This window comes from Flavobacterium hauense, assembly GCF_054457175.1.
In genome coordinates, this window is record NZ_JBTKVX010000015.1 from 55,399 (window position 1) to 106,958 (window position 51,560).

45 protein-coding genes and 1 pseudogene are annotated in these 51,560 nt (G+C 40.9%); 17 read left to right on the forward strand and 29 right to left on the reverse strand.

The window, feature by feature from the left end; genetic code table 11:
* Positions 1-32: 32 nt before the first annotated feature.
* From ACX0HA_RS12140 to ACX0HA_RS12150, 3 genes are all read right to left on the reverse strand, one after another.
* On the reverse strand, positions 33-851 hold the full coding sequence (locus ACX0HA_RS12140; RefSeq protein ID WP_458845559.1) for a DUF4249 domain-containing protein: 819 nt from the start codon (positions 849-851) through the stop codon (positions 33-35).
* Between the two features lie 118 nt (positions 852-969).
* Entirely contained in the window at positions 970-1,794 is an 825-nt protein-coding gene (locus ACX0HA_RS12145) for a DUF4249 domain-containing protein (RefSeq protein WP_458845560.1), read from the reverse strand.
* 5 nt (positions 1,795-1,799) lie between these two features.
* Positions 1,800-4,178, reverse strand: a complete 2,379-nt coding sequence (locus ACX0HA_RS12150; protein WP_458845561.1) for a TonB-dependent receptor — start codon at positions 4,176-4,178, stop codon at positions 1,800-1,802.
* Positions 4,179-4,670: 492 nt separating this feature from the next.
* On the opposite strand from ACX0HA_RS12150, the gene ACX0HA_RS12155 reads away from it, so the two are divergent.
* On the forward strand, positions 4,671-9,260 hold the full coding sequence (locus tag ACX0HA_RS12155) for an Ig-like domain-containing protein (protein ID WP_458845562.1): 4,590 nt from the start codon (positions 4,671-4,673) through the stop codon (positions 9,258-9,260).
* 133 nt (positions 9,261-9,393) lie between these two features.
* Here the strand turns inward: ACX0HA_RS12155 and ACX0HA_RS12160 are convergent, their stop codons facing one another.
* The 6 genes from ACX0HA_RS12160 to ACX0HA_RS12185 form a co-directional block, all read right to left on the reverse strand.
* Positions 9,394-11,619, reverse strand: coding sequence for an NADP-dependent isocitrate dehydrogenase (locus tag ACX0HA_RS12160; RefSeq protein WP_458845563.1), 2,226 nt, complete (start codon positions 11,617-11,619; stop codon positions 9,394-9,396).
* Positions 11,620-11,855: 236 nt separating this feature from the next.
* Positions 11,856-12,083 (reverse strand): hypothetical protein, encoded by a 228-nt coding sequence (locus ACX0HA_RS12165; RefSeq protein ID WP_458845564.1) that lies wholly within the window; start codon positions 12,081-12,083, stop codon positions 11,856-11,858.
* 98 nt (positions 12,084-12,181) lie between these two features.
* Positions 12,182-12,535, reverse strand: coding sequence for a 50S ribosomal protein L19 (gene rplS / locus ACX0HA_RS12170; RefSeq protein ID WP_458845565.1), 354 nt, complete (start codon positions 12,533-12,535; stop codon positions 12,182-12,184).
* Between the two features lie 209 nt (positions 12,536-12,744).
* On the reverse strand, positions 12,745-13,419 hold the full coding sequence (gene trmD / locus ACX0HA_RS12175) for a tRNA (guanosine(37)-N1)-methyltransferase TrmD (RefSeq protein ID WP_458845566.1): 675 nt from the start codon (positions 13,417-13,419) through the stop codon (positions 12,745-12,747).
* Between the two features lie 113 nt (positions 13,420-13,532).
* A complete protein-coding gene (locus tag ACX0HA_RS12180; RefSeq protein WP_458845567.1) occupies positions 13,533-13,985 on the reverse strand; it encodes a DUF1569 domain-containing protein in 453 nt (150 codons plus the stop codon).
* A gap of 41 nt (positions 13,986-14,026) precedes the next feature.
* Positions 14,027-14,827, reverse strand: a complete 801-nt coding sequence (locus tag ACX0HA_RS12185; protein ID WP_458845568.1) for a class I SAM-dependent methyltransferase — start codon at positions 14,825-14,827, stop codon at positions 14,027-14,029.
* Between the two features lie 109 nt (positions 14,828-14,936).
* Between ACX0HA_RS12185 and ACX0HA_RS12190 the strand changes: the two genes are divergently transcribed.
* Together ACX0HA_RS12190 and ACX0HA_RS12195 are read left to right on the forward strand one after the other, a co-directional pair.
* Positions 14,937-15,869, forward strand: coding sequence for a peptidylprolyl isomerase (locus ACX0HA_RS12190; protein WP_458845569.1), 933 nt, complete (start codon positions 14,937-14,939; stop codon positions 15,867-15,869).
* A gap of 161 nt (positions 15,870-16,030) precedes the next feature.
* Positions 16,031-16,591 carry a hypothetical protein gene (locus ACX0HA_RS12195; RefSeq protein WP_458845570.1) on the forward strand — a complete coding sequence of 187 codons (561 nt, stop codon included), beginning with the start codon at positions 16,031-16,033 and terminating at the stop codon, positions 16,589-16,591.
* 21 nt (positions 16,592-16,612) lie between these two features.
* Here ACX0HA_RS12195 and ACX0HA_RS12200 read toward each other — a convergent pair whose 3' ends face one another.
* A complete protein-coding gene (locus tag ACX0HA_RS12200; protein ID WP_458845571.1) occupies positions 16,613-16,987 on the reverse strand; it encodes a GreA/GreB family elongation factor in 375 nt (124 codons plus the stop codon).
* Between the two features lie 479 nt (positions 16,988-17,466).
* Complete coding sequence (locus tag ACX0HA_RS12205; protein WP_458845572.1) at positions 17,467-18,021, reverse strand: thioredoxin family protein; 555 nt, start codon at positions 18,019-18,021, stop codon at positions 17,467-17,469.
* A gap of 54 nt (positions 18,022-18,075) precedes the next feature.
* Here ACX0HA_RS12205 and ACX0HA_RS12210 point away from each other — a divergent pair, with 54 nt between their 5' ends.
* On the forward strand, positions 18,076-18,408 hold the full coding sequence (locus ACX0HA_RS12210; RefSeq protein ID WP_458845573.1) for a tRNA-binding protein: 333 nt from the start codon (positions 18,076-18,078) through the stop codon (positions 18,406-18,408).
* A gap of 203 nt (positions 18,409-18,611) precedes the next feature.
* Here ACX0HA_RS12210 and ACX0HA_RS12215 read toward each other — a convergent pair whose 3' ends face one another.
* Complete coding sequence (locus tag ACX0HA_RS12215) at positions 18,612-18,989, reverse strand: PUR family DNA/RNA-binding protein (RefSeq protein WP_458845574.1); 378 nt, start codon at positions 18,987-18,989, stop codon at positions 18,612-18,614.
* A gap of 72 nt (positions 18,990-19,061) precedes the next feature.
* Entirely contained in the window at positions 19,062-20,822 is a 1,761-nt protein-coding gene (locus ACX0HA_RS12220) for an ABC transporter ATP-binding protein (protein ID WP_458845575.1), read from the reverse strand.
* Positions 20,823-21,017: 195 nt separating this feature from the next.
* Here ACX0HA_RS12220 and ACX0HA_RS12225 point away from each other — a divergent pair, with 195 nt between their 5' ends.
* The 4 genes from ACX0HA_RS12225 (at position 21,018) to yajC (ending at position 23,960) form a co-directional block, all read left to right on the forward strand.
* Positions 21,018-22,121, forward strand: a complete 1,104-nt coding sequence (locus tag ACX0HA_RS12225; protein ID WP_458845576.1) for a Glu/Leu/Phe/Val dehydrogenase dimerization domain-containing protein — start codon at positions 21,018-21,020, stop codon at positions 22,119-22,121.
* A gap of 120 nt (positions 22,122-22,241) precedes the next feature.
* Positions 22,242-23,159, forward strand: a complete 918-nt coding sequence (nusB, locus tag ACX0HA_RS12230) for a transcription antitermination factor NusB (protein ID WP_458845577.1) — start codon at positions 22,242-22,244, stop codon at positions 23,157-23,159.
* Between the two features lie 24 nt (positions 23,160-23,183).
* Positions 23,184-23,666: a DUF1573 domain-containing protein gene (locus ACX0HA_RS12235; RefSeq protein WP_458845578.1), complete on the forward strand. Its 483-nt coding sequence runs from the start codon at positions 23,184-23,186 to the stop codon at positions 23,664-23,666.
* A gap of 6 nt (positions 23,667-23,672) precedes the next feature.
* Positions 23,673-23,960: a preprotein translocase subunit YajC gene (gene yajC, locus ACX0HA_RS12240; RefSeq protein ID WP_458845579.1), complete on the forward strand. Its 288-nt coding sequence runs from the start codon at positions 23,673-23,675 to the stop codon at positions 23,958-23,960.
* An 88-nt stretch (positions 23,961-24,048) separates the two neighbouring features.
* On the opposite strand, the gene pepT is transcribed toward yajC, so the two are convergent.
* Positions 24,049-25,290, reverse strand: a complete 1,242-nt coding sequence (pepT, locus tag ACX0HA_RS12245) for a peptidase T (protein ID WP_458845580.1) — start codon at positions 25,288-25,290, stop codon at positions 24,049-24,051.
* 265 nt (positions 25,291-25,555) lie between these two features.
* Here pepT and ACX0HA_RS12250 point away from each other — a divergent pair, with 265 nt between their 5' ends.
* From ACX0HA_RS12250 to guaB, 3 genes are all read left to right on the forward strand, one after another.
* Positions 25,556-26,584 carry a quinone-dependent dihydroorotate dehydrogenase gene (locus tag ACX0HA_RS12250; protein WP_458845581.1) on the forward strand — a complete coding sequence of 343 codons (1,029 nt, stop codon included), beginning with the start codon at positions 25,556-25,558 and terminating at the stop codon, positions 26,582-26,584.
* 125 nt (positions 26,585-26,709) lie between these two features.
* Positions 26,710-27,573: a hydroxymethylglutaryl-CoA lyase gene (locus tag ACX0HA_RS12255; RefSeq protein WP_458845582.1), complete on the forward strand. Its 864-nt coding sequence runs from the start codon at positions 26,710-26,712 to the stop codon at positions 27,571-27,573.
* Between the two features lie 330 nt (positions 27,574-27,903).
* Positions 27,904-29,376 (forward strand): IMP dehydrogenase, encoded by a 1,473-nt coding sequence (gene guaB / locus ACX0HA_RS12260; protein ID WP_458845583.1) that lies wholly within the window; start codon positions 27,904-27,906, stop codon positions 29,374-29,376.
* Between the two features lie 201 nt (positions 29,377-29,577).
* On the opposite strand, the gene ACX0HA_RS12265 is transcribed toward guaB, so the two are convergent.
* The 6 genes from ACX0HA_RS12265 to ACX0HA_RS12290 all read right to left on the reverse strand — a co-directional run bounded on the left by ACX0HA_RS12265 (position 29,578) and on the right by ACX0HA_RS12290 (position 36,131).
* A complete protein-coding gene (locus ACX0HA_RS12265; RefSeq protein WP_458845584.1) occupies positions 29,578-31,470 on the reverse strand; it encodes a monovalent cation:proton antiporter-2 (CPA2) family protein in 1,893 nt (630 codons plus the stop codon).
* Position 31,471: 1 nt separating this feature from the next.
* The gene (locus ACX0HA_RS12270; protein WP_458845585.1) at positions 31,472-32,074 is read right to left on the reverse strand and encodes an NAD(P)H-dependent oxidoreductase; all 603 of its coding nucleotides are present in this window, start codon (positions 32,072-32,074) and stop codon (positions 31,472-31,474) included.
* Between the two features lie 205 nt (positions 32,075-32,279).
* Complete coding sequence (gene purB / locus ACX0HA_RS12275; RefSeq protein ID WP_458845586.1) at positions 32,280-33,632, reverse strand: adenylosuccinate lyase; 1,353 nt, start codon at positions 33,630-33,632, stop codon at positions 32,280-32,282.
* Between the two features lie 239 nt (positions 33,633-33,871).
* Complete coding sequence (locus tag ACX0HA_RS12280) at positions 33,872-34,558, reverse strand: SIR2 family NAD-dependent protein deacylase (protein ID WP_458845587.1); 687 nt, start codon at positions 34,556-34,558, stop codon at positions 33,872-33,874.
* A gap of 248 nt (positions 34,559-34,806) precedes the next feature.
* Complete coding sequence (locus ACX0HA_RS12285) at positions 34,807-35,601, reverse strand: anti-sigma factor (RefSeq protein ID WP_458845588.1); 795 nt, start codon at positions 35,599-35,601, stop codon at positions 34,807-34,809.
* A complete protein-coding gene (locus tag ACX0HA_RS12290; protein ID WP_458845589.1) occupies positions 35,601-36,131 on the reverse strand; it encodes an RNA polymerase sigma factor in 531 nt (176 codons plus the stop codon). Before ACX0HA_RS12290 ends, ACX0HA_RS12285 begins: the two co-directional genes overlap by 1 nt.
* A 62-nt stretch (positions 36,132-36,193) precedes the next feature.
* Here ACX0HA_RS12290 and ACX0HA_RS12295 point away from each other — a divergent pair, with 62 nt between their 5' ends.
* Positions 36,194-36,859, forward strand: a complete 666-nt coding sequence (locus tag ACX0HA_RS12295) for a TrmH family RNA methyltransferase (protein ID WP_458845590.1) — start codon at positions 36,194-36,196, stop codon at positions 36,857-36,859.
* Between the two features lie 183 nt (positions 36,860-37,042).
* Here the strand turns inward: ACX0HA_RS12295 and ACX0HA_RS12300 are convergent, their stop codons facing one another.
* From ACX0HA_RS12300 to ACX0HA_RS12325, 6 genes are all read right to left on the reverse strand, one after another.
* Entirely contained in the window at positions 37,043-37,816 is a 774-nt protein-coding gene (locus ACX0HA_RS12300) for a carboxypeptidase-like regulatory domain-containing protein (protein ID WP_458845591.1), read from the reverse strand.
* Between the two features lie 172 nt (positions 37,817-37,988).
* Entirely contained in the window at positions 37,989-39,830 is a 1,842-nt protein-coding gene (locus tag ACX0HA_RS12305) for a DEAD/DEAH box helicase (protein WP_458845592.1), read from the reverse strand.
* A gap of 99 nt (positions 39,831-39,929) precedes the next feature.
* The gene (locus ACX0HA_RS12310; protein ID WP_458845593.1) at positions 39,930-40,502 is read right to left on the reverse strand and encodes a non-canonical purine NTP diphosphatase; all 573 of its coding nucleotides are present in this window, start codon (positions 40,500-40,502) and stop codon (positions 39,930-39,932) included.
* A complete protein-coding gene (locus ACX0HA_RS12315; protein ID WP_458845594.1) occupies positions 40,499-41,065 on the reverse strand; it encodes a hypothetical protein in 567 nt (188 codons plus the stop codon). Before ACX0HA_RS12315 ends, ACX0HA_RS12310 begins: the two co-directional genes overlap by 4 nt.
* The gene (locus ACX0HA_RS12320) at positions 41,041-41,448 is read right to left on the reverse strand and encodes a DUF2752 domain-containing protein (protein ID WP_458845595.1); all 408 of its coding nucleotides are present in this window, start codon (positions 41,446-41,448) and stop codon (positions 41,041-41,043) included. The genes ACX0HA_RS12315 and ACX0HA_RS12320 overlap by 25 nt, the downstream gene beginning before the upstream one ends.
* Positions 41,449-41,457: 9 nt before the next feature.
* Complete coding sequence (locus ACX0HA_RS12325) at positions 41,458-41,793, reverse strand: TM2 domain-containing protein (protein WP_458845596.1); 336 nt, start codon at positions 41,791-41,793, stop codon at positions 41,458-41,460.
* Positions 41,794-42,056: 263 nt separating this feature from the next.
* Here ACX0HA_RS12325 and ACX0HA_RS12330 point away from each other — a divergent pair, with 263 nt between their 5' ends.
* On the forward strand, positions 42,057-43,322 hold the full coding sequence (locus ACX0HA_RS12330; protein ID WP_458845597.1) for an aminotransferase class I/II-fold pyridoxal phosphate-dependent enzyme: 1,266 nt from the start codon (positions 42,057-42,059) through the stop codon (positions 43,320-43,322).
* A gap of 120 nt (positions 43,323-43,442) precedes the next feature.
* A complete protein-coding gene (locus ACX0HA_RS12335) occupies positions 43,443-43,721 on the forward strand; it encodes a hypothetical protein (protein ID WP_458845598.1) in 279 nt (92 codons plus the stop codon).
* Between the two features lie 193 nt (positions 43,722-43,914).
* Here the strand turns inward: ACX0HA_RS12335 and ACX0HA_RS12340 are convergent, their stop codons facing one another.
* Positions 43,915-45,033 (reverse strand): GTP cyclohydrolase, encoded by a 1,119-nt coding sequence (locus tag ACX0HA_RS12340; protein ID WP_458845599.1) that lies wholly within the window; start codon positions 45,031-45,033, stop codon positions 43,915-43,917.
* A gap of 8 nt (positions 45,034-45,041) precedes the next feature.
* Positions 45,042-46,055, reverse strand: a complete 1,014-nt coding sequence (locus ACX0HA_RS12345; protein ID WP_458845600.1) for a transporter — start codon at positions 46,053-46,055, stop codon at positions 45,042-45,044.
* A gap of 84 nt (positions 46,056-46,139) precedes the next feature.
* On the opposite strand from ACX0HA_RS12345, the gene ACX0HA_RS12350 reads away from it, so the two are divergent.
* The 3 genes from ACX0HA_RS12350 to ACX0HA_RS12360 all read left to right on the forward strand — a co-directional run bounded on the left by ACX0HA_RS12350 (position 46,140) and on the right by ACX0HA_RS12360 (position 50,606).
* On the forward strand, positions 46,140-46,424 hold the full coding sequence (locus tag ACX0HA_RS12350; RefSeq protein WP_458845601.1) for a DUF4834 family protein: 285 nt from the start codon (positions 46,140-46,142) through the stop codon (positions 46,422-46,424).
* 424 nt (positions 46,425-46,848) lie between these two features.
* On the forward strand, positions 46,849-49,314 hold the full coding sequence (locus ACX0HA_RS12355; protein WP_458845602.1) for a YfhO family protein: 2,466 nt from the start codon (positions 46,849-46,851) through the stop codon (positions 49,312-49,314).
* A 14-nt stretch (positions 49,315-49,328) separates the two neighbouring features.
* Positions 49,329-50,606 carry a glycosyltransferase family 4 protein gene (locus ACX0HA_RS12360; protein ID WP_458845603.1) on the forward strand — a complete coding sequence of 426 codons (1,278 nt, stop codon included), beginning with the start codon at positions 49,329-49,331 and terminating at the stop codon, positions 50,604-50,606.
* A gap of 590 nt (positions 50,607-51,196) precedes the next feature.
* On the opposite strand, the pseudogene ACX0HA_RS12365 reads toward ACX0HA_RS12360, so the two are convergent.
* Positions 51,197-51,560: pseudogene (locus ACX0HA_RS12365) on the reverse strand (hypothetical protein); the annotation flags it as partial.

Here is a 51,560-nt window from a genome sequence, read left to right on the forward strand (position 1 = left end):
GGTTGGAGGACTTCAAAGTTACTATAAAATCCTTAATCTGAGATGTGCTCTATCTGCGAAACCTCAGAAAGCCTGAAGTAGCCAAAGGCATAGTTATCAGGGTTGGAATTGTTGATGATATTTCCACGCAATTCGGCCGGTGCTGTCTCAAACGGACCTACATTTGTTTCTGAAACGGTCGCATAAATTTTGTTCATATAGTTATAGTAGCGTTCTGAGATACCCATAAGCTGAATGTCTACCGGTACACCATGCGGCAAATCTTCAAAGAAAAGGAAGGTAAACGTTTCGTTGCCATTTACATACTCATCGTTAAATACTGTTGTTTGAGATTTTTTGTCTGTTCTCTGGCAACGCTGCATGTAAAAATTTTGCTGGTCACCGGGATCCTGAAAATAGGCTTTTATGAGAGGGGAGTCTCCGCTGATTCCTCCATATTCCTGAGTGGTATATAGCAGATCAGGTACAGGGTACAATGTTTCTGTAGCGGTATAGAATTCATCTTCATACTTTACGGTCAGGCTATATGTTTCCCCTAATTCAGGTATAAATGAATTACAGACATAAATTCCCGGAACTTTTTCATTTTCAAAAAAACGAAAAACAACCCCGAGGCTGTTCTCAATATTCACGATGGCTCCACTTACCATTGGTATTTCATCAGCATAATAGCTCGTTGAAGTACTGAGCCTGATAACCTGGGATTCGCCTGTATGGCCTTTATACCAGTATATAGATGCATCTACTACCAGCCTTGGTTCTGTGGTGCCCAAATCGACGCTGACCACATCTTCGCAGGAAACAGCAAATAGGGACAAGGTAAGCAACAACAGTATAGTTGTTATTTTCATGGTAAAAGAGCAATTTGTATCAAATATAATAAAACTACAGGCTACAACCGTTGGTTATCAGTCCGATGAATAAAAAAATCCACCATTAAGGTGGATTTTAACATTATTGCATTTTATGCTATTGTATTATGTAATCTACGACTTCTGCTTCGCTAAGCCTGAAGTATCCCATGGCGTAGTTATTTTCATTTGTCTGGTTAATAAGGTTGCCACGGGCATTCACCGGTGGCGTCATGAATGGGCCGGTACCGGTACCGCCTTCTGTAACAGAGATAAGTATCATCATAAAATTGTAGTAACGTTCAGATACTCCATATAATTCGACATCTACAGGAACTCCTGTCTTAAAATCTTCGTCAGATAGTATAAGTGTCATTTTATTTCCCTGTTCAAATTCATCCTTCAGCGCACCATAATGAGGGAAAGGATAAATATCGGTATCGATACGGGCAACATAAAAGTTCTTTTCTGCCCCGTTATCCTGAAAGTAATATGTTAGTTCAATATTATCACCTGTAAAGCCACCATCACTCTTTTGAACCGGAGCTTCTAAGTCAGGAGTAGGATATAATGTTTCTGAAGCGGTATAGGTTTCACCGTTGTGAACTATGGTTAGGGTGTATTTTTCGCCAATTACCGGTACAAAATTAGTACAAATGTATTCACCTGTACCCGGAGTTTCTATGAAATCGAATACTGTATTGGTGCTGTTGGTGATAAACACCGTCGCACCGGATACTACTGGTACCGTATTTTCATAATAGCTTCCGGTCATGGTCAGTTTTATTTTCTGCTGGCTGCCATCAGTGCCTTTAACCCATTTTATGGAGGCATCAACAGAGAGTCTTGGTGTTCCTGTATCAAGGTCAATATCTACCACCTCTTCGCAGGAAACGAAGAACATTACGGTCAGTATCAGGAGTATATATTTTATATTTTTCATGATGCTTAAAATTTAAAGTTGTACGTCACACTCGGGATCATACCAAAGATAGAAAGCCTTACAGCCTCATTTCTTCCGGTATCTTCATTTTGCCTGAAAGACATAGAGGCCGAATTTTGCCTGTTATACAGGTTATAGATACTAAATACCCATTCTCCCTGCCAGCCCTGTTTCTTTTCAGGTTTAGGTGTATAAGTTGCCGAAACATCAAGGTGATGGTATGCCGGCAGTCTTTGGGCATTTCTGCCACCAAATATTGGTATGTTAACGTCACCATACTGGTACTGTCCTTCAGGGTAGGTAGCAGGTTGTCCGCTTTGAAGAGCAAATATTGCCCCGAATGACCATTTTGGAGTCAGCTCGTAATTTCCTGTAACCGAAAGGTTGTGAAGTTTGTCATAGCCCGCGCGATACCAGTCGCCGTTGTTAATACCAGTCTCTTCAGGAGTTCTTCCGGGAGTCTGCTGTTCTGAGCGCGACAGGGTATAAGACACCCAGCCGGTAAGCTTGCCTTTGTTTTTGCGGAAAAGTACTTCAAGTCCGTAAGATCTTGCCTTTCCACTAAGCAGTACCTGTTCTATAGCTTTATTGGCAATCAGGTCGGCACCGTCTATATAATCAAGTTTGTTCTGTACTTTTTTGTAGAATGATTCTACTTCAAGGGTATAGGCGTCATCCTTGAAATTCCTGAAATAGCCTACTGCAAACTGGTCCAGCAATTCAGGCTTAACAAAATCATCACTTGGAGCCCATACATCAAGAGGAGTAGGTGATGAGGTGTTTGTAATAAGATGCAGGTATTGCGACATACGGTTGTAACTCGCTTTAACCGACTGATCGTCATTTATTTTAAAGGAAACAGCTGCACGGGGTTCAAAATTGTCAAAACTGGCTATTGTCTCATTTTTATCATAATGTACAGTTCCCGTTGGATCTGCTTTTTCGTAAATTTTCAGTTCGTTGTCAAACGTTACAGGTTGGTTGTTGGCATAGGTATTCATGTTTTGTTCTCCTAAACGGTAGAACATGCTGTAACGCAGTCCGTAGCTAACGGAGATGCTTTCGCTTAACTCTTGTTCGGCATCTATGTACAGAGCAGGCTCAAAGGCATACTTTTTCTCCAGTTGGTCATAATTAATGGATGAATTGGGACCAAGGGGTTTTACCGTACCCGGATTAAAGTCATAGTAAACAGCATTAAGACCGTAATTCAGTTTGAATTTATTATTCAGATAGTGCTTAAGATCATACTTAAAGTTGTAGTTCTTGATTCCTGAATCCCATTTGAGGTCGATGAAACCAAGTTCTAATCCATAATAGTAATCACTGTATATCATACTTGCATTCGCAAATAACTTATCGCTGAACAGGTGATTCCAGCGCAGGTTAAGTACCGCATTACCATATACATTATTAAAGCTGTCGCTTATATCCAGAAGGTCGCGGCCAAAATAACCTGAAAGGTAAAGATTGTCGTTCGCTCCGAGGTTATAGCTTAATTTGGTATTCAGGTCATAAAAATAAGCTGAGTTATCATTATCCGCCAGCTTAAGGAAAAGGTGAGCATAAGATGCTCTTCCTCCAATAAGGAATGAGGCTTTATCTTTAACTATAGGGCCTTCGGCAAGCAGTCGGCTTGAAATTACGCCTATACCTCCTGTCATGTGAAAGTCTTTCTTATTACCTTCCTTTTGGTAAATGTCAAGAACCGATGATAATCTTCCGCCATATCGCGCCGGAATACCTCCTTTGTAAAGCTTCAGGTCTTTAATCGCATCAGCGTTAAATACCGAGAAAAAACCAAACAAGTGGGAAGAGTTGTAAATAGTAGCTTCATCGAGAAGGATAAGATTCTGGTCGGCTGAACCTCCACGAACGTTAAAACCTGATGCGCCTTCACCGGCATTGGTTACACCCGGCAGGGTTAGCAGTGACTTTAATACGTCCACTTCACCCATAACAACGGGCATTTTTTTAATTTCTTCGGCTGACATCCTGTTGACACTCATTTCAGGTTTACGAATTTCAGCTCGTTTCACATTGTTGGTAATAACAAGTTCCTGGAGTTCTTTACTGTCAGAAGCCAGACCGTAATTTTTACGTGCATTGCTGTTAAGGACTACGGTTTCTGTACGTGTTCCAAAGCTTACATAGCTTATCAGCACAGTATAGGTGCCGGCAGGAAGCGAGATGGAGTAAAAACCGTATTCGTTTGTAGAGGTGCCGGTTTGTAGTTCCTTAATGTAAACGCTGGCACCGATAAGGGTTTCGTTACTGCTGTCGTCGGTAATGGTACCGCTAAGCGTAAATTTTTCCTGTGCAAAGACAGTACTGAAAATGAACAGAAGGAATACCGAGAGGAATCCTTTTTTGTGTAAGGTCATGTTTTACTGGTTTTGTCGAAGCTTTTAGCTTCAGGTGATTGATTGATGGCTGAACCCGTGCAAAATTGCAATATCTACTGCAGTGGCTCTTATTGTAATTTTAGTTTTGTTAATTAATTTTTAATACTGATTTAGATTTTCCTTTTTCATAACGGTATTTGACGAATGAAAGTATATAATGTTACAATATTTACGATTTTTTAATCTTCACATTTTAAGATTAGATTAACAATATCGCAGTTTGCTTGTTAAATATAATGTGTTGTTTATCAGTTTTTAAGATAAAATTGAGTGGCGAATAAAGGGTATCAATTTAGTCTGTGAGTGTTTTATGTATAGGTAGGATTTAATAGCGATATAGGTAAAGGTATAAATTTGATTGCCATTTAACTTAAATGGTGTATCTGGTTTTTAAAAACAATGTTTTTGTTGCTGCATATTTAAAATTTTAGCAAAAACCATCCGGATTGAATATTAACACCTTTAGACTATATGAAAATAACTACTTTCAAAAGCCTCTTTAAAACAGGCGGCAGGAACTTTGCCATTCTTGCCTCGCTGCTTTTGGCAGGAGGCACGGCTTCTGCCCAGATTTCTGCCTATTCGCGCACGCAGTTGAGCGGACAAACCTATACCCAGATTTCGGGAGGTACGGTTATTAATACCGATGCACAGCTAACATCTGGTGGTAATCAGGATAGCGGAGCTGTGCTTGTAACACTGCCATTTACCTTTACCTATGATGGGAATCCGTTTACACAGGTGACATTCTCAACCAATGGATGGGTTGCCATGGGCAATCAGGTTTCGGCCGCCGCAAGTGTGGCCGCTACTTTGTTTAATGTTAATGCTCCAAATAATAATCTCGCTCCCTGGATAGGCAATCTTGGCGGTAACTGGCCTATGCCTGCAGGTAACGGAAGCATGGTGCATGGCACGGTAGGTACAGGTGTATATGCTTTTGAATGGAGAAACATTAACAGCAGCAGTACTTTGACAGTACCAACCACTGTAGATAATGTGAATTTTATGGTGTTGTTGTATGGACCTGCCTCGGCTACTCCGGGCAGAATTGAATTTTTATATGGTGCTATTGCCGGAAATGTGCTCACCGGTGCGAGTAAAGCTATTGGAATTAAAAATTCAGTCGGCGGAAACGGAAATTACCTTAATGCCCTTAACGGATCTTCTTATGTTAATTCTAACCCGTCGGTTTGGCCGGGGAGTGGTAACGGCTACAGATTTGATGTGCCTGTTGCCTGTAATGACACTCCGACAGGAGGTACATTATCTTCTGATACAAATATGATTTGTACAGGCGCCGCAGTCCCATTACTATATGGGGTGGGTACTACTGTGGGAACTGGATTGACCTATCAGTGGGAAGAATCTACAAATGGCGGAACTTCATGGGCTAATGCCACAGGAGGTACTGGTGCTACTACTATGGGGTACACACCTCCCGTTTTTGCAGGTACTGCTATCCGGTACCGTTTAAAGGTTACTTGTACAGCGAGTGGCTTAACTGCTTATTCTGCATCATCATTAGTAAACCCAGTGGCTGCCCCTACAACCCAGGTTACAGGGCTTTCGGCTATAAAAGCGGGTAATGCAGCTACATTAATATGGACACCCGGAAATGGAGGAAGAAGGTTAGTAATAATGAGCACTTCGCCAATTGTTGATCCTGTTAATGGGGCCGGTATACCTACATATGCTGCAAATGCCGTATGGCAGAATGCAGGACAGCAGATTATGGCTGACAATGCCATCGCAACCTCTACCAGCACTGCTGTTTCTGGTTTAACATGCGGTACAACCTATTATGTGAAAATGTATGAATATAACCGATGTGGATCAACTCCTTCATTTACTACTTATATCAATACGGTGACAGGTACAAACGGAATAACATTTGTTGCAACACCGGTTACAGCGGCAGCACTTCCGCTGACGGTGAATTTTCAGAATTTTGATGCCACAAACCCGGGTATAAATGAGGTGGGCTGGTATGCCGCAAGAGGTACAACCGGAGCTATAGAGCCTTCGGCAGCTCCAACAACAATGATGACCTCTTCTTGGACTGCGGCAGCAGCTGCAGCAACGACACAACTTGGCATACCTACTATTAAGCATACACTGTTTAATAATACTCAGAACGGCTGGATCATAAGCCCTAAGATTGTTTTGACCTCAGCATCAAGACTAAAGTTTAAAGCTGCAATAACTGATTCAGGCGTAGGTACTGCCGATCCTGATAGGATGATGGGAACAGATGATAAGGTAAAAGTCCTTGTGTCAACAGATGGCTGTGGTGCAGTATGGACACCGATTTATACTTTTGACGCTACAAATACAGCCAGTCTTACAAATGTGCTTACGGATTATGTTATAAGCCTGGGTGCTTATACAGGTCAAACGATACAACTTGCTTTTCAGGCAACAAGCGGGCCTGTAAACAATGCAGGTATAAATTGCGATTTTCATATTGGCGCTTTATTGATAGAACCTCTGCCTCCATGTGCAGCGCCTGTTTTAAATGATGTAACAGGAGTTACTAAGAATTCTGCTACTATATCATGGCAGTTACCGGCAGCGGGTACACCAACAGCGTATGAGTATGCGGTTGCAACAACAAATACACCTCCGGCTTCAGGAACCGAAACTACACAAACTGCCATCAGCCTTACTCCTGCTGTGATATCACCTGCAACTACCTACTATGTATTTGTAAGGACAAAATGTACCGATGTTTACAGCGACTGGAGTGTGGTGAAAATATTTATGACACTTTGCGATTATCCGGATCTGCTAACTTCTGCCGGTGATACTGCCTGTGGATTAGGAGAAGCTACATTAACAGCAACGGCTTCGCCGGGCGGAATTATCAATTGGTATGCTGCAACTACAGGCGGAGCACCATTGGCTTCAGGAGCTTCTTATAACGTGTCAGGACTTCAGCAGACAACTAATTATTATGTATCTACTGCGACACCTGTGGCTTCTCAAACAGCTATACTTGGAGCTGCAACAGGTTTTAGTCCGGCTGCGGGAGTATCTCCATATTATAATAGTGCCGGAGGAGTAAAGACTCAATACATAATCAGGGCTTCTGAACTTCAGGCTATAGGTCTTTATGCCGGCCCGATAAATTCGCTTGCAATTTCGGTTGGCAACCCGGGCACAAATGTATACAACGGATTTGCGGTAAGCATAGGGCATACTGCACAAAACCAGTCAACTAGTACTCATATCGGTGGGTTGACTACAGTGTATTCTAATGCACTTCAGATATTAACGACAGGCTTTAATACCTATGCTTTTACAACACCTTTTATTTGGGATGGAACGAGCAATCTGGTAGTGCAGATATGTTATAGCAATAATGACGCAGGTAATGCCGATCCAACATCATGGTCTAATGTTAATTCATATGCTACAGGCTTTACCAGTAGTACATGTACCCGAGATAGTTTTGTTACAGCCGATGCTATTTGTGGAGCTCCGGGGGAGGGCGGTATAGGTATAACCTCGACAGCGACAAGCCGTCCGTTAATGTCTTTTAACGGGACTAAGCTTTGTTCAGGCCCACGGGTAATGGTAACAGTTACGGTAAACGATGCTCCGGATATTGTTGCTGTTGTTTCAGATAATACTATCTGCTTAGGGGAGAGTACTAACCTGAATGTAACTAGTGCCAATGCAGGATATACTTATAACTGGATGCCGGGTAACCTTGCAGGTGCGGCTCAAACAGTGAGCCCGACAGAAAATACAACGTATACTGTTACAGCTACTGATGCTGCTTCAGGATGTGTGGAAGTGGCAGAGGTAGAGGTGGTGGTAAACGCCCTGCCTGCTGCCATTACAGTAACGGCTTCATCAGATGTTGTTTGCCAGAATTCAGTTGTGGCACTTACAGCTTCAGAAAGCGGGCCTGACTATGTGTGGTCTCCTGCTGAAGGACTGTTTACAGATGAAGCTGCTACAATAGCTTATACAGGAACACCGGCTGCGACCGTATATTATTATGCCGATGCTGATGCTTCATTTACGGTAAGTGTTACAAATGCTAATGGATGTACAATAGCAGCTGATATAGATGTAACAGTAACAATTATTGCTGCTCCGGAAGCTAATGCTTCACAAACGATTTGTAACGCAGGTACTATTGCCGATTTGCAAACTACAACAAGTGAGGAGATCAAATGGTATGCTGATGCCAGTGGAGGAGAAGCACTTGATAATACTACGGTTCTTGTTGATGGCGAACATTATTTTGCTTCACAAACAGTCAACGGATGCGAAAGTGTTGCAAGAACTGAAGTTACAGTGGCTATAAACGTTGTTGCAGCTCCTGAAGCAAATGCTTCACAAACGATATGTAATGCAGGTACTGTAGCCGATTTACAGACTACATCCGGTGAAAACATTACATGGTATACCGATGCCGAAGGTGGTGACATGCTTGATGCAGATGATGTCCTGACTAATGATGAAGATTATTTTGCTTCACAAACAGTTAATGGGTGCGAAAGTGCAGTAAGGACAAGTGTAACTGTTGTTATAAATACACCTGCGGCGCCAACAGGTGCAGCTACTCAGGCAATCACAGCTGATATTGCGACTGATGCTACTCTTGAGGATGTTGTGATTGAAGGCGTTACAGGTACTGTAACATGGTATGCTACGCTGGCTGACGCACAGGACGGTGAAAATGCTCTGGATGTAACAACGCAAATTTTAAATGATGAGGACTATTTTGCTACACAAACCATCAATGGCTGTACAAGTCTTGATGTGTTTGCGGTAACTATTGACCTTACACTTGGTAGTGATCGTTTTGATGTAAAAGCATTTACATATAGCCCTAACCCGGTTAAAAACGTACTTACTTTGTCATACTCTTCAGCTATCGATACTGTAACAGTATATAATATGCTGGGGCAGACAGTACTGTCGCAGCGATTTGATGCAACCCAGGCCAATGTTGATATGATCAATCTTGCAGATGGTACTTATATGTTAAAAGTAACTTCTGGTGAAGTTTCTAAAACGGTAAAAGTACTTAAGGTACAATAAGAATTTAGCTAAAACCAAATTGGCCGGCCCCGCAGTAGCGGGGCCGGTTTTTTTTATATGTGTTTGTTGATGGATGCCTATAAAAAAAGCTACCCTTTCGGATAGCTTTTCAAATATGAATTTCAACCGGGTATTAAGCCAGTTTTGCAAGTATAGCATTAAATGTTGCGCTCGGTCTCATTGCTTTGTCAGTAAGGTCATAGTTAGGGTGGTAGTAACCGCCTATTTCCTGAACTTTGCCCTGAGCAGCGATAAGCTCAGCATCAATTTTAGCCTCATTAGCTGTCAGTTCAGCAGCGATAGATTCAAATTTAGCTTTAAGTTCAGCATCTTTAGTTTGTGCAGCAAGAGCCTGAGCCCAGTAAAGCGCAAGGTAGAAGTGAGAACCGCGGTTATCAATCTCGCCCACTTTACGTGCAGGAGATTTATCGTTTTCAAGGAATTTCTCATTAGCTGCATCAAGCGTTTCGCTTAATATAAGTGCTTTAGCGTTATCCTGAGTCTGTCCAAGGTGCTCCAGCGATACACCAAGTGCAAGGAACTCACCAAGAGAATCCCAACGAAGGTAACCTTCTTCTGTAAATTGCTGAACGTGCTTAGGGGCAGAACCTCCCGCGCCTGTTTCAAACAATCCGCCACCATTCATTAGCGGAACGATAGAAAGCATTTTAGCCGATGTACCAAGCTCAAGGATTGGGAAAAGGTCTGTAAGGTAGTCACGCAGTACGTTTCCTGTTACAGAGATAGTGTCTTCACCTTTACGGATTCTCTCAAGAGAGAAGTTGGTAGCATCAACCGGGTTCATGATACGGATATCGAGCCCGTTAGTATCGTGGTCTTTAAGGTATGTTTTTACTTTCTCGATAATCTGGAGATCGTGAGCTCTGTTCTCGTCTAACCAGAACACAGCAGGAGTAGCAGATAATCTTGCACGGTTTACCGCAAGCTTAACCCAGTCCTGGATTGGAGCGTCTTTGGTCTGGCACATCCTGAAGATGTCACCAGCCTCAACGTTTTGCTCCATGTAAACAGTACCGTTATTGTTATCGATTACTTTAATAACACCATTGGCAGCAGCCTGGAACGTCTTGTCGTGAGATCCATACTCTTCTGCTTTTTGCGCCATAAGGCCAACATTTGGTACGCTGCCCATAGTTGCAGGGTCAAAAGCACCGTGTTTTTTACAGTCGTCAATAGTCGCTACATAAACACCTGCATAACATCTGTCCGGGATAATTGCTGCAGTATCCTGAGATTTGCCTGCTGCATTCCACATTTGTCCGGATGTACGAATCATTGCCGGCATTGAAGCATCAACAATAACGTCAGATGGTACGTGCAGGTTAGTGATTCCGTTATCAGAGTTAACCATTGCAATAGCCGGACCATTGTTGTAAACAGCTTCGATAGCCGCTTTTACTTCAGCTTCCTGAGCGTTTCCTGCTATTTTAGCATACACATCGCCAAGACCATTGCGTGTGTCAACACCAAGCTGTTTGAATAAAGCAGCATACTTTTCGAATACATCTTTGAAGAACACTTCTACAATAGCACCGAAAATGATAGGGTCAGAAACCTTCATCATGGTAGCCTTAAGGTGTACAGAGAACAGTACGCCTTCCTGTTTTGCTTTTACAATCTCTTCAGCAATAAATGCTTTCAGTTTGTTAAGGTTAAGCGCAGAGGTGTCAATAATTTCACCTGCTTTAAGCGCAGTTTTATCTTTAAGAACGGTAACAGTACCGTCGTTTGCAGTCAACTCAATCCTTACATCAGTCGCTTCTTTAACGGTAACCGATTTCTCGCTGCCGTAGAAGTCACCTTCTGTCATGCTTGCAACACGGGTTTTAGAGTCAGCGCTCCATTTGCCCATAGAGTGCGGGTGTGCTTTAGCATAGTTCTTAACAGCTCTTGGAGCCCTACGGTCAGAGTTACCTTCGCGTAGTACCGGGTTAACGGCAGATCCTAATACTTTGGCATATTTAGCTTTGATCGCTTTTTCTTCTTCAGTTTTTGCGTCTTCCGGCAGGTTAGGGATGTTGTATCCTTGCTCCTGAAGTTCTTTGATAGCAGCTTTAAGCTGAGGTACAGAAGCCGAAATGTTTGGTAATTTGATGATGTTAGCCTCAGGAGTAGTAGCCAGCTGGCCAAGTTCTGTAAGCGCATCGCCAATTTTCTGGCTGTCAGTAAGGTTTTCCGGGAAGTTGGCAAGTATCCTTCCGGCAAGAGATATGTCACGGGTTTCAACTTCTATTCCTGCAGGTGCAGTAAACGCCTGCACGATAGGAAGTAATGAATGGGTGGCCAGCATTGGGGCCTCATCAGTTATCGTATAAAAGATTTTTGATGTTTTGGACATTGTGTTCGTTTGTTTAATGACCCTTCCGGCATGGCTGCTGAAAGGCTGATTATTACTATGTTATTTGAGTGTTTGTCTGAGTTGTTTCCCGTTAGGTGCGGTATTGCAGGCCTGATAAGAAACAAGGCTCGCAAATATAGGAAAATCTTATGTAACAGGGTGTTGGTAAATCGGTAAAAAAACGTTGTAGTTATTTTACAATCCGCAATATTTTAAGGAACAGAATCCCCTGAGTTTTATTCCGGCTGTTCTTTTAGCTTGTTTATCCTTTCCAGGAGAACATTGGTGAATTCTTTGGTAATTACCTTGTTTACCTGTCCTTTACAGTCGGGTATGGAGTAATACCTCACATGGGTAAGTTTGGCTCTGGCGCTTACCACTTCTTCTACTTCATAAATGTGTTTGATGTTTACAAAGTGTACGCCGCCGCGAATGTCTGCTATTTTGATAAAGATCGGATCCATGGTGTAAAGGTAGGGAAATATAGTGGTTTGGAGGGGTAGGGTATGGGCAAAAAAAATCCCATGCAATGCACGGGATCTTATATATCTCTGAGAAAAGATTATCTTCTTCTTCTTTCTTTGATCTTAGCTTTTTTACCAGTAAGTTCACGGAAGTAGAATATACGAGCTCTTCTAACTTTACCTCTTTGGTTAACTTCAATTTTCTGAAGAGCCGGCATGTTAAGCGGGAAAATACGCTCTACACCTACAGCACCAGACATTTTACGGATAGTAAATGTTTGAGTGATTCCAGCACCTCTTTTTTGGATAACAACTCCTTTAAAGAACTGAGTTCTTGTTTTTTCACCCTCTTTAATTTCGTAGTATACAGTTAATGTATCACCTGCGTTAAAATCAGGAAAATCTTTTTTTTCTACAAATTCGCTTTGTACAAATTTTAATAAATCAGACATGATTATTAGTTTTAATTGTTTGATTCAAAACAACATATCACGATTTTCGCCAGAGGTTGATCCGAATGAGGGTGCAAATATAAAAGTTTTTTGTTTAAAGTTTAAAGTTTAATGCTGTTTTTTTAAGTTTTCAAGTTCAAAAAGCTTCTAAACCTATTGTTTAGATTACCTGAAAGGGTCTTGTGGAGCAACTTTAAACAAATTATCACTTACTCTAAAAGATCCGGCCTTCTGGTCTTTGTGTGTTCCATGGCCATGTCTTCGCGCCATTTGTCTATGTTGGCAAAGTTTCCGCTTAGAAGCACGTCGGGCACTTTCCAGCCTTTATATTCGGCAGGTCGGGTGTATACCGGTGGTGCAAGCAGGTTGTCCTGAAAGCTGTCGGTAAGCGCTGAGGTCTCATCGCTCAGTACACCCGGAATAAGACGGATGATACTATCGGCTACAACGGCTGCAGCAAGTTCGCCACCTGAAAGCACAAAATCGCCAATAGATATTTCTTTAGTGATAAAATGGTCACGCACACGCTGGTCTACACCTTTATAGTGACCGCAAAGTATAATGATGTTCTTTAAAAGCGACATACGGTTAGACATGCCCTGGTTCAGGGTTTCGCCGTCGGGTGACATATAGATCACTTCGTCGTACTCGCGTTCAGCTTTCAGCTTAGAAATACATGTATCAATAGGTTCGATCATCATAACCATACCGGCTCCGCCTCCAAACTGGTAGTCATCTACATTTTTATGCTTGTTGGTGCTGTAGTCCCTAAGATTGTGAAGGTGAATTTCTACAATGCCTTTGTCCTGGGCACGTTTAAGTATTGAGGCGTCGAAAGGGCTTCGTAATAATTCAGGAAGCAAGGTAATGATGTCTATTCGCATTTTACAATGTGATAATTTAATAATGTGCAAATGTAGCAATTCCTTTAGCAATGTGAACTACACTGGACTAAAGGAATTGTTATATTAGAGAATTGCTACATTATTACATTAAATTAAGCCCCAAACTGCCTTAAATGGTGGTCAAGGTGCTTCCATTGCAACAAATCCCATTCGTGATGTGTCATGTGGCCAAAGAACGGGTGTTTTTCAATCTTTATGGCGGCATGCCCTTCTTTTGCAAAAACAGCTACCAGTTCGATTAGTTCTTTTTTTGATTTTTCAAAATCCGGTTCATGTTTGATTACAAACTCCTTTGCTGTAGGCGAACCTTTGCCGAAAGGCTGATTGCTGGTGAGTTTCTTTTTTGCTGATTTACCAAAAAGGAAGCTAAGTATCGGTTGGGGTTTTACTTCCAGTGTTCCTAAAGCTACTTTTATAGGCATCTGGCTGTGCAGCAGCATCTGGCTAACCGTCATTTTACCCCATTGAGATAGTTTAATGGGTGTAAGTGTTTCAATGCGGTCTATTATATGTTGATTCCCTTGTGGGTCAAAAATACTTTCCATAGTTAAATATTAGGTTTACGCAAAAATAATAATTATTCAGATTACTTTTTCGTCGCTTTAATGGCATATACCATCGGTATGTTGTTGCCTAAGTGGGCTATTCTGTAATTGCCAGGCTCAAATTCCTCAGTACCACGGAAACAGTTATAAGGCGAGTAGTCATATTCGTTCAGAACATTTATTTCAAGTCCTGCTCCTATAAGATTGTTTACCACTTCACTGATACCGTGATTCCAGGTGATCATTTCATATTCGGCTGGGGTCGACATATCAGCATAAGTACCCAGTTCGGTTTCAATTATAGCTTCGGTTTTGAAATAACGGTAGGCTACCTTTTCAAAATTAGGGTCAAACATCCATACCACAGGGTGAAATTCGGCAAAAACAAACTTTCCGCCCGGTTTCAGGAAGCGTGAAACTGTCCATGCCCATTTTTCAAGGTCGGGCAGCCAGCCTATTGTGCCGTAACTGGTAAAGACGATGTCAAATTCTTCATCGAGTACTTCATGCAGGCTGTAAACATCTGAACATATAAAGCGAGTGTGCGCTTCCGTCTGAACTGATAATTCACGGGCTTTTTCAATGGCTTTGTCTGACAGGTCGACACCTGTAGCTTCGGCACCCAGTCGGCTGAATGAAATAGTGTCCTGTCCGAAATGGCATTGCAGGTGCAGTATCTTTTTGCCTTTAATGTCACCAAGCAATGATAGTTCAATTTCGTTTAAGGTATTCTTTCCTGCAAGGAATGACGGCATGTCGTAAAACTCGGAGTTTACGTGTACTTCAGTCTTATCGTTCCAGGCTTTTCGGTTTATATCAAGGTAATCGTCTTCTTTTTTCATTTTATGATTGATTGTTGATGACCAAATTTAAACTTTTGTTATGACAGTGTGCGAATGATGATAGGAATTAATTCGTAAATTTGCATCTTTCAAAATAAACAACAACATAATGGAAAACGGAATTTACGCAAAATTCAATACCGCTAAAGGGTCTATCCTTGTGAAACTTACACACGATCTTACACCCGGAACAGTTGGTAACTTCGTGGGCCTTGCAGAAGGTAACCTTGAAAACGACGCTAAGCCTCAGGGTAAACCATATTATGACGGACTTAAATTTCACCGTGTTATCGCTGATTTCATGATACAAGGTGGTTGTCCACAAGGAAAAGGTACCGGTGGTCCGGGTTACCAATTCGATGATGAATTCCACCCGTCACTTCGTCACGATACTCCTGGTGTACTTTCAATGGCAAATGCAGGTCCGGGTTCAAACGGATCTCAGTTCTTTATTACTCATGTTGCTACACCTTGGCTTGATGACAAGCACACTGTGTTTGGTAAAGTAGTAGAAGGACAGGATGTAGTTGATGCTATCCAGGGTAATGATGCTCTTGAAAGCGTTGAGATCATCCGTGTTGGTGAAGAGGCTCAGAAATGGAATGCTATCGAAGCATTCAGGACTTTTGAAGGTTCTCGCGAAAAGCGTGTTGCTGAAGCTAAAAAACAGGCTGAAGAGGCTATGGAGAAACTTGCTGCAGGCTTTGAGAAGACTGAAAGCGGACTTCGTTACAAGATCATCCAGAAAGGTGACGGAAAACAGGCTCAAAAGGGCAAAACTGTTTCTGTACACTATAAAGGTGCTCTTGAGAACGGTCAGGAATTTGACTCTTCATACAAAAGAAAACAGCCAATTGATTTCCCTCTTGGGCAAGGCCATGTTATCGAAGGATGGGACGAAGGTATCGCCCTTCTTCAGGTAGGAGACAAAGCTCGTTTTGTTATCCCTTCTCACTTAGGTTACGGTGAGCGCGGTGCAGGTGGTGTTATCCCTCCGGGAGCTACACTTATCTTTGACGTTGAACTTGTAGACGTAAAATAATTCTCAGTATTGAGAAATGAGATATCAGAAGGCTGTCCGAAAGGGCAGCCTTATTTTTTGCGAGAACTGTAAACTTTAAACTGTCAACCGTTAACTAATTATTGGAATACTTTTTGAAAGTAACGCTGTATAATCCTATTTTTGCAGCAATTCAATTACTTATGAAATACGCTTTATTTATCATAGTTTCTCTTTTAGGTTTTACTGCTAAAGCACAGTTGCCGGGCGGCAATGCCATGCACTGCGGTTATGATTTTACTTCTTATGTCGTTTTAGACGTGCATGAATCAGGTAAAAAAGAAAATATCAAAAACCTTAAAATTACGGTTGTAGACAGCCTTGGCAGGGATCTGATTAATATTGGTAACCGTTACAGCTTTAAGAATGCTAATCAGCCGATGGTGTTTTCTTCCAACTATCTTATAGGAGATAATAACCAAAGATTGCAGCCGGGTGAAACAGCTAAGAAAGAACGTTATTTTTTTCCTTTTGCCAAAGATAATTACCTGCTTAACGTAGCGAATACTTTCCCTGCTGATAATTTTTCTATAAAAATAGAAGATATTGACGGTAACGAAAACGGCGGGAAATTCAAAACGCTTATCCTGCCGCTATATGCTTATAATATGTATGTTTTATGTTCTAACGAAAGCCAGCAGGCTGCTGTAAAATTTGGACGTAAAATGAATAAGCCTGTAGATGTTGTTATGGAGAAAGATTAATCTGTTGTATTTAACAACAGATTAATTAGAAACGGTAATAATTTTGATATTCTTAACTCCTGCAGGCATTTCCCAAACCACTTTATCATTGATCTTAAAGCCTATTAAGGCTATGCTTAGCGGGGCAAAAACTGATATTTTACCTTCTTTAATATTCGAATTCTGAGGAAGTACAATATTTACCTTTAGTCTCTGTCCGGTTTTAATGTCTTCAATCTCCACGTTCGAGCCTATTTTTACAACTGTATCAATCGGTTCTGTTTTATTTACAACTGCTCTGTCGAGCTCTCTTGAAAGTTGTTTTACTTCTTTATCAATTTTTGAATTGGTATTGTTCTTAATTAATTCCCTCAAAGTAGTATAATCATTAAAGGAAAGTGTTGGTATAGGATTCATATTCTTATAGTTTTATAATTTATTTATTGATTGTTTTTTTCTTTAAAATACATTTCAGCAAACTCTTAAAAGTCTTGTTAAGGCACATAAATGCAATACTTATTATAGCTGGTGGGCTATTAGATTGCAGGATGCAACTAATGGCTTACAATAAAAAATGAAATTATTGCAACAAAGATTAACGACAGCGTCCAGATAATACGGCGTGCTGTTAATAAAGCTAAAAGCTTATAATAGTTGAGATTAAAGAGGATATGGCGTAGCAGTATCCTTTAATAAAGTGATATGTGAAATCCCCTGTTGAAGTGTATATAATAAGCAGGGGGCTTATATAATGAAGGCCTTACTATGTGAAATAAGCATAATAAAACTGTTCCTTTTGGAAAAAGGAGGCAGTGTTAAGTTATGTGCTGTATTAAACGTCATAGTTTTTATGATTTCATCATGGTAAAGGTAGCAAAGATAAATAGTAAAAAAAATTATTTCCATTTAATCCCGCATCCCATGCTTGGTTTCTGGTTTTCGGGAATGCTGCGGTTATAGAGTACTCCGTCTATGGCTATACGCAAATCGCTACCACTCAATGGAATGTTATTTCCCGGACGGGAATCGTCAAGCTGGCCACGATATACTAATTTATCCTGATTATCAAAAAGATAGAAATCAGGTGTGCATGCTGCATCATAAGCCCTGGCAACGTCCTGATTTTCATCAAACAGGTAAGGGAAGTCCATTTTATTATCAAAGGCAAACTGCGCCATATGCTCCGGTCCATCCATCGGGTATTTTACGATATCATTACTGCTGATAGCAAGAATGCCTATTCCCTGAACGCGGTAATCGTTGGCGATCATGATTATCTCTTCCATAGCATGATGCACAAAAGGGCAATGGTTACAGATGAACATAACAAGCGTACCTTTTTCACCTCTAAGCTGTGTAAAAGTGTAATGATGATTGGAATTCGTGTCCTTAAGCCAGAAAGCGGGTGCAGTAGTGCCCAAAGGCAGCATGTTTGATAAGGTATTTGCCATTTTGTGAGAAACAATTATCTTAGCAAAGTACGATAATTTTAAACTCCAAACAATATGCTATCCTGGGAAGAATTTGAAAAAACCGAAATGCGTGTGGGAACTATTATAGAAGCTAATGATTTTCCTGAAGCACGAAAACCGGCATACCAACTGACAATTGACTTTGGTGCGGAAATCGGTATTCGTAAATCATCAGCGCAGATAACTAAGCGCTATGCTAAAGATGATTTAATAAACCGACAGATCGTTGCAGTGGTAAATTTTCCTAAAAAGCAGATTGGCAAATTTATGAGTGAATGTCTGGTGCTCGGTGCTGTAGGGCAGGAGGGCGATGTTATTCTGCTTGCTCCGGATTTTAAGGTGGAGAATGGATTGAGGATAGGGTAAGGGATGCCTGGACTATTGTGTTATGGGTTTGCGTAACGTTCTGTCATTGTGAGCGTAATGCAATGAAGCGCGGCAATCTCAGATTGCTTCGTCGTTCCTCCTCGCAATGACGGAAGCTGAGAGTATGTCCTATAAAAAAAGTCCAAAAACCTCACGGATTCCGGACTTCATAATTTCATAGTTTTTTGACGGTTTGGTCGGTATTAAATGTCGTCAAAATTTACATCGGTAAAGCTTTCGCTGGTAATAGTTTCAGCTTCTTCGCCTTTTTCACCAAACAGTCTTCTAAAGTCTTTTTGGTGTCTTTCTGAGATTACTTCCTCACCTTTGTTGTTAAGAACATAAGATGTCATTTCGTCAAGTATTTCTCTGAAAGCGGTAAAATCTTCCTTGTAAAGATAGATCTTGTGCTTCTTAAAGTGGAATGAGCCGTCTTCTTCTGTAAATTTTTTACTTTCGGTAATGGTAATATAATAATCATCAGCCTTAGTAGCCCTTACATCAAAGAAATATGTCCTTCTCCCTGCCCTCAATACTTTTGAAAAGATCTCTTCCTTTTCCAGCATGTCATTTTCTCTCATAATCCTTGGTTCTTTTTATATTGGTTTATGTCGAAACCAAAAATCTAAAAAAAATCTAAACAAACCAACAATTTATTGCATTTCTTTTTCAGAAAGTTGTTTTAAGTATAATTCTTTGTAATATCCTGGCTGATTTACTAACTGATTGTGAGTTCCTTGTTGCAGGATTTCACCATCTTCCAGGATAATTATTTTGTCGGCATTTTTAGCAGAAGATACCCTGTGGCTAACAATTATGGTTGTCTTATCCCTGCAAAATTCGAGCAGGTTGTTCAGGATAGCTTCTTCTGTTTCGGTGTCAACTGCTGAAAGACAGTCGTCAAGCAGTAATATAGGAGCATCCTTGATCATTGCCCTTGCGATGGATACGCGTTGTTTCTGCCCGCCTGACAGTGTAATTCCGCGCTCACCTAGTATGGTTTCGTATTGTTTGTTGAAACCGATGATGTTGTTGTGTACCATTGCCTTTTCTGCAACGCTCACTACTTCTTCGTGTGTGGCTTCTTCTTTACCGAATTTAATGTTGTTTCCTATGGTGTCTGAAAAAAGGAAAGCATCCTGAGGTACAAAACCTACGCTGTTACGAAGGTCGTATAGATTAAGGTCTTCTACATTTTCGTTATCAACGGTTATTTTACCTTTCTCTACATCATATAATCGGCTGATGAGTGATAGTATGGTTGATTTACCCGAACCCGTTCTGCCCAGTATTGCCAGGGTTTCGCCTTTGTTTACTGTAAACGATATGTTTTTAAGTGCGGTGATGTTGGTGTCATCATAAGTAAATGTCACATTGTCAAAAGCGATCTGTCCTAATACAGGTGTATGTTCCGGGTTATTATTTTGGATATCCGGTTGTATCTTAAGGAATTCGTTGATTCTTTTTTGCGAAGCTTCTGCTTCCTGAACCATTGACGATATCCAGCCTAATGAAGCTACCGGCCAGGTAAGCCTGTTAATATAAATAACGAACTGCGCTATAATGCCTATTTCGGCAATATTACCATTCATATACATCATACCGCCTACATAGATAACCACAAGATTGCTGATGCCTATCATTAAGATCATGAATGGGCCAAACAGGGCGTTCACTTTAGCAAGGCTCAGGTTTTTGGCAACACTGTCTCTGGATAGTTCCTTAAAGTCTTCCTGTTTTTGTTTTTCAAGTGAATAGGCCTTAACGATACGTATACCCGAAAACATTTCCTGGGTGAATGAAGAAAGTTTGGAAAGATTCTGTTGGTATAAAGTACTACGCTTGTTGATCTGCTGGCTTATCCAAAAAATGGAGTAAGCAAGTATAGGTAGTGGTAATAAGGTGTAAAAAGTAAGTTTTGGCGAAATGGTAAACATGTGCGTTGTGATTACCGCAAAGGTTATCACGGTATTGAGTGCATACATGATTGCGGGGCCTACATACTGGCGTACGCGGCCAACGTCTTCGCTGATACGGTTCATAAGGTCGCCGGTACGGTTCTTTTTATAGAAGCTTGGCGATAGGTTCTCATACTGGCGGAATACCTCATTCTTAAGGTCAAACTCCACATGGCGTGACATAACAATAAGTGTCTGACGCATAAAAAATGTCAGTACACCTCCTATAAGTGTTGTTGCTAATATCAGCAAAAGGTTGTTGGTAAGCATGCCTTTTACTTTTTCTGGGTGAATGCTTCCGTCCTGTGCGGTCGAAAGTACCGAGTTGATAGAATCTTTTATTAGTTCAGGAGTAAACAAAGAGAAGATTTGTGCTACTATTGTTATGAAGATTCCTAAAAGAAATTGAAATTTATATTTTATAAAATATTTATTTAAATACTGAAGTTCTTTCATGTTATTTTTTCAAATGCTATTTTTTTGTCATTTTTCTTGTTAAAATATTGAATCTAACGAAGTAATTTAAGCAAATAAATAAGCGTAATTTATTAGAGAATACGTAAAAAAAGACTTTTATTTTGTCTTATCTTAATATAATGTGTAATTTTGTCTCCTGTTTTTGAATAAATTTCAAATTTAAAAATTATTATTATGATAACAGAAGTTATTAAGGCTAACGAGCTTTCAAAAGTGGACCCTGTTTTTGGACAGGCATCTTTCAATGACCATGAGCAGATCGTTTTTTGCCATGACAAAGATACAGGTTTAAAAGCAATTATAGGTATTCATAACACAGTTTTAGGTCCTGCATTAGGAGGAACAAGAATGTGGAAGTATGCTAACGAATGGGAGGCTCTTAACGACGTTTTGAGGCTTTCAAGAGGTATGACTTACAAATCGGCTATTTCAGGATTAAACCTGGGTGGTGGTAAAGCTGTTATCATAGGTGATTCTAAAATTGACAAGACTCCGGAAATGATCACAAGGTTCGGTCAGTTTGTTCACACACTTAGCGGTAAATATATCACTGCTGAAGACGTAGGTTCAACTACTGCCGATATGGATCTTATCCGTGATGTTACTCCATATGTTACAGGTATATCTGTAGAGCGTGGCGGATCAGGAAATCCATCTCCTGTAACTGCTTACGGTGTTTACATGGGTATGAAAGCTGCTGCTCTTCACCAGTTTGGAAGCGATAAGCTTGCAGGTAAAAAAGTATTGGTACAAGGTACAGGCCACGTAGGTGAAACCCTTATCGATTACCTTACTAAAGAAGGTGCTCTTGTTCAGATAGCTGATATCAACCAGGTAAAAATGGAAGAAGTAGCTGCTAAATATGGTGCTACTATCTATACTGGAGAAGATGTTTATGCTGCAGATGTAGATATTTATGCTCCTTGTGCTCTTGGTGCTACGATAAACGATGCTACGATCGATAAAATAAAAGCTAAAGTTATCGCTGGTGCGGCTAACAACCAGTTGGCTAATGAGCTTGTACACGGTAAGATACTTCAGGAAAAAGGTATCCTTTATGCTCCTGACTTCCTTATCAACGCAGGTGGTATCATCAATGTATATGCAGAAATCGTAGGTTACGACTCAGCTGAGGCAATGAGAAGAACTGAAAACATCTATAACACTACACTTGAGATCTTTAGCCTTGCTGAGACTCAGGGTATTACTACGCAGCAGGCTGCTATGGCAATGGCTCAGAAACGTATTGACGACAAGAAAAAAGAAACAGCTAAATAATTAGCTTTCAAAAATATTATTCTTAATTTTGCAGAGCGAAAGAGGTATTCTCTTTCGCTCTCTTAATTTTAAAGTTCTTATAGGCGGATGTTAAACAGAAGACATATTCGGGTTAAAGTGATGCAGTCAATATATGCAATGCATCAAAATGATTCAGACAATCTTGAAAAGGAAGAGAAATTCCTTTTTAACAGTATTGAAAACATTCGTGACCTGTATCTTATCATGCTCTCTGCATTGGTAGAGATAAGGAACAGTGAGGAAGATTTTATTGAAAAATCGTCAAAAAAACACCTTGCGACTGCCGAAGAACGCAATCCTAACAAAAAATTCATCAACAACCAGGTGCTTCATATTCTTTCAGAGAGCAATGCGCTTAGCATCGCTATGGCTGACCGTAATGTAAACAACTGGAAAAATAATGATGATTATATTCTCCTGCTTCTTGACGATGTGAAAAAGAGCGAAGTATATGAGAAATACATGGAGAGTAAAACCAACAGCTTTGAGGAAGACCGAGATTTTGTTGCCGAGCTTTTTACAGAAGTAGTAGCTCCAAACGAAAAGCTGTATGAATACCTTGAAGACTACAAGCTTACATGGGTAGATGATATTCCGGTAGTGAATACGCTTATAGCTAAACAACTGGGTACGATCACCCCTGCAGAGGAAGATAAAGAAACGTTCCGTGTACCAAGGCTTTATAAAGATCTTGATGATAAGGATTTTGTAAAAGACCTTTTCCGTAAGACGGTGCTTAATAATGTTGAGTTAGCCAAAGAATTTATCGATAAGACACCAAACTGGGATACCGAGCGTATTGCCGAGATTGACGCGATTATCCTTAAAATGGCTATTTGCGAATTCCTAAAATTCCCTTCGATACCTGTAAAGGTTACAATTAACGAATATCTTGAGATCGCAAAAGAGTATTCTACACCAAAAAGCAGTATTTTTATCAACGGAATCCTTGATAATCTTGTAAAAGATTACCAGGCCAGTAATAAATTAATCAAAACCGGTAGAGGTTTAATGTAAAACAAATTATAAATTTTTTAAGTTATGTTGAAAAAAACAGCCGCTATGTTCTTCGTAGCATCTTTAGTGCTTACAGCATGCAAAAAAGAAAATGCAGCATTACGCATAGACGACAAAACAGCTAAAGAAGCTGAAATTGCACATGCACAATCAGGAAACCTTCCTGTGTCAGAATTTGACAGCATGGAATTCGATTTTGGAAATATCAAGCAAGGGGATAAAGTGGAGCACACTTTTAAAGTGACTAATAAAGGTACTGCAGATCTTGTAATTAGCGATGCTAAACCAAGCTGCGGATGTACAGTTCCTGAATTCACTAAAACTCCAATCAAACCGGGAGCTTCAGGTGATATCAAAGTAATATTTGACTCAACAGGAAAAAGCGGTAATCAGGAGAAAACAGTTACAGTAACAATGAACACTGAAAAAGCTTCAGAAGTTCTTAAATTCAAGGCTAACATTGATGCTCCTGCGGGAGGTATTGGTGTAACGCCTGCAGCACACTAATTCAATATGGGACAGATAGGACAATTTGCACCGATTATACTAATGTTTGTGGTAGTATATTTTTTAATGCTAAGGCCACAGCAAAAAAGACAAAAACTTGAAAAAGAGTTTGAAGCTAACCTAAAAGTTGGTGACAAGATCATCACTAAAAGCGGTATCCACGGAAGAGTGGCTGAGCTTGCAGCTGATTCGATAGTTATCGAGACTATGGCAGGAAAGCTTAAAATGGAGCGTTCGGCTATATCTAACGAATTAAGCCAAAAATTAAATGCACCTGCAAAAGAGGTTAAATAACCCCAATTCAGAAGGCTTATCATAAAAAGAAAATCCCCGTCGCAAGATGGGGATTTTTTATGCTTATATTTTGCGTTCAGCTTAGATCTTATTTCTTTTCTGCAGTAAGCTCGGCAATCTTAACGATTACTTCTACAGCTCTCTGCATACTCTCTACGGGCACATATTCATACTTACCATGAAAGTTATGCCCGCCGGCAAAGATGTTAGGGCATGGCAGACCCATATAGGATAGTCTTGAACCGTCAGTACCGCCACGAATAGGCTTTATCAGTGGTTCGATACCAAGTTCTCTCATGGCTTTCTCTGCAATGTCAACAATGTGCATTACAGGTTCAACCATCTCCTTCATGTTGTAGTAGTAGTCTTTCACCTCTGCAATAGCTACATCGCCGCCAAATTGTTTTTCGAACTTCCTGTTTATCTTGTCGGCAATCTTACCGATAAGTTTTTTTCTTTTCTCGAATTTTTTGCGGTCGTGGTCACGGATGATTATATTAAGTGTTGTTTCCTCAATACTTCCGCTTAGTCCAACAACGTGGAAGAAACCTTCATAGCCTTTAGTCTTTTCAGGAACTTCTTCTTTAGGCAGGTTAGAGATGAATTTATTAGCCAGCAGCATAGAGTTGATCATCTTGCCCTTTGCATAGCCCGGGTGTACGCTGATACCTTTAAAAGTGATTTTTGCGGCAGCAGCATTAAAGTTTTCATATTCAAGTTCGCCAATCTGGCTTCCGTCCATAGTATAAGCCCATTCAGCGCCAAATTTCTCAACGTCAAACAGGTCGGCACCACGTCCGATTTCTTCGTCAGGCGTAAAACAAACGCGGATTTTTCCGTGTTTGATCTCCGGGTGCTGTATCATATACTCCATAGCGGTAACGATCTCGGTAATACCAGCTTTGTCATCGGCACCAAGAAGGGTAGTACCATCTGTAGTGATAAGTGTCTGGCCTTTATATTGCAGCATATCCTTAAAATATGACGGAGAAAGAACAATGTTAAGTTCTTTATTCAGCACGATATCACCACCATCATAGTTAGGAACGATTTGCGGCTTTACGTTAGCCCCGGTAAAATCAGGAGTAGTGTCAAAGTGAGAAACAAAACCGATAACAGGTACTTCGTGGTCCACATTAGAAGGAAGTGTTGCCATAACATACGAATGTTTGTCGATGGTTACATCTTCCATACCTATAGCTTTAAGCTCTTCGGCAAGCTTATTGGCAAGATCCCATTGTTTTGCTGTACTTGGTGTAGTGTCAGAACTCGCGTCAGATTCAGTATCTATGGTAACATAGCTGATAAAACGGTCTATAATATGCTGCATCTTTAGTTTTGTTTTAAAATGATGCGCAAATTTACGATTTTGCGCAATTTTATGGTGTTTTTATATGAGTTTTATATTGAATATTAGTGATGCATCGCTATTTCAGCAACTAAATTGATACGTGCTTCCTGTTCAGACTTTTGTGAGCGGTAAGGTCTTTGCTGATAAATAATTCTATATTTATAGTTCAAATTTAATAACTTTCGCAGTTTAATTTTTAATGTGGCAGGTTATTCTTAAATTTGCCGCTACCAAACAATTTGATATGTACAAATCCTTAATAAGGCCAATACTTTTCCGTTACGATCCGGAGAAAATTCACCATTTTACATTTTCAGCAATACGTTTCCTTGACAGCATTCCGGGTTTCCCTTCGCTTTTCAGGGCGATGTATGAAGTAAAAGATTCACGTCTTGAGCGCGAGGTTTTCGGACTGAAGTTCAAAAATCCGGTAGGACTTGCTGCCGGTATGGATAAGGATGCGAAAATGTTCAAAGAGTTCTCTGATCTTGGTTTTGGTTTTATTGAGATTGGTACGCTTACGCCAAAAGCACAGGAAGGAAATCCTAAAAAGAGATCTTTCAGGCTTAAGGAAGACAGTGCTATCATCAATCGTATGGGCTTTAATAACGGCGGTGTGCAGGAAGCTGTAAAACGCCTTAAGAAGAATCCTAAAGGTAAAGGCCATGTGCTTATAGGTGGTAACATCGGTAAGAACAAGGTTACGCCAAATGAAGATGCTGTAAGTGATTACGAGATCTGTTATGATGCACTATATGATTATGTAGATTATTTTGTAGTGAACGTGAGTTCGCCAAATACGCCTAACCTTAGAGAACTTCAGGATAAGGAGCCGCTAACTAACCTGCTGCAAACGCTTCAGGATAAGAATGCAGCCAAACCTGCTCAAAAACCGATACTGCTTAAAATTGCACCGGATCTTACCGATGACCAGCTTCTGGATATCATCGACATCGTGAAAACGACTAAGATTGCGGGTGTGATTGCTACGAATACTACCATTTCACGTGAGGGACTTGTGTCTGCCGATAAAAATGAAATGGGAGGACTAAGCGGTAAACCACTTACCAAACGTTCAACTGAGGTAATCCGATTTCTTTCAGAGAAAAGTAATAAAGCATTCCCAATCATTGGAGTAGGAGGAATCCATACTGCCGAAGATGCCCTTGAAAAGCTGGAGGCAGGCGCAAGCCTTGTACAGCTGTATACAGGATTCATTTATGAAGGCCCGGCTTTGATCAGGGATATAAATAAAAGGCTCTTAAGTTCTTAGTGACTGAGTGTCTTAGGTTTTTAGGTACTGAGTGAGAAACCTAAGAACCTAAGTTTCTAAGTTCCTCAGTAACTCTAAGAGAAAACGTTTTCGCAAGTACGCCAAATCTATTATCTTTGACCTTTATGGAAAAGATTAAAATTATCGAATGTCCACGTGATGCCATGCAAGGCATTAAGGCATTCATTCCTACCGAAAGGAAAATAAGCTATATCCAATCGCTGTTGCGAATAGGATATGATACTATAGATTTTGGAAGTTTTGTTTCACCAAAGGCTATCCCTCAAATGATAGATACTGCCGAGGTGCTTGCAGGGCTTGACCTTTCCAATACGCAAAGTAAACTATTGGCTATCATTGCCAATACTCAGGGCGCGCAATTAGCATCCGAACATAAAGAAATTCAATACTTAGGTTATCCGTTCTCGATCTCTGAGAACTTCCAGATGCGAAATACGCACAAAACCATAGCCGAATCGATAGTTACCCTTCAGGAAATACTGAACATTGCCGATGCTTCCAACAAAGAAGTGGTGGCTTATCTTTCAATGGGCTTCGGGAATCCGTATGGTGACCCGTGGAATGTGGAGATAGTAGGCGAGTGGACTGAAAAGCTGGCGGGCATGGGCGTAAAGATACTTTCGCTTAGTGATACTGTTGGCAGCTCAACGCCCGATGTTATTGATTACCTGTTTGCTAACCTTATCCCTAAATACCCTCAGATCGAGTTTGGTGCACACCTGCATACCACTCCTGACAGATGGTTCGAAAAGATAGATGCAGCCTACAAAGCAGGCTGTAAGCGTTTTGATGGCGCAATACAGGGCTTTGGCGGATGCCCAATGGCAAAAGATGACCTTACCGGTAATATGCCTACTGAGCGTATGCTATCCTATTTTACTTCGGTAAAAGCCGACACCAATATGCAGCCAATGAGCTTTGAGAGCGCCTACAACGAGGCTACAAAGCTGTTTGGAGAGTTTCATTGATTGGTTGATGGTTGTCAGTTGATGGTTGTTTGAAGTCTGAGGTCTGATGCTGCTCATTGAGCCGCTTTGTCATTGCGAACGAAACGCAGTGGAGTGTGGCAATCTTTACAAATTTAACGAAGAGGAATCTCATTTATTTTAACCACAAGGAACACTAAGGTAGCACTATGTTCACAAAGCGTTGTGTTCTTGGTGTAGGCTTTGTGAACATTGTGGTTAGTTATAGGATAAGTAATGTCTATATATCCATAAAAATATATTATCACACTCTATATTTTGCATTCGCAGAAAAAGATGTATATTTGCATGCAATTTAACTACAATTGCATAATGAAAGCACACACTTCTAAAATCATCGGTGAAGGCCTTACTTACGATGATGTTCTGCTGGTTCCCAACTACTCTGAAATATTACCGCGCGAAGTTAGCATACAGTCTAAATTCTCAAGAAACATAACGCTAAACGTTCCTATTGTATCTGCAGCTATGGATACCGTAACTGAAAGTGCAATGGCAATTGCTATGGCCCGTGAAGGTGGTATAGGCGTTCTTCATAAAAATATGACTATCGAACAGCAGGCAACTGAGGTTCGTAAAGTAAAAAGAGCTGAGTCTGGAATGATCATTGACCCGGTTACACTTCCACTGACATCAAATGTTGGCGATGCTAAAAACGCCATGCGTGAGTACGGCATTGGAGGTATTCCTGTAGTTGATGAAAACGGAACCCTTAAAGGTATCGTTACCAACCGTGACCTTCGTTTTGAAAAAGACAATGCACGTGCCATTACAGAGGTTATGACTTCTGAAAACCTGGTTACTGCTGCTGAAGGCACTACACTTCAGGTTGCCGAAGGCATCCTTCAAAAAAATAAGATCGAAAAACTACCTGTGGTAAACAGCGACAACAAACTTGTTGGGCTTATTACTTTCAGGGATATAACAAAACTTACACAGAAGCCTATCGCTAACAAAGATAAGTTCGGACGCCTTCGCGTTGCAGCTGCCCTTGGGGTTACTGCTGATGCTGTAGAACGTGCTGCTGCCCTTGTAGCTGCAGGTGTTGATGCTGTTATCATCGATACGGCTCACGGTCACACTAAAGGTGTGGTAACCGTTCTTAAAGAGGTTAAAGCTAAATTTCCTGAACTTGACGTGGTAGTAGGTAACATTGCAACTCCTGAAGCTGCTCTATACCTTGCCGAAAACGGTGCCGATGCTGTAAAAGTTGGTATCGGACCGGGTTCTATCTGTACTACACGTGTAGTTGCAGGTGTTGGTTTCCCTCAGTTCTCTGCGGTACTTGAAGTGGCTGCTGCCCTTAAGGGCACAGGTGTTCCGGTAATTGCAGATGGTGGTATTCGTTACACAGGTGATATTCCTAAAGCTCTTGCTGCTGGTGCCGACTGTGTTATGCTTGGTTCACTTCTTGCAGGTACTAAAGAATCTCCGGGTGAGACAATCATCTTCGAAGGAAGAAAATTCAAATCATACCGTGGTATGGGTTCTGTAGAGGCAATGAAAGAAGGTTCTAAAGACCGTTACTTCCAGGATGTTGAGGACGATGTGAAAAAACTCGTTCCTGAAGGTATCGTAGGTCGTGTTCCATACAAAGGAGAGCTTTTTGAAAGCATGCTTCAGTTTGTTGGAGGTCTTCGTGCAGGTATGGGTTACTGTGGATCTAAAGACATCCCTACACTACAGGAAACAAGCCGTTTTGTACGTTTAACGTCAAGCGGAATCGCTGAAAGCCACCCTCACAACGTAACAATCACTAAAGAAGCGCCTAATTATTCGAGGTAATTCATAAGTCGAAAGACTAAAGTCATAAAGTTAAAAGGCACAGTTTATACTGTGCCTTTTTTTATTCCTGTCCTGCAAGGTTTTTGAAACCTTGTAGGGCTTTTTTTTTAAATAAAGACACACCCCTAACCCCTCTCAAGAGGAGAACCAGCTTCACTCAGACATTGGGTTACGATGACGACCTTTGACTTTATGACTTTACTAATCCGTAGTGCTGTCCTCTTCGCTTTCGCGTTCTTTCCTCAGGGCAGCACTTTCCCAGGCGTGATCCTGTGCGCCAAGCTGTGCATAGAGGTCATTGCGTAGCAGTTGTTCTTGTAATTCAAGCTCTTCTATAGCTGAAAGTAAAAATGCTTTCTTATCATGGCGTTTTTCCGCGAGTCTAACGGTCGACTGCTCGTCATATTTCATAAAGCGCTGGCCCTGTCTCGTTGCGCTATATTTTCTGTGGCCGAGTTCTACAAGTGCATCTACGCCAAGATGTACAGCACTATACATGTTTTCCCTGTAAAAATCTTTCACGCCCATATCTAAAAGCTCAAAAGCATCGCTGCGATTTCGTGCTCTTGCCAAAACCTTGAGGTTCGGAAAGTGCTTTTTGATTTTTTCTACCACCTCAAGATTTACCCTTGGGTTATCTATGGCGGCAATAAAAAGTTTTGCGTGTTCACAGCCTGCGGCTTTCAGTAGCTCAAGCCTGGTAGCATCGCCATAATATACGGTAAAGCCCATTTTCCTCAGCGAATCCACCCTGTCAGAGTCCATGTCGAGTACGGTCGCCTTGATTCCGTTGGTCTTAAGTAAACGCACTATGGTGCTCCCAAAGTTTCCGAAACCGGCAATAACAACGTCGTTATGCTCGTCAATACTGTCGTATTTGTTCTTAGGTTGTTTTTCTTTTACGCCAAAGTAAGGATCTATCCATTTCTCGTTGATAAGCAGTAAGAAAGGCGTACCCACCATACTAATAGCAATAACGGCCATCATTTGGTTAGAGAGTTCATCGGGTAAGAGATTAAGCTGTAATGCAAAACCAAGTATTACGAAACCAAATTCCCCTGCCTGGCTCAGCGCAAAGGAGAACAGCAGGTTCTGGTCGGAGCTTTTCTTGTATATCTTACCAACAATTATCAGTATAAAGAATTTGATGCTGTTGAATATGGTCGTAAATATGATGATAAAGGCCGGATCAGCCATGATAAGCGTAAAATTGACCGATGCGCCTACACCTATAAAGAACAGCCCTAAAAGCAATCCTTTGAACGGTGCGATATCGCCTTCCAGTTCATGCCTGAATTCGCTGTTGGCTAATACAAGACCTGCCAGAAATGCACCTAACGCAGGGCTTACGCCAACAACCTGCATCATGAACGATACACCCATTACAAGTAATAATGCCGACGCTGTAAAGAGTTCCTGCAACCTTGTGCGTGCAATAACATGTAATAATGGCACGATAAGAAAACGACCGCCCAAATATACCATTCCAATGGCTCCGAATACAATGAGTGTTTGCAGCCAACCTTCAAGGTTTGCAGTAAGTGAATGGTTAACGTGGTCTTCGTTTATGGAGCCGTCAGCAAGTAATGGCAATATCGCCATTATTGGGATCACCGCTATGTCCTGAAACAGCAGTATCGCAAAAGAGGAACGCCCCATTGAGGTATTCGTCAGCCCTTTTTCCTTGAGTGTCTGCATGACGATGGCGGTGGAGGAGAGCGTCAGCGCAAGTGAGATAACAAGCGTTGTGCGCCATTCCCATCGTAGTACGAACGAACACGCTATAAACAGTACGGCTGCCGTACCTACAACCTGTAAGGTTCCCATCCCGATGATGAATTTCCGCATGCGCCAGAATTTGTGTGGGTCGAGTTCCAATCCGATAAGGAAAAGCATCATGACAACGCCAAACTCGGCAAAGTGCATAATATCCTGGCCTTCCTCACCAATAAATCCCAATACGTGTGGGCCAATGATGATTCCGGCAAAAAGATAGCCGAGAATAGAGCTAAGCCCTATTTTTTTGGCAATAGGAACGCATACCACCGCTGCGATAAGGTATATAATGGCCTGAAAGAAGAAACTGTCCTGCATGCTATCCTAATTTAGTTTTAATCCAGTCGTTGAAATAGTGGTGTTCTGATAGTTCCTTTACGTCGAGGCTCTTGTTTTCAAGGTATTCAAGTGCCTGTCCGTAAAGTTTCGCGTTCTTTTCATATCCTTCGTCGTCCATGGAGTGAGTGCCATGTACTACAAAAGGAGGCAGGTAGGTCATATTGCAAACTTTTGCCGTTTGGCAAAAGGGTTCGAGCAGTTGTGGTATTGTAAAATGGTCACGTCCCATCGGGCTGTAATTCTCTTTGCGTCCACCGGTAGTGATGGCCTGAAGCAAGAGCTTGTTTTTAAGGGCAAAACCTTCTTTACCGTAAGCCCAGCCGTGTTCCAGCACAATGTCTATCCATTGTTTGAGCAGGGGCGGGCAGCTGTACCAGTACATTGGGTGGTGCCAAATGATTATATCGTGCATCAGGAGTAGTTCCTGCTCGCGTTTTAAATCAATATCAAAGTCGGGGTATTCCTGGTAAAGGTCGTGAAAGGTAATATTAGGTGAATTGGGTATGTGGCTTACAAGCGCATTATTGGCGTTCGATTTCTCGAACAAAGGATGCGCAAAGAGTATAAGAATTTTGTTTGGCATATACAACCTGTTTAATTTTCATGAACATAGGCTGTACAATATAAGGAATTTTATTTGGTTTTTTGCACGATGTTGACCCGAAGTGCCTGTTTTTGCTGCCAGTTCAGTTATATGAAATAAAAAAAGACGCAACAAATGTTACGTCCCTTACTATTTTATGTCAGTACAAATTAGCTGTAAACTACGACTGGACACTGTAAACTAACTAAGCGTTTATACCAAGGTAGTTGGCAGGCGTGATTTTAAGCAATTCAGCTTTTATATCATCGTTTACATTCAGGTTGTTGATGAATGCATGCATGGATTCTTTGTTGATAACCGTATTCGTTCTTGTAAGGTCTTTAAGCGCCTCATAAGGGTTTGGATAGGCCTCACGGCGAAGGATAGTCTGGATAGCCTCAGCTACAACAGCCCAGTTCTTCTCAAGATCTTCGTGGAATTTATCTTCGTTAAGAAGAAGCTTGTTTAATCCTTTAAGGGTAGCTTCAAAAGCGATGATGGTATGACCAATTGGTACACCTACGTTACGCAGTACAGTACTGTCGGTAAGGTCACGCTGAAGCCTTGATATAGGCAGTTTAGCCGAAAGATGTTCAAAAATTGCGTTGGCGATACCTAAGTTACCTTCCGAGTTTTCAAAGTCGATGGGGTTAACCTTGTGCGGCATCGCTGAAGATCCGATCTCGCCTGCTTTAATTTTCTGTTTGAAGTAATCCATAGACACATACGTCCAGATATCCCTGTCAAGGTCGATAAGGATAGTGTTGATGCGCTTCAATGCATCAAAGAACGCAGCAAAGTGGTCATAATGCTCGATCTGAGTTGTAGGGAACGAGTGCTTAAGCCCAAGTATTCCTTCTACAAAATCATTACCGAATTTTCTCCAGTCATTTTGTGGGTAAGCGATAAAATGCGCGTTGAAGTTACCTGTAGCACCACCAAATTTGGCAGCAAACGGTACGTTGAAAAGCAAACGCATCTGTTCTTCAAGACGCTCAACGAATACATGTATCTCTTTACCAAGACGGGTAGGAGAGGCCGGCTGTCCGTGGGTACGGGCAAGCATTGGGATGTCTTTCCATTCCACGCTTAGTTCTTTCAGTTTAGCGATAACGCTGATAAGCGATGGCAGGTATACGTTCTCAAACGCCTCTTTGGTAGAAAGCGGAATAGCTGTGTTGTTGATGTCCTGAGAAGTCAGTCCGAAGTGGATGAATTCTTTGTAAGCATCAAGGCCAAGCTTTTCGAACCCTGCTTTTATAAAGTATTCCACGGCTTTAACGTCGTGGTTTGTAGTCTTCTCGATTTCTTTTATCTGAAGTGCATCTTCGCTTGAGAAGTTCTTGTAAAGCTCGCGAAGCGGACCGAAAGTGCTTTTGTCTACACCTGTAAGCTGCGGTAATGGCAGTTCGCATAGTGAGATAAAGTACTCGATCTCTACAAGCACGCGGTATTTTATAAGGGCTTCTTCAGAGAAATAAGCGGCTAAAGGTGCGGTTTTATTCCTGTAACGGCCGTCTATAGGCGATATGGCATTCAGTTCAGATAAATTTTGCATTGTGTTTAGTGTCAAAATTAGAAGCCGCGAAGGTAAGGATTTTGAGGGGAATAACGAAATTGGAGTGACATTTATTTAGCTGTTTTGATGCGTTGGAAGCCTCAGAGAGGCGATATATTTATAGATTTAATATGAAGTGAAATTAAAAAGCTCCGGAGGAGCGACATCTATGCCGCTCCTCCGGAGCTCCTACTTCATTATCGTAATGATTTACTATAAATATATCGCTCCTCCGGAGCTTATAGAGACTTCAACCTCTCCCTCACAACCGCCATTCCCTCGCTTGCTGTCATTGGTAGCACCTCAATAGAATTACTCAGGTGCGGAATGCTGGCAGGGTTGGGGTCGATGTAAAATATTGGGGTCGTCGGGCGGGCATAATCTACCAATCCTGCGGCAGGATATACCTGCATTGAAGTACCAATAATAATTATATAATCTGCTTCCTCAACAATACCCATGGCATCGGCAATTGCCGGAACAGCCTCACCAAACCATACGATATGCGGACGCAGCTGATGGCCGTCGGTGTGCAGGTCGCCCACATTTATGTCGGTTTTCCATTCAATGATGTCATTTTCGTTATATATGCTTCGGGCTTTAAGTAGTTCGCCGTGTAAATGGAGAACGTTAGTGCTTCCGGCACGCTCATGCAGATCGTCTACGTTTTGGGTGATAATATGTACATCGAAGTCCTTTTCCAATTCGGCAGCAATAGTATGTCCCTGGTTCGGATTTACCTCAAATAGCTGCTTCCTGCGCTGGTTGTAAAAATCGAGCACAAGCGCCCGGTTCTTGTGCCAACCTTCTGGAGAAGCCACTTCCATTACGTCATGGCCTTCCCATAACCCTCCTGCATCGCGAAAGGTTTTAATGCCGCTTTCGGCACTCATTCCCGCTCCGGAGAGTATAACTAGTTTTTTCATTTTTGATTGTTGGATAGGGTTGAACTATTGATTTAGTAATTATACCTACAAGGTCTCAAAGACCTTGCAGGAATCTACAGGACTGTTTATTCATTTTCATAACCTGCAAGGTTTCAAAAACCTTGTAGGTTTAATAGTAAACAAATGTATCAGAAATTCAGATTGTTTACTCCGGTTGCAGTATTTGTTAATGTAAAAAGTGCACTTAAAAAATTAAGTGCACTTCTTGTTATTTGATTTTCAGCTTACTAGCTTTTTACTTGTCCTAAAGTATATAACTGCTCCATAGTTGGTGAAGCGCTACCGCCTGCCGGCTCAAGTGTAATCCCGAAGGCTTGTACACCTTCAAAGTTATCTACAGGGTAAATCCCTTTGTTTTCGATAAGCTGTGATTTGTCAAGTACCCCGATGCTTGTAGGCGTAAGTGGGTTAAGCGTTAAAGCCCATACCTGGTACACTTTTCCTTCAGGAGCTTCTGGTAAGCCTGCAATATCTACAAAAACTTCATTTTCTTCATCGTTCATGTAGACTTTAGCATAAGACTGTGGCGCTACGGCCTGTCCTCCAAGGTTCACTATTGCACTGTTTTTAGCCCTTATAACACGTAATGCTTTTTCTTTTTGTTCATTGTCTTTGCTTACGCTGGCAAATAATTGTTCATATTTATCCTTTTCTTTAGTAGCTGCTTCTTTTTTCTCTACTTCCTGGTCATACATAAAGTACTGTACTCCTAAGCAGCCCAATAATACGATTGCTGCTGCCCAGCCAATATACGAGGCTGCGCTTCTGCGGGGCTGTAGCTGGACAACGCCATCTTCTCCATGCTTGTCAATAAGCTCTTTGCGTATCCTGTGGTACACTTCTGGAGAAAGCTGTGGCGATACACTGTATGACAGGTCGATGATCGCTTTCTCTATAGACAATATCTCGGCTCTTACCTCTGCATGCTGGCGGGCCATTTCGTTTACTTCTTTGTTTTCTTCTTCGGTGGTTACACCAAAGATATAAAGCTCTAAAATCCCTGAGTTGATAAATTCTTCCATTATACCTCTAATATTGTTCTTAAATCTTTAATACAATTCCTGTTTTGTGTCTTAACCGTTCCTAGCGGCATAGCGAGTTCGTCAGAGGCTTCCTGCTGGGTGTAGCCCTTGAAAAATAGTAACTCAATAATGCGTACGCAAACTGGTTTAAGTTTCTTCACAAATTCGCGGATGCCTATAGCGTCTATCTTATTGACAACCGTTGCATTGTGGTCAAGGATATGTACGAAATTATCAACGGAGAGGTTTTTTAAATTTTTAGTATGGTCTTTAGATCGAAGCCTGTCAATGGCTGTATTTCTGGCAATGTTAAGTATCCAGGTAAAGAAGCGGCCCTTGGTATCGTTGTATGAATCGATGTTTTTCCAGATTTTTACAAAAACTTCCTGCAAAACATCTTCGGCTTCTTCTTTGTTCTTTAACAGATTGAAAATTACGCCATAAAGGCTCTTGGAATACATGTCGTACAGCGTGTTGAATGCTTTGCTGTCTTTTTTGTAGATTTGTGCGAGTAATTCTTCTTGTGTCATTCTGTAAATTGGTTAGTTTGGTGCACTAATTTAATAAAAAAATTTAAAGGCTACTGCTTATAATGAAAAATACATTTGATCTAAACTATCTGAACTATCTAGAAACCATCATTACAGAAAACCGCAGGGATAAATTCATTGACATACTTTCACGCCGCACCAAACACTTTACCGTAGCTATTGAAGATGTGTTCCAGATGCATAATGCCAGTGCGGTTATGCGTACGTGTGAGATTTTTGGAATTCAGGAATTGAATGTGATAGAGGAGAAGTACGGCAAAACCATAGATAAAGAAATTGCAATGGGAGCCCAAAAGTGGGTTGATATAAATGCATACAACAGTACTACTGTGTGCCTTGATGAGCTAAAAGCTAAAGGATACCGTATTATTGCTACCACACCTCATGAAGAATCTTGTTTCCTTGAAGATTTTGATATCTCACAGCCGGCAGCCCTGTTTTTCGGTACAGAGCGGTTAGGTTTGTCTGAAGAGGTAATGAACCGTGCCGACGGTTTCCTGAAGATACCAATGTTTGGATTCACAGAAAGTATTAATGTATCGTCGTCTGCGGCAATTGTCATACAGCATCTTAGCAGCCGTTTACGGAATTCAGATATTCAATGGCAGCTTAATGAAACCGAAATGCTCGAAAAACGTATTGACTGGGCGCGTAAATCAATTAAGGATATTGATTTTATAACAGAAAGGTACTTTGCAGAAGAATAGTTTTGCAGTATTCAGTCGCAGTTTGCAGATGTAATAGTGTAAATATTTATAAAACAGTAGAGCCGTAGCATTGCTACGGCTCTGATTTTATTTTGATTATAAGAATCTAATTGTTTAACAGATGTGCGAAGTGCAGTTATGATGATAGTACTATATTAAAAAACTGCGACTGAATACTGCAAACTAATTACTTCTATTCAGTGCTTTATATTCTTCGTAGCAGCCACTGATCGCATCCATGATCTGGAGGTCGTTAGCTGTTTTTACAAATTCTTCAGAGTAGTTGCAGCGTTCTAATATATCGGCAATATCGTCTTTGCTAACGCCTAAAAGGGCAGCTAGGGTTTCACGGTCATATTTTTCGGCAAGTGCGTTACGAACTGTGTCATCTTTCTTCATTTCTTTCAGCCTGCGCATCTCTGCCGGCTTTTTACCAAAGATATTATGAAGTAAATCCGCCGGATTGAACATCGAGCTTACTATTTTCTTGAACGAACTTGGCGAATTGTCGCCGGCTTCATAGCCTAATGCAAGACCCGATATGCTATAGCGGTAGTTTTCGCGTACAGGTGCCAGTTTAGAGTCAATTTGTAGGTATCCGGTAAGGTTGTATTTGCTAATGATAACTTCTTCCAGCGTGTAGGCCTTTTCGGTAAGTGTTATCTTGGTAACGTTTTTAAATTTTATCCAGTCATTGGTTACGCGAACCCTTACAGACTGAAATCCTACCAAAGATATATGCAGGGTGTCATTTGCAGTGGCTTCAATAGAGAAATTACCGCGGTCGTCAGATGTAACGCCTTTTACGCGGTTGATGTTGATTATGCTTGCTCCCGAAACAGGTTGTAAGGTAGCTTCGTTCAGGATGATACCCGAAACTTTTTCCAGGTTAGTAGTGCCCTGAGCGAATGAGCTTAAAGAAAATAAAGCAAATAAAAAAACTACAAAATATCTCATTGACTGTTTATGTGTTGTAAAAGTAATAAACAAACGGGATATTTTGTAGTTAGGTATGATAACTTGTTTAATTTTTTTTGATTGAAGCGAAAAATTGCATTCTCTCTAATGGTATTAAACGAAGTAGAGACGTAGCATTGCTACGTCTCTACTTGTATATCTAAAAAAAAAATTAGCTTCTTCTTGGCCTTCTTTCTCTTGAAGGTGCAGAATCATCTCTTCTTGGAGGACGTCCGCCCGGACTAGAGTTTCTTGAATCGCTTCTGCCGCCGCCAAAAGAGCTTCCGCCTCTTCTTTCGCCGCCACCGCCTCTTGGAGCACGGTCACGATCGCCGCCGCCGCTTCTAAAGCCGCCACCGCCGCCGCGGTTGTTGTGGTCTCTGCGTCCGCCATTGTTATCGCGTCCGTCATTTTTAGAGATCTCAACATTTATCTTACGGCCTTCCATCTGGAAGCTGTTAAGGATGTCAAGAACTTTTCCGCTGTGCTCTGCATCAGTATTAAAGAAAGAGAAACCTTCTTTAACGTCCACTTTAAACACATCGTCACGTCCAAGTCCAAGTGTATCACGAAGGAAATCCTTAAGGCTCATCCAGTCGTAGTTATCCCTTGACCCGATGTTGATAAAGTAACGCGTTGCGCCACCATCATTACCTCTTGAAGCACCTCTGTCTGTTCTTTCTCCTGCAGACTGAGCAGAAAGATCACGGTTTTTCTTATAGTAGTTAATGAACCTGTTGAATTCTACCGATACCATTTTCTTGATAAGTTCTTCTTTCGTAAGATCTTTCATTACTTCATAAATGGCAGGAAGGTAAGAATCGATTTCATGATCCATTTCTACATCTTTTATCCTGTTTGCAAGGTGGAACAACTGTATTTCACAGATCTCCATACCTGAAGGGATTGTTTTTTCCTGGAACTTCTGTTGGATGATCCTTTCAATCGCCGATATTTTGCGTAGTTCACTTTTCGTGATGATAACGATAGATGTACCCAGTTTACCTGCACGACCTGTACGGCCGCTTCGGTGGTTATAGGTTTCGATCTCGTCAGGAAGCTGGTAGTTAACAACGTGTGTAATGTTGTCAACGTCAATACCCCTTGCGGCAACGTCGGTTGCTACAAGCATCTGTATCTGTCTGTTACGGAATGATTTCATTACTGAGTCACGCTGTGCCTGAGAAAGGTCACCGTGAAGCGCTGCAGCATTGTATCCGTCTTCGATAAGTTTTTCGGCAACTGCCTGAGTATCTCTTTTAGTACGGCAGAAAACTACCGAGAAAATGTCCGGGTTAGAGTCAGCAAGACGCTTAAGAGCTTCGTAACGGTCACGTGCGTTTACAAGGTAAAACTCGTGAGATACTGTAGAAGAACCTGAGTTTTTGTGGCCTACTGTAATTTCAAGTGGCTTTCTCATGAATTCTTTAGCGATACGCGCTACTTCCTGCGGCATTGTAGCAGAGAATAACCATGTGCTCTTATCGTCAGGAGATGTAGAAAGGATGTTTACGATATCATCATAGAATCCCATGTTAAGCATTTCATCTGCCTCATCAAGAATACAAAATTGTATTTTAGAGATGTTTACAAGGCCACGGTTAATCATGTCCTGCATCCTGCCCGGTGTTGCAACAATAATCTGTGCACCACGTTTAATTTCCCTTGCCTGCTCTGTAATGCTGGCGCCACCATAAACAGCAACTGTGCTTATGCCTTTAATGTACTTGGAGTAAAGCTTAATTTCGTTTGTGATCTGTAAGCAAAGCTCACGTGTTGGTGACAAAATTAATGCCTGTGTGTTCCTGTTCTCAGGATCTATCTTCTGGATAAGCGGAAAACCAAAAGCAGCGGTTTTCCCTGTACCCGTCTGGGCTAACGCTACTATATCTGTATCTTTTTCCAATAATAGGGGAATCGCTTTCTCCTGCACTTCTGACGGATTCTCAAATCCTAGATCGGTTATCGCCTTCAGAAGCGATTCATTCAATCCTAATTGTTCAAATTTATTCATATATAATTTTAAAATAGGTGCAAAGGTACTGTTTATTAGTGAGATAAACTAATAGAGTTTGCTGTTTTATTTTAATAAAAATATTTGAAAATCAGAAAGTTAGCTTTTTAGGAAATCGATAAGTTGCGCTACAGCGCGTCCACGATGGCTTAAGAGCGCCTTTTCGTTGAGAGAAATTTGCGCAAAAGTGAGGTCTGAACCTTCCGGTTTAAACACAGGATCATAGCCAAAACCTTCTGTCCCTGTTTTCTCTGTGGTGATTATTCCGTTTACAATACCTGTGAAAAGATGCTGTTTACCGTTAAGGTTGAGTGCTATAACGGTCTTGAAGCGTGCGTCGCGATTGGGTTTGTCTTCAAGTTCGGTTAAAAGCTTGTCCATGTTATCGTTTGCGTCTTTTTGTTCTCCGGCATAACGCGCAGAGTATACGCCCGGCGCACCGTTAAGAGCATCAACTTCCAGTCCTGTATCATCGGCAAAGCAGTCGTAACCGTAGTTTTGGGTTACATAGTCGGCTTTTAGTATGGCATTGCCTTCTATGGTGTCGGCAGTTTCAGCGATGTCTTCATGACAGCCTATGTCTTCAAGGCTGAGCAGTTCAATATCCGCCGGCAACTGATGTCTTATTTCCTGTAGCTTGTTCTTGTTATTTGAGGCGAATACCAGTTTCATGATTGCGATTGCAGTTTATAAGGGTTGCGGTCTTCTTTGCTTGTCAGTCTGTCGGCTATTGGAGCAATACCCCACCAACGTACGTTTTGGCCTTTCTTTACCTTAGAAGCAGTAATGATCACTACAATAAATTCTGTAATATTCAGGGTTATAATGAACATGATGTAAAGCCAGTAAGCAAGAGTTGTACCTGAATAATCTTCGAATAATGTGGTTTCATCTACATAATAACGTCTGGGGATGTCGTATAAGCCTAAAAAGCCCCGTCCGCCAAAAAGAATGCCCACTGTCCATGCAAGTGCAATGCTATTAAAAGGTATAAGCGCAATCTGTCCCAATGATGCCTGAATGCAATGCCAACGCACAAGGTAAGACGATTTTCGGTGTGCCAGATAATAGCCAACTGTGGCTATAAGGTTGATTACCGGTAATGGCAGCCCCGCGATAACCGCAACAACAGCCATTAGGTAGCTGTTAGACGCCTGCTCATATTCATAAGGGTGAATAAGTGGTACTGACTCGGTAGTTTTGATGTTTTCTATAATCCCTTCTGTATGTTCCATGCCCAGTTAATTAAGATTAGAATGATGAGGGTAATGGCTACCCATTTTATTCTGATATTGCTTTCAGCTTTTTTATAGCCGGTATATAATGTGTCCTTTTTCAGAAGAACATCATACAGTAGCCAAAAAGGTGCAATCAGCAGAATAATAGCTATAATGAGTCCTAAGGGGTTCATTAATACTGCATCGGTGATATTGCCTTGAGACAATAACAGTGCTGATCGCGTACTCCCGCAAGCGGGACAGGCTATACCGGTTGCATTTTTAAAGAGGCAGGGGGTGAAATCGTGGTGATGTGTTGTTTGCCACGATGCCCATGCCAGCCAGCCGTAACCGGCCAATACTCCAAAGGTCAACAGCAGGTATAGCCTGTTTCTTGTCATGAATTTATATTATAGGAAAGCCTGAAGCTTTTCAATATTTTTTTGACGTGTGGCATCCATGATAAGGAACCAGTCAATAATACCCCAGATACCCAAGCCACCACATGTAAGAAGTTTGGCTACTCCAAGGCCAGTGTCTCCGATAAGGAAACGGTCTATACCAAGGCTACCTGCAAGGATAGATACGATAAGGATTGTAGTTGGGTCTTTAAGATCAGCTGACTGTATGTACCCCCATTTAGAATCATCTGCTGCAAGAAGCCTTTCGCGGATGTATGCTAATTGAGAAGGTTGAAAAAACTTAGCGTTTGTCATTAAGTACATGTCTACTTTTTGTGAATCCATTTTGGTTGATTTGTTTTTGGTTATTATTAATACGGTAAAACTATAATTTTTTTTTAAAATGTAAAGCTTTTCAGCCTTTTTAATAGGGTTGTTGCTATTCGCTGCCCAACTGTCGCTTTCATCTGTAAAGCAGGCTTATTACTGCTTGTTTCTTATCAGACGAGCAACTCTCGTTTTTATTACAGCGATTGTTAAAAATTATTATGATGTGAGTAATTTAATAATTACTTTTGGTGCGTTTTTTAAAGCACAAAACTAGAATTATGGTAAAAGATCTTTTCGAAAGAATACAGAAGAATAAAGGCCCTCTGGGAATGTGGGCTTCACAGGCCGAAGGTTATTTTGTTTTTCCTAAACTTGAAGGCCCTCTGGCTAACAGGATGCAGTTTCACGGTAAAGAAGTAATTAACTGGAGTATAAATGATTACCTGGGGCTTGCTAACCACCCTGAAGTACGTAAAGTAGATGCTGAGGCTGCTGCTGAGTATGGTTCTGCCTACCCAATGGGTGCAAGAATGATGAGCGGACACACTTCATGGCACGAAAAACTGGAGCAGGAACTTGCTTCGTTTGTTGGGAAAGAGTCGGCCTACCTGCTTAACTTCGGTTATCAGGGAATGGTGTCTACCATTGATGCTCTTGTGTCTAAAAATGACGTTATTGTTTACGATGTAGATTCTCACGCTTGTATCATTGATGGTGTGCGTCTTCACATGGGTAAACGTTTTACATACAAACATAACGATGTAGAGAGCCTTGAGAAAAACCTTGAGCGTGCTACTAACATGGCAGAGACTACAGGTGGTGGTATCCTTGTTATTACCGAAGGTGTTTTTGGTATGAGGGGCCAACAGGGTAAACTTAAAGAGATCGTTGCCCTTAAAGAAAAATACAACTTCAGGCTTCTTGTAGATGATGCTCACGGTTTTGGTACACTTGGTAAAACAGGTGCAGGAGCAGGTGAAGAGCAGGAATGCCAGGATGGTATCGATGTATACTTCTCTACATTTGCAAAATCTATGGCGAGCATAGGCGCGTTTGTAGCAGCTGATAAAGATATTATCGACTTCCTTAAATATAACCTTCGTTCGCAGATGTTTGCCAAATCGCTTCCGATGCTATTGGTAAAAGGAGCGCTTAAGCGTCTTGAGATGCTAAGGACTATGCCTGAGCTTAAAGACAAGCTTTGGGAGAACGTAGATTACCTTCAGAATGGCCTTAAAGAAAAAGGTTTCAATATTGGTGATACTAACACTTGTGTTACGCCGGTATACCTTGAAGGAAGCATACCTGAAGCAATGGTGATGGTAAACGACCTTAGGGAGAACTACAGTATTTTCCTTTCTATCGTGGTTTATCCGGTAATCCCTAAAGGAATTATCCTTTTAAGGATGATCCCTACAGCTACTCACACTAAGGCGGATATTGATGAGACGCTTGCAGCTTATGAAGCTATACGTGAAAAATTAGAGAATGGTACATACAAAGAGATTGCCGCAAGAACTAAAGTTGACGTTTCTGCTGAATAATCAAACAAAATAAATTTTTAAGCCCATGCAATGCATGGGCTTTTTTTACGTTTTTAAATCATAAGATTTTCAGTAAAATCCTATAAAATCCATAGGTATTATTTTTACGTATATTAGATTATGTTAAAACAGCTATACATTTGCCGCAATCTTAACCTACTGAAAGAGGTGCAGGAACTCATTAATACGATGCAGGCTACCTGTGACCCGGATAAACCGATTACCGAAAACATAAGTCTCGGCAAAATTGCAGAAAAAGTTAATGATGAGTACAGGGAAAAGCTAAACTCACGTACTAAATGGCAGCAAATACGAGAAGATGATGTGTTGCTCACTGCCCTAAGGGACGAACTGAAACGCATGAGCAAAGAAGTTGATTTTACTTCTCAGGCAGGGTAAATCGTGTATATGATAAAATTTTAAAGCCAACGCATTGCGTTGGCTTTTGTGTATAAAACCAAATTCATCCGTATATCTTCTTTTTCCGGCGAATGACATTCTCCAGGATTAATACTGTTTGCATATAAAAAACTCCGAAACCATTGGCTTCGGAGCTGTATTTTGAATTCATTTTTACTAATTGGTAATTGAATTAAAGGTCTTTAATGTAAGTACACCTGCGTTTATGGATGATGGGGTCAAAGTTCTTCCACATATTATGTATGGCGTGATTTTCTTCCAGTTCCGGTGTACGGATGCAGGTTTCTATCTTATTCTCTTTAAATGTCTTATAATATTCGTCAAAAATAATAGCAGTTACGCCTTTGTTCTGATATTCAGGATCGACACCTATAAGGTAGAACACAACATCCCTGCTGGTTTTTTTTGCTTTAAGCAGGTGAATGAATCCAAATGGGAACAGCCTGCCATTGGCTTTTTTAAGTGCTTCAGAGAACGATGGCATTACGATACTGAAAGCCACCAGATTATGGTTTTTGTCTACCACAAACTTAATGTATTCAGGATTTATAAGGCTGATGTATTTTTTCTTAAAATATTCTTTCTGAACCTCTGTCACTGCTACAAACGAAGCCAGTTTTTCATACGATTTATTAAAGAGGTCAAACATTCTGTCTACATAAGGCATAACGTCTTTGGTTGATGTAAATGTCAGCGCAGAAAGCTCATACCTTTTTTTGATAAGAAGTACTGCTTTTTCAAACAGTTCAGGCTTTACATTGGCAAATGGAAACCGGCTCTCTATAAATTGCTTTTCTTTTACAAAACCAAGCTTTTCAAAGTGCTCCATGTAATACGATGGATTATACCAGGTAATCATAGTACCTATCTGGTCAAAACCTTCGGTAAGCACGCCTACTTTGTCAAGGTTAGAGAAACCCATTGGGCCTTCAACATTCTCAAGATTGTGCCTGCGGCCAAGCTCATATACTTTTTCGAGCAGGGCTTTGGTTACTTCAATGTCGTCTATAACATCAAACCATCCAAAACGCACTTTTTTCTTTTGCTGCTGATTCACTTCCTGCCAGTTTACTATGGCAGCAACCTTACCCGCAGCTTTTCCGTCTTTGTAGGCAATGTAGAAATAGGCTTCTGCATGCTCAAAAGCAGGGTTTTTGGTTTTGTCAAAGCCTTCCAGCTCATCGTTTATTATAGGCGGAATCCAGTACGGATTGTCTTTATACAGCTCAAAAGAGAACTTTATGAATTCTTTGAGTTCCTTTTTGGTCTTTGCTTCTTTAATTGTGATCATGTGTGGTTCTATTCTTCAGGCAAAACATTGTCAAGCCTTTCTTTTTCCTGTTTTTCTTTCTGTTTTTGCATTTTCTTGTCCATCTCGCTCTGGCTCTTTTCAGCATCCGACTGTCCCGGAAGCAGTATGTCGCGGTAATCGGCATCAAATCGCCATGAGAAGCCCACGCCACCATAAAATATCGAAGGGGTGTCTTTAAAGTTCTTGCTTATAGAAGCATCCAGCTGCATATTGTCATTAAGCAGATAGGCAGCGCCAAACCTTCCTATAACATCAGCATAATAGTCGCTTTTATACCCCTGTAATTCCACAAAACCTGACCATTTGGCGGCAAAAGACCTTGTAAGTGTCGAAATTATGCCATAACTTGGGTAATCGGTGGTAATTTTGTCAGCTATAATATTATTTACCCATATTACATAGCCAAAACGATTTTGCGTAATAGCTACTACCTTAGGACTAATGCCATCATCGGGGAAGGTGTATGGGTTGTCTTTGCCTATTAGGTTAACCCCTGCAAACACTGATACTGCCGGTATAAGGTTATGCCATTTGAACTTATGGTTTTTTTTCCAGCTGTAAATATTTACTTCAGGGCGGTAGTTTTTATTAGGGTCATAAATAAGGTATTTTGCACCTAAAACAAACTGTTTGAATCCGTTACGGTTAGTAACATATATCGCGTCTTCGAACTGGTCAAACTGGTACTGCATGTCGGCAACGAACTCAAGCTGTTCAAGGAAAGCACCATAGCGAAGCATTAGGTCAACACCCAATCCTTTGGTTTTGTTATTGAGCACGTCATGCTTTTCCTTGATGCCATAGATGCCGCTTTCTACCTGCATTACCGTTTTCCCGACAGAAAATCCACCCATGGATTCTCCGGGGCGGTTAGAATTTATCTGGTCGGTATATTGTGCCTGAGTAAGGGCTGAGCAAAAAAGTAAGGTAAACGAAAATAATTTTTTGAAACCGGTCATGTTTGGCTCGTTTATTGGGTGATTAAATGTATGGTTTTCCAAAAGTAGTATAATTTATTCTTAATTTAGGAGGCCTGATTTATTTTTAAATAACCAATTACTTATTTTTGACAAAATTTTATGACTATGGATACCGCATCATTCACCAGCTTTATAAGAACGTTAGTTTGGATCGTGCTAATATATTATGCAGTAAAGTTTTTTTTCAAGCTTTTTGGCCCCATGATCTTTCAGGCAGCAGTAAAAAAAGCAGGGGAGAATTTTCAGCAGCAATTCAATCAGCAACAGCAATATCAGCATAATCCTCAACAATATCAGCAAACACAGCAAGCTCATGAGGCTCCTAAACAGGATAAGCCACATGAAAAGAAAAAAGTTGGTGAATATATAGACTACGAAGAAATTGAATAAGACAGCATAGAACCTTTCCTTACCGGAAAGGTTTTTTTATGGCCTTTAATCTTCTTTTGTCTTGAAACAAAAGAAGCAAAAATTCAAGCCTGTGTAGATATAACTTAAAATCTACTTCAGGATTTTCCATCCCGACCCAAGCCGCTCTCTGCTCCGCGCTCGACTCGTGGGTCAGTCTCATTCTCCCATGCTAAATCCTCCCTTGATTTTTACGTTACATCTACAAGGGCGCTGAAAGCTGCTGATTGGGTTTCAATTCAACACCATTTGCTACTCTCTCTGGAGAGGGGCTGGGATGTGGCCAATTTGAATTGATAGTCAATATTTTAAAGCACTAAAAATATAACCCATATAATTCTATACTACAGAAAGTGCATTTGTAGAAAATTAAGTATCTTCACGGCGTTTTTTACAAAAAGTATTTATGAAAAATATCAATAGGTTTTATCCGCATTTTCTTGCTGTTTTAGGATTCGTAATCATTTCGCTTATCTATTTTTACCCGGTTTTGCAGGGCAAAAAGATATACCAGTCTGATATCGCCCAGTACACGGGGATGGCTAAAGAACAGAATGATTTCAGGAAAGAGACAGGCGAGGAGCCGTATTGGACCAACAGTGCTTTTGGTGGTATGCCTACCTATCAGTTAGGGGCAAAATATCCTCATAACTACGTAAAAGACATCGACGAAGCACTTCGTTTCCTGCCACGTCCGGCAGATTACCTGTTCCTTTATTTCTTAGGATTCTATATCTTACTATCGGTTCTTAAAACCGACCCGCTGAAAGCCTTTTTTGGAGCATTGGCGTTTGGTTTTTCTACTTATCTGATCGTTATATTGGGTGTTGGGCATAATGCCAAAGCCCATGCCATTGCTTATATGCCGCTTGTAATTGCCGGTTTTGTGATGGTCTTCCAAAAGAAATATGTAAAAGGGGGACTCCTGATGATGATGGCCTCAGCATTAGAGCTTAATGCCAACCACATCCAGATGACCTATTACCTGTTCTTATTGCTATTGGCGATGGGGATATGGTTCCTTATCGGTATCATTAAAAATAAAGAATACAAGCATTTAGGTATTTCGTTAGGTATCTTTTTAGTAGCAGGTTTGCTTGCTGTTGGTACTAATGCGACTAACCTTATGGCGACATCGGAATATGCCAAGTATAGTACGCGCCACGACAGTGAGCTTACTTTTGAACCGGATGGCAAGCCAAAGCAAAGTACTAATGCCATGTCGTATGAATACATAACCGACTATAGTTACGGTATTGCAGAAAGCCTTGACCTTATTGCACCACGATTATTCGGTGGGTCATCGGGGCATGAAGATCCGCAGGAAGACTGGCATCTTGTCGAATACCTACAACAACAGCAAATAGCCGAAGGACAGTATATATCTAAAGACCAGGCAATGGAAATTGCCGGCTCGGGTATTCCAACTTACTGGGGTGACCAGTATAGTGTGGCAGCTCCAGCTTACATAGGTGCTGTGGTATTCTTCCTTTTCGTACTGGCACTTTTTGCTGAACCGAGAAAGATCAAATGGGCATTTCTGGTAGGTGCTGTATTGTCATTATTATTATCATGGGGTAAATATTTCCCGCTGCTTACCAACTTTTTCATAGACTATTTCCCAATGTACAATAAGTTCAGGGCAGTGGCATCTATCCAGGTATTGCTGGAGGTGTGTATTCCTGTACTAGCAGTGATGGGACTATATTCATTCTTTACGCTGGATAAGGAAAAGCAATGGAACTCACTTTGGAAATCGGCAGCAGTAAGCTTAGGGCTTATTGCAATACTGTTCGTTTGTAAAGGCATGTTCAGTTTTGTAGGCCTTAATGATGGGGCAATTACAGAAGCATACGGTGCTGAATTCATGGATGCCCTTAGAATGGACAGAAAAACCATGTATAGCGCTGATTTGCTGCGTTCAGGATTTCTTATACTGATATCTGCAGCAGTAATGTGGCTGTTTGTTAAGCAACGCCTTTCGCAAACCACAGCTGTTATCCTTGTTGGTTTATTTATGGTGTTTGACCTTTTCTTTGTTGATAAGAGATACGTGGATGGTGACAACTTCCAGAGTGCCACTAAGATTGATATCCCTTTCCAGCCTACGACTGCCGATTTACAGATCATGCAGGATACAAGCTATTACAGGGTGTTTGATATTGATGGCAACCTGAATAGTGCGCGAACTTCTTACTTCCATAAATCACTTGGAGGATATCACGCTGCTAAACCTAGAAAACTTCAGCAATTATTTGAATATCAGTTGGCAAGAAACAACATGAGCGTGTTGAATATGCTTAATGTTAAGTATGTGATCCAGGCAGATGAAAAGGGAGAGGAGATCCCTCAGCTTAACGGTCAGGCTAATGGTAATGCATGGTTTGTGAGTAAGTTAAGGATTGTGAATACCCCTGACGAAGAAATGAAAGCCCTTAACAGGATGGATTCTAAAGTTACTGCAGTGGTGAACAAGACTAAATTCCCTGATGCGGTTACAAAGACTATGTTTGTTAAAGACAGTACGGCTACTATAAAGCTTACTGCTTATGAGCCTAATTACCTGAAATACATCTCTAATAATACTAATGAAGGTTTGGCAATATTCTCTGAAATGTACTATGCAGAGGGATGGAATGCCTATATAGATGGTAAATTGACACCTCACTTTGAAGCTGATTATGCACTGAGAGGGATGAAAATACCTGCAGGAAAACATACTATTGAGTTTAAATTTGAGCCTCAGGTAATTAAGACTGGAAGCTCAATTGCACTGGTAAGTTTCATACTGATGCTTGGACTTATTGGTTTCGGTATTTATACTGAGAGAAAGAAGAAAAATGAAGCTGTAAAAGACTCTGCTTCAAAGTAATATAACGTTCTATTATGAAGGTACTTATCATAACGTATTATTGGCCGCCTGCCGGAGGTCCCGGTGTGCAGCGATGGCTGAAGTTTGTTAAGTACCTTCCGGATTTTGGCATTGAGCCCATTGTCTATATTCCTGAAAACCCCACCTATCCGCTTATAGATGAGGGACTTTTGTCGGAGGTAAATCCTAATGTGACCATACTCAGACAAAGGATCACTGAGCCGTATGCATGGGCATCGGCATTCTCTAAGAACAGTACTAAAAAAATCAGCTCCGGTATCATTCCCGCAGCCAAAAAACAGTCTTTTTTACAGCGTATCATGCTGTGGGTGAGGGGAAACCTGTTTATTCCCGATGCACGTGTACTATGGGTTAAACCCTCTGTAAACTATCTTTCTCAATATATTAAGGAGAATGGCATCGATATTATAATTACAACGGGGCCGCCACATAGCCTGCACCTTATTGGTTTGAGGTTAAAGGAATTACATACTGTAAAATGGATTGCTGACTTCCGTGATCCCTGGACCACGATTGGTTATCATAAAGCGTTGAAATTGAGCGATTCTGCTGCTAAAAAGCATAAGGATCTGGAGAAAAAGGTACTCAATACTGCCGACAGTATTCTCGTTACCAGCCCTACAACAAAAACTGAATTCCAGGCACTTACCGATAAACCAATAGATGTTATTACCAACGGTTATGATACCGAAATAGTTGCTAAACAGCCTATGGATGAGAAGTTTAGCGTAGCACACATAGGGTCTTTCCTTTCAGAGCGAAACCCTCAGATGCTTTGGCAGGCTCTTGTGGAATTACTCAGTGAGGTACCCGATTTCCACACTTATTTTGAGTTGAAATTAATTGGTGCAGTAAGTAGCGAAGTACTTGAATCTATTGAGAAATATGGGCTTTCAGGCTATGTGAATAACCTTGGGTACGTGCCGCACAGTACTGCTGTTGCGGAGCAAAGAAAATCGCAGGTACTATTGCTGATCGAGATCGATTCTGAGGATACAAAATGCATCATTCCGGGTAAATTATTTGAATATATGGTTTCCGAGCGGCCAATTTTGGCAATAGGCCCTGACGGCGCCGATTTTGCCTCAATAATTCAGTCGACGAATACCGGAATATTTTCTCTTTATGCTGATAAAGAGAGGATTAAGAAGGCTCTTTTGGGGTATTTCAACCAATATAAAGAAGGAAATCTTAAGGCACATGCCATAGGTTTGCAGCAATTTTCTCGAAAAAACCTTACTTCGCAGTTAGCCAGTGTTTTACGAAAATAATATTGCACTTTACGTTCCCGAAACGTCATTTTTGTGCGTAATAATAGGGGAGGCTAATACTTTGTAATACAGCAGTTTAACTTTTAATGTTGCACTTTTGGTTTTTCAAGTGCAGCACTGTTTTTCAGTTGGCGAAGTGTAATTATATAGGTAAAAAATTTTAAATTTGGGTAAAAAAGTAAATCCCGCCACTCTTATGAAAGTGACGGGACTTAACAAACCAACCAACCAATTATTAACAAACCTCAAATCTATGATTGTGAGATTTATTGATACAAATATACAATTAATGTGCCAAACTCAAAACATATTGTAATTATTTTTATGCCAGTTGTGTTATTTTTTATTTGAAAATAAATCAGTCAGAAGATGATAAATTTGCGTGATAGCAGGTTATTACTGGAATTATCAGTATAATATTGCGGATTGTGTTTGTTATATTTATAACAAATTTTATTTATCGAAGTCTGATAAATAATTCTTAGTTGCTTCTTAATCAATACAATTTGTCTAAATGATAAGGTGTGTTCGATAAGATCAGCTAATTCTGTAATGATTTGTTCTTGTATTGAAGTCTTTATTGGAGTATTTTAACTTTCTAATGTTTTTATGCAATTTTTCATATCACTGAGCCATTCAGGATTTATATCTTCATTTGTTTTGAATCGGTTATATTGTTCTTTTAGGGTTGGCAAGAATTGTTTATCGCCGAGTGTTGCAATTGCTTCAAATAACAAACCCTGATAATTTTCCTTAATGAGCTCTTTTCGTATTATGCCGGCTATTCGTTCATCTTTTCTTTGTGCGAGTCCTGAAATTGCTTCAAACCTTGTGTCTTTATGTTTGTCGTTAACCCTGTTCCATAAAGCAGCACGGATTACAGGACTGTCCTTTTCTGTTTGTGAGCCCAAGCCAAAAGTTGCCCAGTTCCTTATATTAGCTGATGCATCTCCT

Excerpts from the sequence above, each read along its gene's own strand:
- ACX0HA_RS12140 (WP_458845559.1), bottom strand. The coding sequence starts at position 851 with ATGAAAATAACAACTATACTGTTGTTGCTTACCTTGTCCCTATTTGCT.
- ACX0HA_RS12145 (WP_458845560.1), bottom strand. The coding sequence starts at position 1,794 with ATGAAAAATATAAAATATATACTCCTGATACTGACCGTAATGTTCTTC.
- ACX0HA_RS12150 (WP_458845561.1), bottom strand. The coding sequence starts at position 4,178 with ATGACCTTACACAAAAAAGGATTCCTCTCGGTATTCCTTCTGTTCATT.
- ACX0HA_RS12155 (WP_458845562.1), top strand. The coding sequence starts at position 4,671 with ATGAAAATAACTACTTTCAAAAGCCTCTTTAAAACAGGCGGCAGGAAC.
- ACX0HA_RS12160 (WP_458845563.1), bottom strand. The coding sequence starts at position 11,619 with ATGTCCAAAACATCAAAAATCTTTTATACGATAACTGATGAGGCCCCA.
- ACX0HA_RS12165 (WP_458845564.1), bottom strand. The coding sequence starts at position 12,083 with ATGGATCCGATCTTTATCAAAATAGCAGACATTCGCGGCGGCGTACAC.
- rplS (WP_458845565.1), bottom strand. The coding sequence starts at position 12,535 with ATGTCTGATTTATTAAAATTTGTACAAAGCGAATTTGTAGAAAAAAAA.
- trmD (WP_458845566.1), bottom strand. The coding sequence starts at position 13,419 with ATGCGAATAGACATCATTACCTTGCTTCCTGAATTATTACGAAGCCCT.
- ACX0HA_RS12180 (WP_458845567.1), bottom strand. The coding sequence starts at position 13,985 with ATGGAAAGTATTTTTGACCCACAAGGGAATCAACATATAATAGACCGC.
- ACX0HA_RS12185 (WP_458845568.1), bottom strand. The coding sequence starts at position 14,827 with ATGAAAAAAGAAGACGATTACCTTGATATAAACCGAAAAGCCTGGAAC.
- ACX0HA_RS12190 (WP_458845569.1), top strand. The coding sequence starts at position 14,937 with ATGGAAAACGGAATTTACGCAAAATTCAATACCGCTAAAGGGTCTATC.
- ACX0HA_RS12195 (WP_458845570.1), top strand. The coding sequence starts at position 16,031 with ATGAAATACGCTTTATTTATCATAGTTTCTCTTTTAGGTTTTACTGCT.
- ACX0HA_RS12200 (WP_458845571.1), bottom strand. The coding sequence starts at position 16,987 with ATGAATCCTATACCAACACTTTCCTTTAATGATTATACTACTTTGAGG.
- ACX0HA_RS12205 (WP_458845572.1), bottom strand. The coding sequence starts at position 18,021 with ATGGCAAATACCTTATCAAACATGCTGCCTTTGGGCACTACTGCACCC.
- ACX0HA_RS12210 (WP_458845573.1), top strand. The coding sequence starts at position 18,076 with ATGCTATCCTGGGAAGAATTTGAAAAAACCGAAATGCGTGTGGGAACT.
- ACX0HA_RS12215 (WP_458845574.1), bottom strand. The coding sequence starts at position 18,989 with ATGAGAGAAAATGACATGCTGGAAAAGGAAGAGATCTTTTCAAAAGTA.
- ACX0HA_RS12220 (WP_458845575.1), bottom strand. The coding sequence starts at position 20,822 with ATGAAAGAACTTCAGTATTTAAATAAATATTTTATAAAATATAAATTT.
- ACX0HA_RS12225 (WP_458845576.1), top strand. The coding sequence starts at position 21,018 with ATGATAACAGAAGTTATTAAGGCTAACGAGCTTTCAAAAGTGGACCCT.
- nusB (WP_458845577.1), top strand. The coding sequence starts at position 22,242 with ATGCAGTCAATATATGCAATGCATCAAAATGATTCAGACAATCTTGAA.
- ACX0HA_RS12235 (WP_458845578.1), top strand. The coding sequence starts at position 23,184 with ATGTTGAAAAAAACAGCCGCTATGTTCTTCGTAGCATCTTTAGTGCTT.
- yajC (WP_458845579.1), top strand. The coding sequence starts at position 23,673 with ATGGGACAGATAGGACAATTTGCACCGATTATACTAATGTTTGTGGTA.
- pepT (WP_458845580.1), bottom strand. The coding sequence starts at position 25,290 with ATGCAGCATATTATAGACCGTTTTATCAGCTATGTTACCATAGATACT.
- ACX0HA_RS12250 (WP_458845581.1), top strand. The coding sequence starts at position 25,556 with ATGTACAAATCCTTAATAAGGCCAATACTTTTCCGTTACGATCCGGAG.
- ACX0HA_RS12255 (WP_458845582.1), top strand. The coding sequence starts at position 26,710 with ATGGAAAAGATTAAAATTATCGAATGTCCACGTGATGCCATGCAAGGC.
- guaB (WP_458845583.1), top strand. The coding sequence starts at position 27,904 with ATGAAAGCACACACTTCTAAAATCATCGGTGAAGGCCTTACTTACGAT.
- ACX0HA_RS12265 (WP_458845584.1), bottom strand. The coding sequence starts at position 31,470 with ATGCAGGACAGTTTCTTCTTTCAGGCCATTATATACCTTATCGCAGCG.
- ACX0HA_RS12270 (WP_458845585.1), bottom strand. The coding sequence starts at position 32,074 with ATGCCAAACAAAATTCTTATACTCTTTGCGCATCCTTTGTTCGAGAAA.
- purB (WP_458845586.1), bottom strand. The coding sequence starts at position 33,632 with ATGCAAAATTTATCTGAACTGAATGCCATATCGCCTATAGACGGCCGT.
- ACX0HA_RS12280 (WP_458845587.1), bottom strand. The coding sequence starts at position 34,558 with ATGAAAAAACTAGTTATACTCTCCGGAGCGGGAATGAGTGCCGAAAGC.
- ACX0HA_RS12285 (WP_458845588.1), bottom strand. The coding sequence starts at position 35,601 with ATGGAAGAATTTATCAACTCAGGGATTTTAGAGCTTTATATCTTTGGT.
- ACX0HA_RS12290 (WP_458845589.1), bottom strand. The coding sequence starts at position 36,131 with ATGACACAAGAAGAATTACTCGCACAAATCTACAAAAAAGACAGCAAA.
- ACX0HA_RS12295 (WP_458845590.1), top strand. The coding sequence starts at position 36,194 with ATGAAAAATACATTTGATCTAAACTATCTGAACTATCTAGAAACCATC.
- ACX0HA_RS12300 (WP_458845591.1), bottom strand. The coding sequence starts at position 37,816 with ATGAGATATTTTGTAGTTTTTTTATTTGCTTTATTTTCTTTAAGCTCA.
- ACX0HA_RS12305 (WP_458845592.1), bottom strand. The coding sequence starts at position 39,830 with ATGAATAAATTTGAACAATTAGGATTGAATGAATCGCTTCTGAAGGCG.
- ACX0HA_RS12310 (WP_458845593.1), bottom strand. The coding sequence starts at position 40,502 with ATGAAACTGGTATTCGCCTCAAATAACAAGAACAAGCTACAGGAAATA.
- ACX0HA_RS12315 (WP_458845594.1), bottom strand. The coding sequence starts at position 41,065 with ATGGAACATACAGAAGGGATTATAGAAAACATCAAAACTACCGAGTCA.
- ACX0HA_RS12320 (WP_458845595.1), bottom strand. The coding sequence starts at position 41,448 with ATGACAAGAAACAGGCTATACCTGCTGTTGACCTTTGGAGTATTGGCC.
- ACX0HA_RS12325 (WP_458845596.1), bottom strand. The coding sequence starts at position 41,793 with ATGGATTCACAAAAAGTAGACATGTACTTAATGACAAACGCTAAGTTT.
- ACX0HA_RS12330 (WP_458845597.1), top strand. The coding sequence starts at position 42,057 with ATGGTAAAAGATCTTTTCGAAAGAATACAGAAGAATAAAGGCCCTCTG.
- ACX0HA_RS12335 (WP_458845598.1), top strand. The coding sequence starts at position 43,443 with ATGTTAAAACAGCTATACATTTGCCGCAATCTTAACCTACTGAAAGAG.
- ACX0HA_RS12340 (WP_458845599.1), bottom strand. The coding sequence starts at position 45,033 with ATGATCACAATTAAAGAAGCAAAGACCAAAAAGGAACTCAAAGAATTC.
- ACX0HA_RS12350 (WP_458845601.1), top strand. The coding sequence starts at position 46,140 with ATGGATACCGCATCATTCACCAGCTTTATAAGAACGTTAGTTTGGATC.
- ACX0HA_RS12355 (WP_458845602.1), top strand. The coding sequence starts at position 46,849 with ATGAAAAATATCAATAGGTTTTATCCGCATTTTCTTGCTGTTTTAGGA.
- ACX0HA_RS12360 (WP_458845603.1), top strand. The coding sequence starts at position 49,329 with ATGAAGGTACTTATCATAACGTATTATTGGCCGCCTGCCGGAGGTCCC.